Annotated in this window: 56 protein-coding genes, 1 tRNA gene and 3 rRNA genes (2 of these 60 cut by a window edge); 4 read left to right on the top strand and 56 right to left on the bottom strand. The window is 50.8% G+C overall.

The genetic code is table 11. The features are described from left to right. Window positions 1-2,802 carry the 5' portion of a pyruvate carboxylase gene (locus AC8GDC_RS02850; RefSeq protein WP_506558374.1) on the bottom strand. The gene continues 603 nt to the left of window position 1, outside the view, so 2,802 of the gene's 3,405 nt are visible here — the first part of the coding sequence; the start codon lies at window positions 2,800-2,802; its stop codon lies off the left edge, out of view. Between the two features lie 66 nt (window positions 2,803-2,868). On the opposite strand from AC8GDC_RS02850, the gene AC8GDC_RS02845 reads away from it, so the two are divergent. Beyond that, window positions 2,869-3,756, top strand: coding sequence for a ParA family protein (locus tag AC8GDC_RS02845; RefSeq protein WP_506558373.1), 888 nt, complete (start codon window positions 2,869-2,871; stop codon window positions 3,754-3,756). A 3-nt stretch (window positions 3,757-3,759) separates the two neighbouring features. Here AC8GDC_RS02845 and AC8GDC_RS02840 read toward each other — a convergent pair whose 3' ends face one another. The 38 genes from AC8GDC_RS02840 to infC all read right to left on the bottom strand — a co-directional run bounded on the left by AC8GDC_RS02840 (window position 3,760) and on the right by infC (window position 40,926). Beyond that, window positions 3,760-4,293, bottom strand: a complete 534-nt coding sequence (locus AC8GDC_RS02840) for a MerR family transcriptional regulator (RefSeq protein ID WP_506558372.1) — start codon at window positions 4,291-4,293, stop codon at window positions 3,760-3,762. Window positions 4,294-4,404: 111 nt separating this feature from the next. After that, window positions 4,405-5,106: a transcriptional regulator FtsR gene (gene ftsR / locus AC8GDC_RS02835; RefSeq protein ID WP_506558371.1), complete on the bottom strand. Its 702-nt coding sequence runs from the start codon at window positions 5,104-5,106 to the stop codon at window positions 4,405-4,407. Next, window positions 5,106-5,537 (bottom strand): FHA domain-containing protein, encoded by a 432-nt coding sequence (locus tag AC8GDC_RS02830; RefSeq protein ID WP_506558370.1) that lies wholly within the window; start codon window positions 5,535-5,537, stop codon window positions 5,106-5,108. The genes ftsR and AC8GDC_RS02830 overlap by 1 nt, the downstream gene beginning before the upstream one ends. Beyond that, window positions 5,537-6,160, bottom strand: a complete 624-nt coding sequence (locus AC8GDC_RS02825; protein ID WP_506558369.1) for a CDP-alcohol phosphatidyltransferase family protein — start codon at window positions 6,158-6,160, stop codon at window positions 5,537-5,539. The genes AC8GDC_RS02830 and AC8GDC_RS02825 overlap by 1 nt, the downstream gene beginning before the upstream one ends. Before the next feature lie 53 nt (window positions 6,161-6,213). Continuing rightward, window positions 6,214-6,287 (bottom strand) — tRNA-Pro (locus AC8GDC_RS02820). A gap of 14 nt (window positions 6,288-6,301) precedes the next feature. Further along, on the bottom strand, window positions 6,302-7,756 hold the full coding sequence (der, locus tag AC8GDC_RS02815; protein WP_506558368.1) for a ribosome biogenesis GTPase Der: 1,455 nt from the start codon (window positions 7,754-7,756) through the stop codon (window positions 6,302-6,304). Between the two features lie 16 nt (window positions 7,757-7,772). Further along, the gene (gene cmk, locus AC8GDC_RS02810) at window positions 7,773-8,420 is read right to left on the bottom strand and encodes a (d)CMP kinase (protein ID WP_506558367.1); all 648 of its coding nucleotides are present in this window, start codon (window positions 8,418-8,420) and stop codon (window positions 7,773-7,775) included. Continuing rightward, window positions 8,417-9,502, bottom strand: coding sequence for a prephenate dehydrogenase (locus AC8GDC_RS02805; RefSeq protein WP_506558366.1), 1,086 nt, complete (start codon window positions 9,500-9,502; stop codon window positions 8,417-8,419). Before AC8GDC_RS02805 ends, cmk begins: the two co-directional genes overlap by 4 nt. Then, on the bottom strand, window positions 9,499-9,861 hold the full coding sequence (gene aroH, locus AC8GDC_RS02800) for a chorismate mutase (RefSeq protein ID WP_506558365.1): 363 nt from the start codon (window positions 9,859-9,861) through the stop codon (window positions 9,499-9,501). The genes AC8GDC_RS02805 and aroH overlap by 4 nt, the downstream gene beginning before the upstream one ends. A gap of 1 nt (window position 9,862) precedes the next feature. Next, window positions 9,863-10,606 (bottom strand): pseudouridine synthase, encoded by a 744-nt coding sequence (locus AC8GDC_RS02795; RefSeq protein WP_506558364.1) that lies wholly within the window; start codon window positions 10,604-10,606, stop codon window positions 9,863-9,865. Next, window positions 10,596-11,186 (bottom strand): SMC-Scp complex subunit ScpB, encoded by a 591-nt coding sequence (scpB, locus tag AC8GDC_RS02790; protein WP_506558363.1) that lies wholly within the window; start codon window positions 11,184-11,186, stop codon window positions 10,596-10,598. Before scpB ends, AC8GDC_RS02795 begins: the two co-directional genes overlap by 11 nt. Next, a complete protein-coding gene (locus tag AC8GDC_RS02785) occupies window positions 11,176-12,000 on the bottom strand; it encodes a segregation and condensation protein A (protein ID WP_506558362.1) in 825 nt (274 codons plus the stop codon). Before AC8GDC_RS02785 ends, scpB begins: the two co-directional genes overlap by 11 nt. Further along, window positions 11,984-12,817 (bottom strand): ParA family protein, encoded by an 834-nt coding sequence (locus AC8GDC_RS02780; protein WP_506558361.1) that lies wholly within the window; start codon window positions 12,815-12,817, stop codon window positions 11,984-11,986. Before AC8GDC_RS02780 ends, AC8GDC_RS02785 begins: the two co-directional genes overlap by 17 nt. 42 nt (window positions 12,818-12,859) lie before the next feature. Then, a complete protein-coding gene (gene xerD, locus AC8GDC_RS02775) occupies window positions 12,860-13,792 on the bottom strand; it encodes a site-specific tyrosine recombinase XerD (RefSeq protein WP_506558360.1) in 933 nt (310 codons plus the stop codon). After that, window positions 13,789-14,355 carry an NUDIX domain-containing protein gene (locus AC8GDC_RS02770; protein ID WP_506558359.1) on the bottom strand — a complete coding sequence of 189 codons (567 nt, stop codon included), beginning with the start codon at window positions 14,353-14,355 and terminating at the stop codon, window positions 13,789-13,791. The genes xerD and AC8GDC_RS02770 overlap by 4 nt, the downstream gene beginning before the upstream one ends. After that, window positions 14,348-16,024 carry a CTP synthase gene (gene pyrG, locus AC8GDC_RS02765; RefSeq protein ID WP_506558358.1) on the bottom strand — a complete coding sequence of 559 codons (1,677 nt, stop codon included), beginning with the start codon at window positions 16,022-16,024 and terminating at the stop codon, window positions 14,348-14,350. Before pyrG ends, AC8GDC_RS02770 begins: the two co-directional genes overlap by 8 nt. A gap of 60 nt (window positions 16,025-16,084) precedes the next feature. After that, the gene (gene recN, locus AC8GDC_RS02760) at window positions 16,085-17,779 is read right to left on the bottom strand and encodes a DNA repair protein RecN (RefSeq protein ID WP_506558357.1); all 1,695 of its coding nucleotides are present in this window, start codon (window positions 17,777-17,779) and stop codon (window positions 16,085-16,087) included. 3 nt (window positions 17,780-17,782) lie between these two features. After that, window positions 17,783-18,715, bottom strand: a complete 933-nt coding sequence (locus tag AC8GDC_RS02755; RefSeq protein ID WP_506558356.1) for an NAD kinase — start codon at window positions 18,713-18,715, stop codon at window positions 17,783-17,785. Beyond that, on the bottom strand, window positions 18,712-19,548 hold the full coding sequence (locus AC8GDC_RS02750) for a TlyA family RNA methyltransferase (RefSeq protein WP_506558355.1): 837 nt from the start codon (window positions 19,546-19,548) through the stop codon (window positions 18,712-18,714). The genes AC8GDC_RS02755 and AC8GDC_RS02750 overlap by 4 nt, the downstream gene beginning before the upstream one ends. Further along, entirely contained in the window at window positions 19,517-19,660 is a 144-nt protein-coding gene (locus tag AC8GDC_RS02745) for a hypothetical protein (protein WP_506558354.1), read from the bottom strand. The genes AC8GDC_RS02750 and AC8GDC_RS02745 overlap by 32 nt, the downstream gene beginning before the upstream one ends. Window positions 19,661-19,685: 25 nt before the next feature. Beyond that, window positions 19,686-20,669, bottom strand: a complete 984-nt coding sequence (locus AC8GDC_RS02740; RefSeq protein WP_506558353.1) for an HAD-IIA family hydrolase — start codon at window positions 20,667-20,669, stop codon at window positions 19,686-19,688. Beyond that, window positions 20,659-21,633, bottom strand: a complete 975-nt coding sequence (locus AC8GDC_RS02735) for a hypothetical protein (RefSeq protein WP_506558352.1) — start codon at window positions 21,631-21,633, stop codon at window positions 20,659-20,661. The genes AC8GDC_RS02740 and AC8GDC_RS02735 overlap by 11 nt, the downstream gene beginning before the upstream one ends. A 64-nt stretch (window positions 21,634-21,697) precedes the next feature. Further along, window positions 21,698-21,814 (bottom strand): 5S ribosomal RNA (gene rrf / locus AC8GDC_RS02730). Window positions 21,815-21,910: 96 nt separating this feature from the next. Beyond that, window positions 21,911-25,014, bottom strand: a 23S ribosomal RNA gene (locus tag AC8GDC_RS02725). Window positions 25,015-25,387: 373 nt separating this feature from the next. Next, a 16S ribosomal RNA gene (locus AC8GDC_RS02720) occupies window positions 25,388-26,907 on the bottom strand. Together the 16S, 23S and 5S rRNA genes form the textbook arrangement of a ribosomal RNA operon. A 444-nt stretch (window positions 26,908-27,351) precedes the next feature. After that, window positions 27,352-28,638: a tyrosine--tRNA ligase gene (gene tyrS, locus AC8GDC_RS02715; RefSeq protein ID WP_506558351.1), complete on the bottom strand. Its 1,287-nt coding sequence runs from the start codon at window positions 28,636-28,638 to the stop codon at window positions 27,352-27,354. Beyond that, complete coding sequence (gene argH / locus AC8GDC_RS02710) at window positions 28,638-30,038, bottom strand: argininosuccinate lyase (protein WP_506558350.1); 1,401 nt, start codon at window positions 30,036-30,038, stop codon at window positions 28,638-28,640. The genes tyrS and argH overlap by 1 nt, the downstream gene beginning before the upstream one ends. Beyond that, window positions 30,028-31,224, bottom strand: a complete 1,197-nt coding sequence (locus AC8GDC_RS02705) for an argininosuccinate synthase (RefSeq protein WP_506558349.1) — start codon at window positions 31,222-31,224, stop codon at window positions 30,028-30,030. The genes argH and AC8GDC_RS02705 overlap by 11 nt, the downstream gene beginning before the upstream one ends. Window positions 31,225-31,279: 55 nt before the next feature. Then, window positions 31,280-32,209, bottom strand: a complete 930-nt coding sequence (gene argF / locus AC8GDC_RS02700; protein WP_506558348.1) for an ornithine carbamoyltransferase — start codon at window positions 32,207-32,209, stop codon at window positions 31,280-31,282. Window positions 32,210-32,231: 22 nt separating this feature from the next. Then, window positions 32,232-33,122, bottom strand: coding sequence for an acetylglutamate kinase (gene argB, locus AC8GDC_RS02695; protein ID WP_506558347.1), 891 nt, complete (start codon window positions 33,120-33,122; stop codon window positions 32,232-32,234). Beyond that, window positions 33,122-34,270 (bottom strand): bifunctional glutamate N-acetyltransferase/amino-acid acetyltransferase ArgJ, encoded by a 1,149-nt coding sequence (gene argJ, locus AC8GDC_RS02690; RefSeq protein ID WP_506558346.1) that lies wholly within the window; start codon window positions 34,268-34,270, stop codon window positions 33,122-33,124. The genes argB and argJ overlap by 1 nt, the downstream gene beginning before the upstream one ends. Beyond that, on the bottom strand, window positions 34,267-35,310 hold the full coding sequence (gene argC, locus AC8GDC_RS02685; protein WP_506558345.1) for an N-acetyl-gamma-glutamyl-phosphate reductase: 1,044 nt from the start codon (window positions 35,308-35,310) through the stop codon (window positions 34,267-34,269). Before argC ends, argJ begins: the two co-directional genes overlap by 4 nt. 25 nt (window positions 35,311-35,335) lie before the next feature. Then, a complete protein-coding gene (gene pheT / locus AC8GDC_RS02680) occupies window positions 35,336-37,834 on the bottom strand; it encodes a phenylalanine--tRNA ligase subunit beta (RefSeq protein WP_506558344.1) in 2,499 nt (832 codons plus the stop codon). Next, window positions 37,835-38,875 (bottom strand): phenylalanine--tRNA ligase subunit alpha, encoded by a 1,041-nt coding sequence (pheS, locus tag AC8GDC_RS02675; RefSeq protein ID WP_506558343.1) that lies wholly within the window; start codon window positions 38,873-38,875, stop codon window positions 37,835-37,837. Between the two features lie 18 nt (window positions 38,876-38,893). Then, a complete protein-coding gene (locus tag AC8GDC_RS02670; RefSeq protein ID WP_506558342.1) occupies window positions 38,894-39,688 on the bottom strand; it encodes a TrmH family RNA methyltransferase in 795 nt (264 codons plus the stop codon). 5 nt (window positions 39,689-39,693) lie between these two features. Then, window positions 39,694-40,077: a 50S ribosomal protein L20 gene (rplT, locus tag AC8GDC_RS02665; RefSeq protein WP_506558341.1), complete on the bottom strand. Its 384-nt coding sequence runs from the start codon at window positions 40,075-40,077 to the stop codon at window positions 39,694-39,696. Window positions 40,078-40,104: 27 nt separating this feature from the next. Then, window positions 40,105-40,299 carry a 50S ribosomal protein L35 gene (gene rpmI / locus AC8GDC_RS02660; RefSeq protein WP_506558340.1) on the bottom strand — a complete coding sequence of 65 codons (195 nt, stop codon included), beginning with the start codon at window positions 40,297-40,299 and terminating at the stop codon, window positions 40,105-40,107. Continuing rightward, a complete protein-coding gene (infC, locus tag AC8GDC_RS02655) occupies window positions 40,300-40,926 on the bottom strand; it encodes a translation initiation factor IF-3 (protein WP_506558457.1) in 627 nt (208 codons plus the stop codon). It lies immediately after the preceding gene. A gap of 199 nt (window positions 40,927-41,125) precedes the next feature. Between infC and AC8GDC_RS02650 the strand changes: the two genes are divergently transcribed. Continuing rightward, entirely contained in the window at window positions 41,126-41,464 is a 339-nt protein-coding gene (locus tag AC8GDC_RS02650) for a DUF1844 domain-containing protein (RefSeq protein ID WP_506558339.1), read from the top strand. Here the strand turns inward: AC8GDC_RS02650 and AC8GDC_RS02645 are convergent. Genes AC8GDC_RS02645 through AC8GDC_RS02620 form a run of 6 tightly spaced genes read right to left on the bottom strand, consistent with a single transcriptional unit; the run spans window position 41,461 to window position 45,679 of the window. Next, window positions 41,461-42,231, bottom strand: coding sequence for an SseB family protein (locus tag AC8GDC_RS02645; protein ID WP_506558338.1), 771 nt, complete (start codon window positions 42,229-42,231; stop codon window positions 41,461-41,463). The genes AC8GDC_RS02650 and AC8GDC_RS02645 overlap by 4 nt on opposite strands. Continuing rightward, a complete protein-coding gene (gene priA / locus AC8GDC_RS02640) occupies window positions 42,228-42,959 on the bottom strand; it encodes a bifunctional 1-(5-phosphoribosyl)-5-((5-phosphoribosylamino)methylideneamino)imidazole-4-carboxamide isomerase/phosphoribosylanthranilate isomerase PriA (protein ID WP_506558337.1) in 732 nt (243 codons plus the stop codon). The genes AC8GDC_RS02645 and priA overlap by 4 nt, the downstream gene beginning before the upstream one ends. Window positions 42,960-42,971: 12 nt before the next feature. Then, entirely contained in the window at window positions 42,972-43,601 is a 630-nt protein-coding gene (gene hisH / locus AC8GDC_RS02635; RefSeq protein ID WP_506558336.1) for an imidazole glycerol phosphate synthase subunit HisH, read from the bottom strand. Next, window positions 43,598-44,197 carry an imidazoleglycerol-phosphate dehydratase HisB gene (hisB, locus tag AC8GDC_RS02630; protein ID WP_506558335.1) on the bottom strand — a complete coding sequence of 200 codons (600 nt, stop codon included), beginning with the start codon at window positions 44,195-44,197 and terminating at the stop codon, window positions 43,598-43,600. The genes hisH and hisB overlap by 4 nt, the downstream gene beginning before the upstream one ends. Window positions 44,198-44,234: 37 nt before the next feature. Beyond that, a complete protein-coding gene (locus AC8GDC_RS02625; protein ID WP_506558334.1) occupies window positions 44,235-45,308 on the bottom strand; it encodes a histidinol-phosphate transaminase in 1,074 nt (357 codons plus the stop codon). A 41-nt stretch (window positions 45,309-45,349) separates the two neighbouring features. After that, window positions 45,350-45,679, bottom strand: a complete 330-nt coding sequence (locus tag AC8GDC_RS02620; protein WP_506558333.1) for a LysM peptidoglycan-binding domain-containing protein — start codon at window positions 45,677-45,679, stop codon at window positions 45,350-45,352. A 174-nt stretch (window positions 45,680-45,853) separates the two neighbouring features. On the opposite strand from AC8GDC_RS02620, the gene lexA reads away from it, so the two are divergent. Then, on the top strand, window positions 45,854-46,525 hold the full coding sequence (gene lexA / locus AC8GDC_RS02615; RefSeq protein ID WP_506558332.1) for a transcriptional repressor LexA: 672 nt from the start codon (window positions 45,854-45,856) through the stop codon (window positions 46,523-46,525). On the opposite strand, the gene hflX is transcribed toward lexA, so the two are convergent. Then, window positions 46,511-47,980 carry a GTPase HflX gene (hflX, locus tag AC8GDC_RS02610; RefSeq protein WP_506558331.1) on the bottom strand — a complete coding sequence of 490 codons (1,470 nt, stop codon included), beginning with the start codon at window positions 47,978-47,980 and terminating at the stop codon, window positions 46,511-46,513. The genes lexA and hflX overlap by 15 nt on opposite strands. A gap of 40 nt (window positions 47,981-48,020) precedes the next feature. Between hflX and AC8GDC_RS02605 the strand changes: the two genes are divergently transcribed. Beyond that, complete coding sequence (locus AC8GDC_RS02605; protein ID WP_506558330.1) at window positions 48,021-48,632, top strand: class I SAM-dependent methyltransferase; 612 nt, start codon at window positions 48,021-48,023, stop codon at window positions 48,630-48,632. On the opposite strand, the gene dapF is transcribed toward AC8GDC_RS02605, so the two are convergent. From dapF to AC8GDC_RS02555, 10 genes are all read right to left on the bottom strand, one after another. Further along, the gene (dapF, locus tag AC8GDC_RS02600; protein WP_506558329.1) at window positions 48,629-49,510 is read right to left on the bottom strand and encodes a diaminopimelate epimerase; all 882 of its coding nucleotides are present in this window, start codon (window positions 49,508-49,510) and stop codon (window positions 48,629-48,631) included. The two genes, AC8GDC_RS02605 and dapF, sit on opposite strands and share 4 nt — an antisense overlap. Before the next feature lie 9 nt (window positions 49,511-49,519). Next, entirely contained in the window at window positions 49,520-50,464 is a 945-nt protein-coding gene (gene miaA / locus AC8GDC_RS02595; protein ID WP_506558328.1) for a tRNA (adenosine(37)-N6)-dimethylallyltransferase MiaA, read from the bottom strand. Continuing rightward, a complete protein-coding gene (miaB, locus tag AC8GDC_RS02590) occupies window positions 50,465-51,934 on the bottom strand; it encodes a tRNA (N6-isopentenyl adenosine(37)-C2)-methylthiotransferase MiaB (protein ID WP_506558327.1) in 1,470 nt (489 codons plus the stop codon). Continuing rightward, on the bottom strand, window positions 51,934-52,428 hold the full coding sequence (locus tag AC8GDC_RS02585; RefSeq protein ID WP_506558326.1) for a regulatory protein RecX: 495 nt from the start codon (window positions 52,426-52,428) through the stop codon (window positions 51,934-51,936). The genes miaB and AC8GDC_RS02585 overlap by 1 nt, the downstream gene beginning before the upstream one ends. A gap of 2 nt (window positions 52,429-52,430) precedes the next feature. Next, on the bottom strand, window positions 52,431-53,498 hold the full coding sequence (gene recA, locus AC8GDC_RS02580) for a recombinase RecA (RefSeq protein WP_506558325.1): 1,068 nt from the start codon (window positions 53,496-53,498) through the stop codon (window positions 52,431-52,433). Between the two features lie 152 nt (window positions 53,499-53,650). Continuing rightward, window positions 53,651-53,857 carry a DUF3046 domain-containing protein gene (locus AC8GDC_RS02575; RefSeq protein WP_506558456.1) on the bottom strand — a complete coding sequence of 69 codons (207 nt, stop codon included), beginning with the start codon at window positions 53,855-53,857 and terminating at the stop codon, window positions 53,651-53,653. Window positions 53,858-53,902: 45 nt separating this feature from the next. Continuing rightward, complete coding sequence (locus AC8GDC_RS02570; RefSeq protein ID WP_506558324.1) at window positions 53,903-54,268, bottom strand: helix-turn-helix domain-containing protein; 366 nt, start codon at window positions 54,266-54,268, stop codon at window positions 53,903-53,905. 50 nt (window positions 54,269-54,318) lie between these two features. Continuing rightward, complete coding sequence (locus AC8GDC_RS02565; RefSeq protein ID WP_506558323.1) at window positions 54,319-54,822, bottom strand: CinA family protein; 504 nt, start codon at window positions 54,820-54,822, stop codon at window positions 54,319-54,321. Beyond that, the gene (pgsA, locus tag AC8GDC_RS02560) at window positions 54,819-55,373 is read right to left on the bottom strand and encodes a CDP-diacylglycerol--glycerol-3-phosphate 3-phosphatidyltransferase (protein WP_506558322.1); all 555 of its coding nucleotides are present in this window, start codon (window positions 55,371-55,373) and stop codon (window positions 54,819-54,821) included. Before pgsA ends, AC8GDC_RS02565 begins: the two co-directional genes overlap by 4 nt. Next, window positions 55,349-57,671, bottom strand: the 3' portion of a protein-coding gene (locus AC8GDC_RS02555; RefSeq protein WP_506558321.1) for an FtsK/SpoIIIE family DNA translocase. The gene runs 185 nt beyond the window's last position; 2,323 of the gene's 2,508 nt are visible here — the last part of the coding sequence; the start codon falls outside the window, past its right edge — the gene reads right to left on this strand; it ends in the stop codon at window positions 55,349-55,351. The genes pgsA and AC8GDC_RS02555 overlap by 25 nt, the downstream gene beginning before the upstream one ends.

Here is a 57,671-nt window from a genome sequence, read left to right as displayed (position 1 = left end):
TCCTTTAAGGACTTTGGTTCTAAATGGTTCTGGCCATCCGCCAGGAAGATCGCCCAATTCTCCGGCCATGAAACCAACAACTGAATCGGGCACATCGTAGTTCTGCGGATTGTTTTCGAAATCAGCAGGGTCGGCATCAACAGCAACTAAGTGCAGAGCTAGATCGCCAACAACCTTTGAAGATGGAGTGACTTTGGTTGGCCGACCGAGAATCTGGTTGGCTGCCGCATACATGTCCTCGATCTTCTCGAACTGATCTCCCAGACCTAAGGCGATAGCCTGCTGTCTCAGATTCGAAAGCTGACCGCCTGGAATCTCGTGCTTGTATACCCGACCGGTTGGGCCAGGCAAGCCCGATTCAAACGGAGCGTAGATCTTTCTCACAGCTTCGAAATAAGGCTCTAGTTTCGTAAAAGCCGAAAGCTCAATACCTGAGTCGTGCTTGGTGTTTGCCAATGCGGCAATCAATGAAGAAGCAGAAGGCTGAGAAGTTGTTCCAGCCATCGGAGCGCTAGCTACGTCAACTGCATCTACCCCAGCTTCAATGGCTGCCAGCAGGGTTGCAAGCTGTCCGCCGGCAGTGTCGTGGGTGTGCAGGTGAACAGGAAGATCAAATCTTTCACGAAGTGCACTAACTAGTTGCCTAGCAGCTTCTGGTCGCAAGAGTCCAGCCATGTCCTTGATTGCGATGATGTGCGCGCCGGTTGCGACAATTTTCTCTGCCAGCTTTAGGTAGTAATCCAGTGTGTAGAGATCTTCCTTAGGGTCGATCATGTTTCCGGAGTAGCAAATTCCAACCTCAGCAACCGCGGTTCCAGTATCTAGAACGGCCTGAATAGCTGGACGCATCTGCTCAACATCGTTTAGCGCATCGAAGATGCGGAATATGTCGACTCCGCTTGCAGTGGCTTCTTGAACAAACGCCTTCGTCACAGCTTCTGGATACGGGGTGTAGCCAACCGTGTTTCTTCCGCGAAGCAGCATTTGAATGCAAAGGTTTGGCATTGCCGCGCGAAGAGCTTCGAGTCTTTCCCAAGGATCCTCTGCCAAAAAGCGCAGAGCGACATCGTAGGTAGCTCCTCCCCAAGCTTCGACTGACAAAAGTTCAGGGGTAATTCGCGCAACGTGCGGAGCAACCTGAACTAGGTCACGAGTTCTTACTCGGGTAGCCAGAAGCGACTGGTGGGCATCTCTAAAAGTGGTATCCGTTATAGCCACCTGCTTTTGTTCACGAAGCGCTTTAGCAAAGCCCTTGGGTCCAAGCTCCAACAGACGTTGCCTAGAACCAGCAGGTGCTGGAACGCTTAGGTCAACATCAGGAAGTTTCAGCGCAGGGTTTGCGTAGTTCAAGCGGGGACCATTTGGCTGGTTCACTGTTGTCTCAGCTAACCACTGCAACAGCTTTGTTCCGCGGTCCTGAGATGGCCTGGTTAGGAAAAGCTGAGGTCGTTCATCAATAAAAGATGTACTGAGGTCTCCCGAGGAGAACTCTGGGTCTGCAAGCACTGCTTGCAAAAATGACACGTTCGTCGAGACTCCCCGAATTCTAAACTCCGCTAGCGCACGACGTGCTCGCATAACTGCGGCCTCAAAGCTTTTTCCGCGAGCAATTAGCTTCACGAGCATCGAATCAAAGTGTGGGGAGATCTCAGCTCCAGTTGAAACTGTTCCACCGTCGAGCCTGATTCCGGCTCCTCCTGGAGAGCGGTAGGTGGTGATTTTCCCAGTGTCAGGTCTGAAATTTGCCGCTGGGTCCTCGGTAGTTATGCGGCACTGCAGTGCAAAACCGTGCATGGTGATCTTTTCTTGGGTTAGCCCCAAATCCGCCAGAGACTCCCCTGCAGCAATGCGCATCTGCGACTGCACTAGGTCAATATCGGTGATTTCCTCGGTGACGGTGTGCTCCACCTGGATTCTCGGGTTCATCTCAATAAAGACGTGCTTGCCCTTGTTTGGACCCACAGTGTCCACCAGGAACTCAACTGTTCCCGCGTTCTCGTAACCGAGCTCCTTTGCGAAGTTGACTGCATCTTTATAGAGCTGCTGACGCAAGGTTTCATCAATGTTCGGGGCTGGGGCAATTTCAACAACTTTTTGATTTCTGCGCTGGATTGAGCAGTCGCGTTCAAATAGGTGAACCACGTTTCCTTGCCCGTCGGCAAGAATCTGAACTTCGATATGCCTAGGTCTAAGCACTGCCTGCTCTAGAAAAACCCTTGGGTCTCCAAAGGCACTCTCGGCCTCGCGGGAGGCTTCGGTGATTGCTTGAGCTAGTTCTGACTCTTGAGCCACGCGGCGCATTCCGCGACCACCACCACCGGCTACTGCCTTTACAAATAGTGGGAAGCCAATTTCCTTGGCAGCTTTGAGCAATTCTTTCGCGTCAGCTGAAGAACTTGAGGATTTCAGGACTGGGACACCGGCTCTGGCTGCGGCGGCAATTGCGTTTACCTTGTTTCCGGCAAGCTCAAGAATCTCAGACTTAGGTCCGATAAAGGCAATACCGTTGTCTCTTGCTGCTTGAGCAAGTTCTGGGTTTTCAGATAAAAATCCATAGCCTGGATAAATTGCATCTGCGCCGCATTCTTTGGCAACTCTGATGATTTCCGATACATCTAGGTATGCACGAACAGGATGACCAACTTCACCAATCTGATAAGCCTCATCGGCTTTCTGGCGGTGGGTAGAATTTCGATCCTCGTAAGGAAAAACTGCCACGGTGCGGGCGCCAAGTTCATAGGCAGCACGAAAGGCACGAACGGCGATTTCGCCCCTATTTGCAACAAGAATCTTGTTAAACATCAGTTCCTTACCTGAAAGTGCAGTTTCGCTTCAAAGCTACGCCCAATAAAAAGGTAGCCTATTTGGGTGTATGTACTAAGTGTCAGTTCCCTAAAAGGCGGGGTCGGAAAGACCACCGTAGCCTTGGGGCTGGCCTCTGCTGCTTTGAATAGAGGACTTCGCACCTTGGTGGTTGATCTAGACCCGCAGTCTGATGCAACCACTGCTCTCGGTGCCACTCGTGAATTGAAGGCAACTTGTGCTGAGGTTCTCAAACTTCCCAAGCACGCCAATGTGCATAAGGCAATCGTAGTCAGTGATTGGGAGTCTTTGTCAGGTGGAGTTATGGACCTGTTACCAGGAAGCCCAAAGGTAGTCGAGTTTGATAGCCCAACTCCAACAAAGCGAGACCTATGGAGGCTAGAGGAGGCTCTGAGCCGAGTCGAGACAGAGTACGACATCGTGATCATCGATACCCCGCCATCCCTGAATGGACTTACTCAATTGGCCTGGACTGCCAGCGACAAGGTGTTGATTGTTGCAGAACCATCGATTTTCTCGGTGCTGGCAGCCGACCGCGCCATCAGGGCCATCGCTGAAATCAGTAAGCAAACAGCTGGAAGACTTCAAGCTCTTGGTGTTCTAGTCAATAGATACATCCCGGCATCCAAAGAGCACCAGTTTCGCTACGCAGAGTTGGAGCAGTTGTTTGGTCCAAAGCTTTTGTCAATTGCTATCGAAGAGCACTCCGCTATTCAACAGGCTCAAGGTGCGGCGCGACCAATCCACAGCTGGCCAGGAGAAATTGCATCCAAGATGGCTCAGAACTTTGAGGATGTTTTGGAGAAGGTCTTCGAGGCTCCAGCTATTGAGCACAGCTCAAGATCTCTTAAGCGCAACAAAAAGGCAACCAAGTCGGTTCGAATCAGAAGAGGTTCATCGCTAGAAGCGGTTCTGAACCTGGATGATGACTAAAAGCTAAACAGCTTTTCTGCTTGCCCGTCTTGCTGCAAGCTCATCCATGTCATCTAGGTGCAATGTAGCGATGTTCACTAGTGAAGCTTCCACTTCACGAAGCACTCGGCCAACAGCGATTCCGAAGACTCCCTGTCCTCTGCCAAGAAGGTCAATTACTTCATCCTCTGATGTGCAAAGGTAGACTCTCGCCCCATCGCTCATCAGGGTAATTCGTGCAAGATCGTTTAGTCCCGCAGCGCGCAACTGGTCAACCGCGATACGGATCTGCTGAAGAGATACACCGGTATCTAGAAGACGCTTGACAAGCTTTAGAACCAAAATGTCACGGAACGCGTAAAGACGCTGTGAACCAGAACCTGTTGCTGAGCGAACAGAAGGCTGAACTAGAGAAGTTCGATCCCAATAGTCAAGCTGTCGGTAGCTGATTCCAGCAGCAGAGGCCGCAGCAGTTCCGCGGTAGCCAACTTTAGGGTCCTGGGAAATTAGGCCGTCAGTAAAGAGCATGCCGTCTTCAAAAATTGAGTTGTCAGACATTTCACGCTCCCTTGGAAATTAGGCTTCAAGGCTCTAATTGTCCCCTCTTGGAGGTAACAACACCAGTTAATCCTGCCTTACGGCGTGTCGGGTGCGTAGGTAAAGGGTTTGCTACTGGTCGATCTTGGAAATAACCGACTTTATAAGCTCACCGCGGATGGCGGCGAACTGATTCTCGATTTCCTGGGCGTAATGAGCAGCTCTTGATTTGCTGGCCGCTTCGTTCTTGCCCAATACCGGTGCAACAACGCCCTCGATGATTCCAATCTCACGCTCGGCAGATGCTTTTAGTCCGCGAAGGTGCCTGGGTGAAATTCCAAACCGCTGCAGATGAACAATCGCTCTTGCAATTTCTAAGTCGGAAGATTCAAATGGCTCTTTTGCAATCAAGGTAAGAGTCTGGGCTTCTTGAAGTAAGCCGGCGCTGATTCCAGTTTCGCTCATGAGAGCTACCTTGGTTAGCTTGATTGGGTTTTTTGGCTGGAGCTTAGAAACCGAAGACTGCACCTGAGGAAGGTTTGGGCTTTTTCCGGAATCGAGTTGCTCCAGGTATTCGCGGATAACGCGCAGTGGAAGATACTGATCTCTTTGCAGCTCGAGAATTACTCTGGTGCGCTGAACATCCTGCTCGGAAAACTTTCGGTAACCTGCTGGAGTTCGCTGAGGCTCAATTAGGCCTTGCTCTTCGAGAAAGCGAAGTTTAGAAGGCGAAAGATCTGGAAACTCTGGATTTAGCACGCTGAGCACTTGACCGATAGTGAACAACTTCCCGCTTGAGGAAATTGCCCTAACGTTGCTCTGCGCTGAACCCATTAGTTGTTGCCTGCTGCTTTCGAAGAATAAAACGTAAGTCGGAATTTACCGATTTGAACTTCGGCACCCTCTTCTAGCAGGGCACTCTCAATCCGAACCCCATCGTAATAGGTTCCATTCAGCGATGCCAAATCCTCAACTTGGAAGGAGTTGCCGTGACGATGGAATTCAGCATGCCTTCTCGAGACAGTCACGTCGTCTAGAAAGATATCCGCATTTGGATGTCTGCCGACGGTGGTGACATCGCTATCAAGCAGGAACCTTGCTCCAGCTTTAGGTCCTGCTCGGACAACCAACAGGGCGTGCCGTGCTGGAAGGGCGTCAACAGCGGCCTGGTGCTCAGGGCTCAGGGACTGGTTTTCCTCGTTTAGCCACTCGGAGTTGAAGCGAAGGGTCGATTCGACCTCGTTCTTGCCCTGGTTATCTTCCATCACTCTCCCCTTTTGCTTACATTTACATTAGTGGCTTTCTGACGCTCTTTCCGAATCAGTAAAACCAGGTGCCAGAGATAGACAAAGCCCGACCACCAGTAAAGAGCCACTCCCCAGAGGGCAAAGGCCCAGGCAATCGGGGTGATGATAAATGCTGCCTCGGTGAAGATCTTCCCCATGAGCAAAAGCGGGAAGGAATAAAGCAGAGCGAAGGTACTGGCCTTGCCTAGGTAGTGAACCGGAAGCGACCGGTATCCCACCGATGCCAAGACCGGAAGAGACACAAGCATCAGCACATCGCGCAAGATTACAAGACCAGCAAGCCACCAAGGAACATATCCCGTGGCAGATAGCGCCAGCAAGGTAGCGAAGATGTAGAGTCTGTCGGCAACTGGATCAAGCATCTTGCCAAGCTTTGTGGTCTGGTTCAGCTTTCTAGCCAAGTACCCATCTAGAAAATCGGTTAGCCCGGCAACAGCCAAGACAACAATCGCCGCTAGAAAAAACTCATCGAGCAGAAACCATAGAAATACCGGGACCAACGCAATTCGAAGAAAGCTCAAAAGGTTGGGGATGTTGACTACCTCACCATTGAGAAAGCCAGCTGATTTGCCCGAGGTCATGGCTTGAGTCTATTGGGTTTGAGATTGTCAAAGAGATTGTCTTGGCTGCCTTGTCGGGCTAGCGGGATTTGAACCCACGACCTCTTGACCCCCAGTCAAGCGCGCTACCAAGCTGCGCTATAGCCCGTTCTTGGAAGAATTCTAGCGCTTGCGTTTTTCGCGGACCCGCATCGATACTTCGATCGGAGTTCCCTCAAACCCAAAGCTTTCGCGAAGGCGTCTAACAATGAACCTGCGGTACTGGGGATCCAAAAAGCCTGTTGTGAAAAGGATGAACTTCGGCGGTCTAGTCGAAGCCTGGGTTGCGAACAAAATTCTAGGCTGTTTGCCACCTCGCACCGGGTGAGGAAACTCCATTGCGAGTTCCTGTATAAAGGTGTTTAGCTTTCCGGTTGGAATTCGAAGGTCCCAGCTGTGCAGGGCAACTTCCAAAGACGGCACCAGCTTTTCCAAGTGCCTGCCGGTTAGCGCAGAAATATTCACCCTTGGCGCCCAAGACACGTGAGCTAGATCTTGCTCAATTTCTCGCTCGAGATAGCGTCTTCGCTCCTCATCGAGCTGATCCCACTTATTGAATGCCAGCACCAGCGCGCGGCCCGATTCCAGTGCCAGGTCAACAATTCGAATATCGCCTTCGCTGATTGGCTCAGTGACATCGAACAAGATAACTGCAACTTCAGTTCGCTCAAGGGCTGCAGCTGTTCTCAAAGACGCGTAAAAATCCGCTCCTTGGGCGAGCTTGATGCGCCTTCTGATACCTGCGGTGTCTACAAAGCGCCAGATCTTGCCACCGAGCTCAATTTGCTCATCGACCGGGTCACGGGTGGTTCCAGCAATCTCGCTAACAACAGCTCGGATGCTGCCGGCAGCCTTATTCAAAAGTGAGGACTTGCCCACGTTAGGTCGTCCAATGAGTGCAACTCTTCTGGGTCCGCCAAACTCCTGCTGGGCAACAGTGGAAACACTCGGAAGCTTCGATAGTGCGACATCCAGCATGTCCGCCACCCCCCGACCGTGAACGGCGGAAACAGGAAGTGGCTCGCCAAGACCTAGGGACCAAAGCGCAGCAGCTTCTGGTTCTTGTCTGGCATCGTCAATCTTGTTGGCAACTAGAACAACTGGCTTACCTGATGCTCGAAGCATCTTCACCACTCGCTCATCGCTTGCGGTTGGACCAACCATCGCATCCACAACAAACAAGACTGCATCAGATAGCTCAACTGCAACCTCGGCCTGGGCGGCAACAGCTGCATCAATACCCTTGGGGTTCGGCTCCCAACCACCGGTATCAACCAGTGTGAACTTGCGGCCGTTCCATTCGGCTTTGTATGAAACGCGGTCCCTTGTGACACCGGGAACATCTTCGACAACGGCTTCGCGTCGGCCAAGAATTCTATTTACCAGGGCTGATTTGCCAACGTTTGGGCGACCAACAATTGCCAGCACCGGTAAGGCCGGCAGGTAGCCCGGAACAGCAGAATCATCAAGTTCTATATCGAGAAGCGCTAAGTCTTCTTCATCTAGTTCGTATTCGCTAAGGGAGCCGCGCAGCACGTCAGCGCGCGCTTGCTCGTCGAAGTTCTCTTCGTGATCCATAGTTCCCTAGCTTTATTTAGTGGTTGATTAGATCAACCAGGGCAGCCACGGAACCTTCAAGTGAAAGATCTGTGGTGTCTAGCAGTGTTACCCCGGGCGCAGGATTTAGAAAATCCACCACTTTGGAGTCTTTCTTGTCCCGATCGCTTACCTGAGCCGAAATTGAACCATCGGCCTGCAGATCAACTGCTCTTCTTCCAAGTCTAACTTCTTCACTGGCAGTTAGCAGCACCCGAGTTTGGGCATCAGGCAGGACAACTGTGGTGATATCTCGTCCTTCAACGATGATTCCGGGCAATTGGCAGGCAGCTGCAATAGATCTAGTGATCTCGCGCATAAATGCCCGCACCTTTGGCTGAGCTGCTACCTTACTGACGTTCAGCTCTACTTCTTTAGACCGAATACCTTCTGTAAGGTCAGCGCCACCAACTTTGACCCAATAGTTCGATGGATCGGTCGAAATTGAGTAAGGAAAGATTTTCCCTAGATCCAGCTCCCCCACTTTTTCGAGATCAAGGTCATTGTTTAGCGCAGTGAGAGTAAGGGCTCGGTAGCCAGCTCCAGTATCGAGATAGCCAAAGCCAAGTTCCTGTGCAGCCTTTTTGGAAACACTCGATTTACCTGATCCTGCTGGTCCATCGACTGCTACAACTACCTGACTCATCCGACTATTTTCCAGCCGCGGTTAGTTAGCTCAGATACCAACTGCTTTTCAGCTGAAGGAAGAACGTATAGCTCAGGTAATCCAACCGCTGCTCCAGTTGCGTGCTCAAGGGTCAAATCCTCAAGGTTGATTCCAACCTCACCGACCTCCGTAAGCAATCTTGCAAGCTCACCCGGCTTATCGTCAATCATGACAATCACCTTGGAGTACTGGGTTGCCGATTGACCGTGCTTTCCAGGAATTCGAGCAACCCCTAGATTTCCTGCTTCCAAAAGCTTGCCCAAAGAAGCAAGAGAACCAGGCTTGCTAACTTGCTGCAACGCTTCAAGAACTTGATCCAGATCAACCTTTAGTGCCTGAATCACCTTTGCAACTTCTTGACTGTTAGCGGCAAGAATCTGAATCCAGAGCTTTGGATCAGAGGCTGCGATACGGGTGGTGTCTCTAAGACCCTGGCCAGCCAGAGATACATCTTTTGATTCCGAGTCGAAGAGTCTGGCGGCAAGAAGGGAAGCTACTAACTGTGGCGCATGAGAAACCAGGGCAACCGCACGGTCGTGATCGTTTGGATTCAAGTGCACCAAGGTTGCGCCAAGATCTAAAGCCAATGCTTCAACCAAGTCAACCGAGGACTTAGCGGATTGCTTGCTAGGGCTAATCACCCAGGGTCTTCCAATAAAGATGTCGCTTCTTCCGGCAAGTGCGCCGGCTTGCTCGCGCCCGGCCATCGGGTGCGATCCGACGTATCTGGAAAGATCAGCTGTTGTTTCCTCTAGCTTTTCGAGAATTGTAGCTTTCACACTTGCAACATCGGTCACTGTGGCATTGGGGTGAAGCTCGAGTTGGTGCGCAATAACTGAAGCCGTGACATCTGGCGGAACGCAAACAATCACAAGAGCTGGGTTCTGCCCATCTTTGAACACTTCGCCAGCTCCGAAGTCAACTGCAAGATCCTGAACAGCTGGTGAGCTATCAGAGATAAGAACTTGAACCCCGGCTTGCGTGAGAGCAAGGCCAATGGAGGTTCCAATTAGGCCGGAGCCTACGATTTTTACTGGTCCGGCTACGCGCGCTGTGCTCACTGCGCTAAATCCAAGCGGAGAGCAGTAGCGCCCCGCAGGTAGATGTGCTGAATTTCGCTTCTAGGAATATCCAAATCTGCGTTGATCAAAACCCGAATAACTCTCGGCATTGCTCCAGCAACGTCCATTTCAACAAAGCACATAAGCGGAACATCGCCAAGGCCGAGCTCTCTGGCGGCAAGGGCTGGGAATTCAGATGTGATGTCGGGGGTAGCGGTGAAAAGAATAGAAATCAACTTAGAAGAATCAACGTTGTTGGCGTGGAGAGTTTTAGACAAAAGCTCAGCGGTTGATTTGAGCAGGTGTTCGCGCTCATCGCTATCTAGCTGGATCGCTCCCCTGATTGCTCGCATTGCCATCTCATTGCCTCTTCTTGTCTGCCGCTTTCAAAAGCACACCGACCTCTATTTTACTGAGCTGACGGATATGTCCTAGGTTCAAGTGGCCTAAATGTAGCGGACCAAATTGTCGTCTAACCAGCGCTACAACGGGAAATCCAACAGATTCGAACATTCGACGAACGATTCTGTTCTTTCCGCTGTGTAGCTCAATCTCAACCAGGCTGTGGTTTCCCGACGCCGAGAGCAGTCTTGCCTTATCGGCTCTAGCCGGGCCATCTTCGAGCTCTACCCCAGCAATCAACTTGTTTAAGATTGGCTGAGTAATCTGTCCGTGAACTTTAGCTTGATAAGTCTTGGTCACCTCAAAAGATGGGTGCAAAAGCTTATGAGCCAGATCTCCATCGTTGGTCAAAAGCAGCAGTCCAGTAGTTTCTGCATCTAGCCTTCCGACATTGAAGACTCGCTCGTAATCGAGCGCATACTGACTCAAATCAGGTCGACCATGTTCATCCTGCATGCTGCTAACTACCCCGTAGGGCTTGTTCAGCATTAGGTAAACCTTGGTGACATCCAGCTGGATTGGTGTTCCCTTGACTACTACCTTGTCGCGCTCTGGATCAATTCTGGTTCCAAGCTCGGTGACGACCTTGCCATTTACCTTTACAGAACCGGCAACAATCATCTCCTCGCAAACGCGCCTGGAGGCAACCCCTGCAGCAGCTAAGACTTTTTGAAGTCTTATCCCTTCGGGTTTATCGCTCATTAAAGTCACTGTTTATATCGGGTAGGTAAGGGCTAATCGGTGGAAGCTGGTCCAGCGAATTAATCCCCAACTGCTCAAGAAGCAACGAAGTAGTTCCGTAGTGAATCGCTCCGGTTTCAGAGTCAGTGTAAAGCTCGGTGACTAATCCTCTTGAAGTTAAGGTGCGAACAACGGAGTCGACGTTTACTCCACGAATCGAAGCAATCTGGCCACGTGCGATTGGCTGCTTGTAAGCAATAACCGACAGAGTCTCAAGTGCAGCCTGGGAAAGCTTAGTTGGGTTCTCGTTGGCAATAAACATCTTTACTGCCCAGTCGTAGTTTTCGCGAACGTAGATTCTCCAACCACCGGCCACTTCACGAAGCTCAAATCCTCTGGCGCCGATTCCATCCTTGCCTTCGTAGTCTTCACGAAGCTTGTGAACCGCATCACGCACCTGATTCACTGGAATCTCTAGCGCGGTCGCAAGGGCAACCAATGAGATAGGTGCATCGGTAACCATCAAGATTGCCTCGATAGCTCCCTCGATGCTTTCTTCCTGCAGTGTGTTTTCGAATTCCTGATTCTCATCAAGAGTCATAGTCAGCTCCCAGACTTGCTAGTTGTTCATCATCAAAGTGGTCAGCCTGCCAACTGATCTGAAGATCAGCCAGCGGGCTATCCTGGTGCATTGCAATCGCCGAGAGGCGATACAGCTCCAACACGGCAAGGAACCTTGCCACCACAACTGCTCGATCCGATACGTCACGAATCAGATCAAAAAATGTAAGGCTCCCGGCCCTTCGAAGCCTCAAGATAACTTCAGTGGCTTGCTCTCGAATGCTAACCGCTGGAGCGTGAAGGTGAGTTAGTCCAATTCCTGGAATCTCCCGAGGTGTGAAAACATCCAAGGAAAGCGCATGGAATTCCTCCAGGGTCATTGTCCAAACCAGCTCCGGGGTGCTTTCACGGAAGCGAGTTTCAATTGGAACATCGCGGGCTAGGCGCTTTGCTTCAACTTCAAATCTAGATAGGAACCAACCAGAGACTTCCTTGAAGGCCTTGTACTGCAGAAGTCTTGCAAACAGCAAATCTCTAGCTTCGAGCAGGGCCACATCTTCTGCATCAACTAGTTCGCCCTTAGGCAGCAAGCTAACAATCTTTAGATCAAGAAGCGTTGCGGCAATCACCAAAAACTCGCTGGCCTGTTCCATTTCTTCATGCTCATCTAGCTGCTTTACATATTGAATGAATTCGTCGGTCACTCTGGAAAGTGAAACTTCAGTGATGTCCATCTCGTGCTTGGAAATCAAAGACAGCAAAAGGTCGAAGGGGCCTTCAAAGTTACTTAGTTTTAGCGCAAAGCCGGTGTCCTTAGGAGGCTCCAGCACATCTGGGCTATGGGGCGCTGCCACGGGCGACTAACTCTCTCGCGACGGTCCGGTAGTACTCGGCCGCATCTGATGTGGGGGCAAACTCTGAAATGGGCAACGCCGCTATTGTGGCATCCGGGAATTTCACGGTTCTGTTTACGATTGTGTCAAAAACCTGTTCACCAAATGCTTCGTAGAGTCTCTCAACTACCTCACGGGCGTGCAGGGTTCTCGGGTCATACATGGTTGCCAAGATGCCATCGAGCTTGATTGCCGGATTTAGCCGGTCACGAACTTTCTCAATGGTCTCGATAAGCAAAGCAACACCACGAAGAGCAAAGAACTCGCAGTTCAATGGAATTAGCACTCCGTGCGCAGCTGTCAAAGCATTTACCGTCAGAAGGCCAAGGGATGGCTGGCAGTCGATGATAATGACGTCGTAGTTGCCAAGTATTGGTCTAAGAATACGAGCGAGAATCTGTTCTCTGGCAACCTCGTTGACCAGCTGAACTTCAGCTGCCGAAAGATCGATGTTGGCTGGAATAACGTCGAGATTCTTCACGCTGGTTTTGACAATTACTTCTTCGACGTTTAGGTCTTTTTCAACCATCAGATCGTAAATGGTCTTGATATCGTGAGCCACGACACCGAGTCCAGCTGATAAAGCACCCTGTGGGTCAAAATCTACGACTAACACTTTGCGTCCATAGCCAGCAAGAGCTGAAGCTAGGTTGATGGCTGTGGTGGTTTTACCCACCCCGCCTTTTTGATTACACATCGCGATTATTCGCGCTGGACCGTGAGAAGAAAGAGGGGCGGGGATTTCAAACTTTGGCCGTTTTACTGGTCGCTGTGCCATGAATCCTCCCGAGCTAATAGCCTACCCGCCCTGAGATTACCCCTATTTCCTGGCTCTCGGGTGGCTAGTTGCATAGACCTCTCGCAACGCATCAACCGTCACCAGGGTATAAATCTGGGTGGTGGCAACCGAGGAGTGACCAAGCAGTTCTTGAACAACTCGAACATCGGCCCCGCCTTCCAAAAGATGGGTAGCAAAAGAATGCCTCAGTGTGTGTGGTGAAATCTCCCCCGAAATCTTGGCCTGATCGGCAGCGTCACTAATAATCTGCCAAGCCGATTGTCTGGAAAGCCTGGTTCCGCGTTGGTTCAAAAAAAGCGCCGGTGTCCCCTTTCCTTTCCCTATAAGTGCTGGTCGCGAACGAACCAAATAGGTGCTGATGGCTCGTTGGGCAAAGCTTCCCACTGGCACAACTCGTTCTTTGGAGCCTTTTCCAAAAAGCCGAATCATTGTTGGATCTAACAAATCATCAAGATTCAGCGCCGTAAGTTCGCTGATGCGAGCCCCTGTTGCATAGAGCAGTTCAAGGATGGCGCGGTTTCGAACCCTTGCCATGTCCAGTGCGGTAGCATCTTCGGCTTCTGGATCTGGACCAGAAGCATCAATTAGTTTCTCAACATCAAACACACTGATGGCTTTAGGAAGGCGTTTTGGTAGCTTTGGCGGCTTCACCCGCGCACTTGGATCACCGGAAGTAATTGATTCAAATAGCCAGAACTTATGAAGTCCCCGAACCCCAGCGAGCATTCGAGCCACCGAATTAGATGCCAGAGCGCCGGATGCGGCAATTGACTTTAGGTACTCGGTGACTGTTTCTTCAGTTATCTCACCTGGATTACTGATTCTGGTCTTTTCAAGAAAGAGCAAATAGCCCGTGAGATCTCGTCTGTAGGCAGCAACGGTGTTTTTGGCAAGACCGCGTTCGATGCTCAGGTGACGAAGATACTCCTCAACTAGTTGAGCAAGCGGTTTCATTTTGCCAAGATACCTGTTTTTAGGGCGTAAGCCATGATGCCAACTACGGCAGTTGGGCTCTTTATCTCCGAATTCAGAACGCTTGCTAGTGCCTCACGGATTGGCACCCAGCTCTGAGGCATATCCTTTTCTTCTCCCGAAGTGACGTAGTCGGAATCTGCAGAACTTAGGCCCTTGGCAACAAACACGGTGATGGTTTCGCTATTACCGCCAGGGGTTGCATGAAAGCTGATCAATTCTTCCCAGTTGCTTGCAGCAAGGTTTGCCTCTTCCGCAAGCTCGCGTTTTGCGCACTCCAGTTTGGGCTCCCCCGGAACATCCAGCAAACCAGCTGGAAATTCCATCAAGAAACTACCCACTGGGCGACGATACTGCTTCATAAGTAGCAGCTCATCCTTTTCGTTGATGGTCAAAACAGCAACTGCTCCGGTGTGCTTGACGTATTCACGAGTTAGCGCTTCGCCGTTGAAATCAAATGTGTCAGAGACTAAATCCCAAACCATGCCTTTGTGTATCAACCGGCTACTTAGAGCCGGAATCTCGACCGGTTGGTCGTTAGGCATCCTTGACCTCGAAGAGCCTGCTGGCTTCTTGACGCTTAAGGCTTGCTTCCACCAATCCAACGAAGAGTGGATGACCCTTGGTTGGTCGAGACTTGAATTCAGGGTGGGCTTGAGTGGAAACGTAATAAGGGTGAACTTCTCTTGGAAGCTCCAAGAACTCAACTAACGAACCATCCGGTGATGTTCCAGAAAACACAATCCCGGCTTTTTCTAGCTGATCGCGATAGCTGTTGTTTACCTCGTAGCGATGACGGTGTCTTTCAGTAACTGTTTCAGTTCCATAAACCTCAGCAACTATCGATCCCTTGGAAAGTTTTGCCTCGAAAGAACCAAGACGCATAGTGCCGCCCATTTCACCGGCTGCAAGTATGTCAACTTGCTCAGCCATAGTTGCAATAACTGGGTGCTTCGCCTTCTCGTCAAATTCAGTTGAGGAAGCTCCATCAAGACCCGCAACGTTTCTGGAATATTCAATGACCATGCACTGAAGTCCAAGACACAGACCAAGAGTTGGAATCTTCTGCTCTCTTGCAAATCTCAAAGCACCGAGTTTTCCTTCGATACCTCGAACTCCAAATCCACCAGGGATGCATATTCCATCCACATCAGAAAGCAGCGCTGCTGCACCCTCAGCCGATTCACATGCATCTGACTGAACCCAACGAATGTTGACTTTAGTCTGATGAGCAAACCCTCCGGCTCTAAGAGCTTCAGTCACTGAAAGATATGCATCTGGAAGATCTATGTATTTTCCAACTAGAGCAATTGTCACTTCATGCTTGGGCTCGTTAACTGCCGTTAGAACGGATGACCATCTGCTCCAGTCAATCTCGCCGGCTTTTAGATCTAGAGCCTTGATGATGTAGGCATCGAGACCCTCATTGTCCAAAACTGTTGGAATTGCGTAAATACTTGAGGCATCAGCCGCGTTTACAACAGCTTTGATATCTACGTCACACATCAGTGCGATTTTCTTCTTAATTGATTCTGGAAGCTCACGGTCTGAACGGCAAACAATTGCATCCGGCTGAATACCGATGGAGCGAAGCATTGCCACCGAGTGCTGAGTTGGCTTGGTTTTTAGCTCCCCCGATGGACCAAGGTATGGAACCAGGGATACGTGCACGAAAAACACATTGTCTCGTCCTACGTCATGACGAATTTGACGTGCGGCTTCCAAGAAAGGCTGGGATTCGATGTCTCCTACGGTGCCACCAATTTCAGTGATAATCACATCAGGAATTGGTTCCTCGTTGGCCTGCAACCTCATCCGACGTTTGATTTCATCGGTGATGTGAGGAATTACCTGAACGGTATCTCCCAAGTATTCACCGCGTCGCTCTTTGGCAATAACCGTTGAGTAGACCTGACCGGTAGTGACGTTGGCTGCTTGAGATAAGTTGATGTCCAAAAAGCGTTCGTAGTGACCGATATCTAGGTCAGTTTCAGTGCCGTCCTCAGTGACAAACACTTCACCGTGCTGGAACGGGTTCATTGTTCCGGGGTCAACGTTTAGGTATGGGTCCAGCTTCTGCATAACAACAGAGAGGCCACGTGCTCTAAGGAGATTTCCAAGACTGGCAGCTGTGAGGCCTTTTCCAAGTGAACTGGCTACCCCTCCGGTGACGAAGATGTGTCTCGTTCTACCCGGATCCAAGGTTTCTACCATGGAATTTCATCTTACTAGTTCGACGGTGTGAAGTTCAATGATCCACAACGACACGCAAAATTACTTTGCCAGGGCGCTTTGAGCTAAGTCCAAAAGCTCCTTGGCGTGGGACCTTCCGCTCTCGGATTCACTTAGACCTGAGAGCATTCGAGCCAGTTCCTCAACAACTTGCTCGCCTTCAAGGCGAACAACATCCGTTGCGGTGAATTCAGTCGTTGATGACTTGAGAACCCTCAGGTGTCTATTGGCAAAGGCTGCCACCTGTGGCAAGTGGGTCACGACTATCACTTGAGCGTTGCGAGCCAGCATTGCAAGGCGTTTTCCGACTTCACTGGCAGCGGCACCGCCAACACCGGCGTCAACTTCGTCGAAGATAAAGGTAGGCGCGAGCTCACTCTTTGCCAAAACAACCTCGATTGCAAGCATGATTCTGGAAAGCTCTCCCCCAGAGGCTCCCTTACCAATTGGTCTAGGTTCTGCTCCAGGGTAGGCAGTTAGCAACAAAGCCACCTGATCAAACCCGTGGGTGGTAAGTTCACTGAGCCTGGAAACCGATGCTTCCAAACTGGCGCCAGTCATAGCTAAAGCTGACAGCTCTGCTGTTACTGCCGCTGACAACTCAGCTGCTGCCTTGGTTCTAATCGAACTTATTTGCGCCGCCAAATCGTGGGCTTGTTTGCTCAACTGCTGCTCTTCGAATGTTAGCGAAGCTATTGCCTCATCGGAGGAATCTAGATCCAGTAAGCGAGATCCTGCAGTTTCCAGATAGGCAATTACTTCATCAAGAGTGGGTCCATACTTTCGCATCGCGGAGGATAGCTCTGCGCGACGAGATTGGATTTTCTCCAGCTCCGATGCTCCGTCGTTATCTAGATCTGCGATGTAGCTGGAGATGCTAGCTGCGGTTTCGTTCAACGAGAAGCCGATTTCTTTTAGTTGCTCGGCCAGTTTTTCAAGTTCTGGGTCGTGATTGCTTACCTGCTCGAGTGCTCGCCTAGCCTTACCTATAGCTGTCAAAGCATCGGAAGAGTCATCGAATGAATCACTGCTCAGCTCTTCGTGAGCGGCAGCAGCTGCAATACGAAGCTCCTCTAAGTGAGTTAGCTTTTCAGCAAGCTCGGAAAGCTCAACATCTTCGCCTGATTTTGGATCTAGTTTGGTTAGCTCCTCGACGGCAGCTCTTATCTCATCGGCTTCTCGAGCACGGGATGAGGATTCGGTGGTTAGCACCTGCAACCTATTGGCAGCCATCTTCCAGGCGGTATACGTCTCTGAATACTTGTCGGTAAGTGCTGCAAGTGAAGCACCGGCAAATTGATCTAAGGCCTCGCGCTGCGCGGCAGCTGATTTGAGCCTGATCTGATCGGATTGGCCGTGCACCACAACCAGGTGCTCACCAATTTCAGTAAGAACACCAACCGGCACTGATCTTCCGGAAACCGTTGCCTTGGATCGGCCTTCAGATGAGATTGATCTGGAAACTAAAAGTTCTCCGTCTTCGATTTCAATTCCCGCTGCAGTGATTCGATCTAGTGCTTCTTTGGGAAGTAGCCAACGACCCTCAACGAAGGCTTGTTCTTGACCTTTGCGAACAGCGCTGGCATCGGATCTCGAACCAAGCAGCAATCCGAGGGCATTCAAAACCATAGTTTTTCCAGCGCCGGTTTCACCGGTTAAAACCGTTAGCCCCGGCCCAAGATCGAGCTGGGCTTCACGGATGACGCCCAGATCACGAATGTGGATTTGTTCTATCAAAAGCTATGCCTTCTTTGAATCCGGACCGCGCCAGCCTTCGACGGGTAGAGAGAACTTACGAACCAAACGATCAGTGAAAGGACCTTGACTCAATCTTGCAAGACGAACCGGCTTTTCGGACTTTCGAACTTCAACGCGTGCACCGACTGGAAGCTCAGTGCTTCTGCGACCATCGCACCACAGCACTCCCGCACCAGCGGAACGCTGAAGCACTTCAACAGCAACAAGTGAGTTTGGGCTGATAACAAGTGGTCTTGCAAACAGAGCATGAGCGCTAAGTGGAACCATCAATAGTGCATCAACCGATGGCCAAACAACCGGCCCACCGCCAGAAAAAGCGTAAGCGGTTGATCCGGTTGGAGTGGAGACAACAATTCCATCGCAGCCAAAGCTAGATAGTGGTCTTCCATCAACTTCAACAACTACTTCTAGCATGCGCTCTCTGGCGCTTTTTTCAACCGTGGCTTCGTTCAGAGCCCAGGTTCGGTATACCTCTTTACCATCCAGCTTCACGGCAACATCTAGGGTCATTCGCTCTGTGACCAAGTAATCTTTGGCAACGACCCTGGCTATGGTTGAGCTGATCTCGTTTTTCTCACTCTCAGCCAAAAAACCAACGTGACCTAGGTTAATTCCAAGCAGTGGAGTCTGAGAATTACGCACGAGCTCTGCAGCTTTGAGTATTGTTCCATCGCCCCCGAGCACCACGGCAAGTTCAAGATCAGCTTCTTGGGTGTCTTTTCCAAGTTCAAGAATTGAAGCCGCTGATGAGTTGTTTACAGTCTTTGCGTGAGCGAGGGTTTCAGCACGTTCCTGCTTATCCATCACAGGAGTAATGCCGGCTTTTAGGAGCGCTTCTGCGCATTCCAATGTTGCCGAAAGAGCCTCTTTACGAGCGGTATGGGAAACCAGCAGAACAAGTCTCTGATTCGTCATTTGCTCTCCCTGGCCAGTTGCTCAATTCTCTCAGTCCATTTTGACCGATTTGGAGCCTCTGAAGTACTAATCCAAATCAGGTACTCAATGTTCCCGTGAGTTCCAGGCAATTCAGACCGCTCTAATCCAAGCATTCCAAGGCCTAACTCGTGGCAACAATCCACAACCTGCTTGATTGCGGAGGCTCTTAATCTGTGATCTGAGACCACACCGGAGGCGCTCAAAGACTGCTTTCCTACCTCAAATTGAGGCTTTATAAGTAGTACAAAATCCGCCTTCGGGGCCAGTGCCGCAAGTGCCGGAAGAACCAGGGTCAAAGAGATAAAGGATAGATCGGCTACCACTAGGTCGATTTCCAGATTCTTGTCATCGGTTAGCTCACGAAGCTCCCCCAATGTGACCTCGCGGGCATTGATGCCTTCGAAGGATTGAACTCTTGGGTTATTAACCAATTCAGGAGCAAACTGTTCGTGGCCCACATCGATCGCGACAACTCTGGCGGCACCGTGGCGAAGTAAAACATCAGTGAATCCGCCGGTAGATGCCCCAACGTCAAGACAGGTTTTGCCTACTACCTCGAGAGCTCCAAACGCATCGAGTGCTCCTTTGAGCTTGAGTCCTGCGCGCGAGACATACTCATCGGCTGGAATGATTGTGATTTCACAATCCATCGCAACGGACGAACTGGGTTTAGTTATTTCCTTAGTGCCAATTAGCACGCGCTTGGCTTTGACTAGGTCAGCTGCGTGACCGCGAGATCTTGCCAGACCTCGCTCAACAAGCAATAAATCGATTCGTAGATTACTCAGAGTCTTGTGGCCTTGAGTCGGCAATCATGGCCTCTAGCTTCTGCCGAATAATCTCGAACGCAGCGCTCTGCTGATCAAGTGGCAACTCGCGAGTCTTTGCAATTTCGCCCGAGAGATTATCTAGTAGTTCTGACATGCTTTCCTCATTTCTTGTCTCCAGCCTATTCGTAAAGTGCGCTTTCTAAGTCGAGCAAATGTATCGGCGTACCGCAGTTCCAGATGGTCATACAGGCCGCTTTCAAAGCATCCAGTGACCTCGGGTCCCCAAAACTAACCACTACTTTTTCGCCCAGCAGCTCAACTTCAACATCCCCGAGTTTGTAGCCCCGCTTGGTCCTTGAAGGGGCACGATAATCGCTTCGCAAATCCTTCAGTGTTTCGAGAATGTATGTAGGTCTAGAGTCGGGCTTAGCAGCCAGAAGCTCTTTCCGGGTTGTGACTCCGGTCATAACAAGGGCTGAACCAAGACCTGCTTGATTGGCTCCTGCAACATCGGTGTCTAGTCGATCTCCAACGTAGATCGCACTCTTTGCTTCAAATTTGCGCATCGCTGTTTCAAAGATTGCCCGCTCAGGCTTGCCTGCAACAACAGGAAGTTGGCCAACCGCTGTGTGTACAGCGGAAACCAAAGTTCCATTTCCTGGAGCTAAACCTTTTTCGCGCGGAATAGTCCAGTCTTGATTTGTCGCTACCCACCTAGCTCCACCTTGAATTGCGTAGCTTGCCTCAGCCAAATCGTTCCAACCAACCTCAGGCGCAAAACCCTGAATGACGGCCGCCGGCTTGTCATCGCTTAGTGAAACTAGTTCAAAACCTGCAGCTTGAACTTCGAAGCGAAGTCCCTCTCCACCCACTACCAAAACTTTTGAACCCTTGGGAATCATGGTGGCCAGTAGCTCAACGCCAGCTTGAGCCGAAGTAATTACATCGTCTTTCGACAGTTCAATTCCAAAACCACGCAGTTGATCCGCGATAGTTTCAGGTTTTCGTGAAGAATTGTTGGTGATGTAGCCAACCTTGATCCCATTTGAACTAATGGCAGTAATCGATTCAACCGCTTCTGCAACCGCGTTTTTACCCTCGTAGATAACTCCGTCAAGATCCAGTAGCAAAGTTTCAAACTGATCGAAAATGTTAGCGGCCACGCGGCGCGCTCCTGCCGGTATTCCCTGGACCGTCAAAGCCACGGTTTGATTTGCCAGTTCCACGGTTTTCGAAAGGTTTTTTCTCAAACGGTGGTCTTGGTTTGTCCGTTGGATCAAATTTTGGACGATCGGCGAACTTTGGAATTTCGATTTCTTCGACTATTTCTAAGACATCTTCCGGCTTTCCAGCCAAAGCAATTTCGGCACGCTGGGCCAAATCCGCCCACTTTTTGGCATCTTCTGCTCTTCCAAGAATCTCAAGGGTGTTGGCGTAGGCGCGAAATAGCGGTGGAGAGTAATCAAAGACCTTTTCTGGGTTCAGCTCAGGAATTTCAAGCTCTGATAGGGCAAGTTCGTTTTCCCCAAGATCCAAGCGCGCTCCGCTGGTAGCAATAGCAAGGTTCACCCGAACCGCGGGGGTTAGTGTTTTTCTGTCGGCTTCTCTTGCCATTTTTAGAGCTCTATCTGGTCGGTTCATGCCTCGCTCTGAATCAACAATTAGCGGAAGCTGGTCGTTGGAGCCTGAAATTCTGCGATGAGCAAGTAATTCTCGAAGGGCTAGTGGGTAGTCCCCGACGGTATAAGCAGTAACCCCAACTGTTTCTCGAACTACCGCTATTCGACCAGCTCGCCGAGCTGCCGATAGCGCGTGCTTATGGGCTAGTTCTGGATCTTGGTCAATCAAAAGCGAAACCATTGCCAGGTGTCTGGCAACCATTTCGGCGTTTTCGGCAGTTAAGGTCTTGAGCTGAACCCGAACGATCATGTCTACATCGTTTGGAGTTATGGATTCAGGAATGATTGGGGATTTTTCACGATCTGGATCGCGCTGCATTTCAACTCGCTGCTGCCAGATCGGCCGCTCACCCTGATCTTGTCTTTGACCACGACCTGCGGGGGCATCCCTTGGGGACCTTCCGGCTGGACGCTGCGGACGAGAGCGTCTTTTGTCGTCATCGGTCATGATCTAATTCTTCCTTAAATGAAGATAGCCACCAATTAATTGGTGGCTATCTCCTTTAAATTAAGTCCGGCGGTGTCCTACTCTCCCACAAGGTCACCCTTGCAGTACCATCGGCGCAGGAGGTCTTAGCTTCCGGGTTCGGAATGTAACCGGGCGTTTCCCCTCCGCTATGGCCGCCGAAACACTATTGAGTTATGTTTCGTTCAGCACACATTGAAGTGTGTTGTTTTGGTTCCCATACCTCGGGAACCACATAGTGGACGCAAGCAAAAAAATTGTTATCAAGTAGTTGGCTTATTAGTACCGGTCAGCTCCATGGGTCTTTAGTCCCCACTTCCACATCCGGCCTATCAACGCAGTAATCTAGCTGCGAGCCTCTCGACTAAAAGTCATGGAAATCTCATCTTGAAGCTGGCTTCCCGCTTAGATGCTTTCAGCGGTTATCCGTCCCGAACGTAGCTAATCAGCGGTGCTCCTGGCGGAACAACTGACACACCAGAGGTTCGTCCATCCCGGTCCTCTCGTACTAGGGATAGGTCTTCTCAAATTTCCAACGCGCGCAGAGGATAGAGACCGAACTGTCTCACGACGTTCTGAACCCAGCTCGCGTGCCGCTTTAATGGGCGAACAGCCCAACCCTTGGGACCTACTCCAGCCCCAGGATGCGACGAGCCGACATCGAGGTGCCAAACCATGCCGTCGATATGGACTCTTGGGCAAGATCAGCCTGTTATCCCCGAGGTACCTTTTATCCGTTGAGCGACAGCGCTTCCACAAGCCACTGCCGGATCACTAGTCCCGACTTTCGTCCCTGCTCGACTTGTCAGTCTCACAGTCAAGCTCCCTTGTGCACTTACACTCGACACCTGATTACCAACCAGGTTGAGGGAACCTTTGGGCGCCTCCGTTACTTTTTGGGAGGCAACCGCCCCAGTTAAACTACCCATCAGGCACTGTCCCAGATCCGGATTACGGATCGTGGTTAGGTAACCGAAGTGATCAGAGTGGTATTTCAACAACGACTCCACCTGAACTAGCGTCCAAGCTTCAAAGTCTCCCACCTATCCTACACAAATCACACCGATCACCAATACCAAACTATAGTAAAGGTCACGGGGTCTTTTCGTCCTTCTGCGCGTAACGAGCATCTTTACTCGTAGTGCAATTTCGCCGAGTTCGCGGTTGAGACAGCTGAGAAGTCGTTACGCCATTCGTGCAGGTCGGAACTTACCCGACAAGGAATTTCGCTACCTTAGGATGGTTATAGTTACCACCGCCGTTTACTGGGGCTTAAATTCAGAGCTTTGCATTGCTGCTAACCCTTCCTCTTAACCTTCCAGCACCGGGCAGGCGTCAGTCCGTATACATCGTTTTGCAACTTCGCACGGACCTGTGTTTTTGATAAACAGTCGCTACTCACTGGTCTCTGCGGCCATACAGGGCTTCGGAAGTAAATTCCTACACCCCTCAGGCCCCCCTTCTCCCGAAGTTACGGGGGCATTTTGCCGAGTTCCTTAACCACGATTCTCTCGATATCCTTAGTATTCTCTACCTGACCACCTGAGTCGGTTTGGGGTACGGGCAGCTAGAACCTCACGTCGATGCTTTTCTTGGCAGCATAGGATCGCCCACTTCACCCTTGCGGGCTCATCATCAGATCTCAGGCTTAATGAGTGACGGATTTGCCTATCACTCGCCCTACATCCTTAAACGGGGACAACCATCGCCCCGCGGAGGCTACCTTCCTGCGTCACACCTGTTAATACGTTAACCGCACCAGAATAGGGTCGTGTTCACCACCACAGATCCACCCGAAGGCTTCACTGCAGCTTAGAAAACTTAGCATTACTGGATTAGTTTGAGCGGTTCTTCGCCGGTACGGGAATGTCAACCCGTTGTCCATCGACTACGCCTGTCGGCCTCGCCTTAGGTCCCGACTTACCCAGGGCGGATTAACCTGGCCCTGGAACCCTTGGTCTTTCGGACGGGGAGTTTCTCACTCCCCTTTCGCTACTCATGCCTGAATTCTCACTCGTGTGGCATCCACGGCTGGATTACTCCGCCGCTTCGCTCGCCACACGACGCTCTCCTACCCATCTGTACGCCTGGACCACGAAGGCCTGGCAATGGTACAAATGCTACAACTTCGGTGGTGTGCTTGAGCCCCGTTACATTGTCGGCGCGGAATCACTTGACCAGTGAGCTATTACGCACTCTTTCAAGGGTGGCTGCTTCTAAGCCAACCTCCTGGTTGTCTATGCAACTCCACATCCTTTTCCACTTAGCACACGCTTTGGGACCTTAGTTGGTAGTCTGGGTTGTTTCCCTCTCGACTATGAAGCTTATCCCCCACAGTCTCACTGCCTTGTTCTCACTTACTGGCATTCGGAGTTTGGCTGACGTCAGTAACCTTGTAGGGCCCATCGGCCATCCAGTAGCTCTACCTCCAGTAAGAAACACAAGACGCTGCACCTAAATGCATTTCGGAGAGAACCAGCTATCACGAAGTTTGATTGGCCTTTCACCCCTACCCACAGCTCATCCCCCAGATTTTCAACTCTGGTGGGTTCGGTCCTCCACGACGTCTTACCGTCGCTTCAACCTGGCCATGGGTAGATCACTTCGCTTCGGGTCTAGGACATGCGACTGAATCGCCCTATTCAGACTCGCTTTCGCTACGGCTTCCCCACACGGGTTAACCTCGCCACATATCACTAACTCTCAGGCTCATTCTTCAAAAGGCACGCCGTCACCAGAACAAGCTGGCTCCGACGGATTGTAAGCACACGGTTTCAGGTACTATTTCACTCCCCTCCCGGGGTACTTTTCACCTTTCCCTCACGGTACTTGTCCGCTATCGGTCAATAGGTAGTATTTAGGCTTATCGGGTGGTCCCGACAGATTCGCACAGAATTTCACGGGTTCCGTACTACTTGGGATACTTCTTCAACTTCCACAACATTTCGACTACGGGGTTGGCACCCTCTATGACTGGCCTTTCAAGACCATTCGTCTATATTGCTTCTTGCTGTTGCTGGTCGGCAGACCAACGTAGAAGTCCCACAACCCCGATCATGCAACGCCTGCCGGCTATCACACATGATCGGTTTGGCCTATTCCGCGTTCGCTCGCCACTACTAACGGAATCACTTTTGTTTTCTCTTCCTGTGGGTACTGAGATGTTTCACTTCCCCACGTTCCCTCTATCTAGCCTATGTATTCAGCTAGAAGTAACTGGATCTAGTCCAGCTGGGTTTCCCCATTCGGAAATCCTCGGATCAAAGTCTGTTTATCGACTCCCCGAGGCTTATCGCAGATTACTACGTCCTTCTTCGGCTCCTATTGCCAAGGCATCCACCGTGTGCTCTTAAGAACTTGACCACAAAGAGACCCGACAATAAATTGTCGGATCTAAAATAAGATGCTCGCGTCCACTATGTAGTTCTCAAAGTACGGGCGGTAACGAATCTCTACTTCCAATTAGGAAGGTCAAGACTCGCTCCAGACCAGAAAATCCCCCGGAGGGGATTATTTGATCCTTGGATTTCGGTCTCCCGATCCCCAAGGACCCAACAGCGTGCAATAGAAGTTTTAGATAACCTCTTCGTTCCTAAGCTCCGAAGAGCTTGTACTTGAAAAGAAAATTTAGGCTGCTAACAATGCGATGATCCACCCATGAGCAAACCAGCCGAAAAACATTCGTTTTCGATACTGGCTCTTATGAAGAACCGAAGTTCTCCTAGAAGCTCCTTAGAAAGGAGGTGATCCAGCCGCACCTTCCGGTACGGCTACCTTGTTACGACTTAGTCCCAATCACCAATCCCACCTTCGACGGCTCCTTCCTTACGGTTAGGCCACCGGCTTCGGGTGTTACCGACTTTCGTGACTTGACGGGCGGTGTGTACAAGGCCCGGGAACGTATTCACCGCAGCGTTGCTGATCTGCGATTACTAGCGACTCCGACTTCATGAGGTCGAGTTGCAGACCTCAATCCGAACTGAGACCAGCTTTTTGGGATTCGCTCCACCTTACGGTATTGCAGCCCTTTGTACTGGCCATTGTAGCATGCGTGAAGCCCAAGACATAAGGGGCATGATGATTTGACGTCATCCCCACCTTCCTCCGAGTTGACCCCGGCAGTCTCCCATGAGTTCCCACCATTACGTGCTGGCAACATAGGACGAGGGTTGCGCTCGTTGCGGGACTTAACCCAACATCTCACGACACGAGCTGACGACAACCATGCACCACCTGTATAGAGACCTTGCGGGGCGTACATTTCTGCACGTTTCCTCTATATGTCAAGCCTTGGTAAGGTTCTTCGCGTTGCATCGAATTAATCCGCATGCTCCGCCGCTTGTGCGGGCCCCCGTCAATTCCTTTGAGTTTTAGTCTTGCGACCGTACTCCCCAGGCGGGGTGCTTAATGTGTTAACTTCGTCACGGACCACGTGGAATGTGGCCCACAACTAGCACCCACCGTTTACGGCGTGGACTACCAGGGTATCTAATCCTGTTCGCTCCCCACGCTTTCGCTCCTCAGCGTCAGTTACGGCCCAGAGATGTGCCTTCGCCATTGGTGTTCCTCCTGATATCTGCGCATTCCACCGCTACACCAGGAATTCCCATCTCCCCTACCGCACTCTAGTCTGCCCGTACCCACTGCAGGTCCAAGGTTGAGCCTTGGATTTTCACAGCAGACGCGACAAACCGCCTACGAGCTCTTTACGCCCAATAATTCCGGACAACGCTTGCACCCTACGTATTACCGCGGCTGCTGGCACGTAGTTAGCCGGTGCTTTTTCTGCAGGTACCGTCACTTTCGCTTCTTCCCTGCTAAAAGAGGTTTACAACCCGAAGGCCTTCATCCCTCACGCGGCGTTGCTGCATCAGGCTTGCGCCCATTGTGCAATATTCCCCACTGCTGCCTCCCGTAGGAGTCTGGACCGTATCTCAGTTCCAGTGTGGCCGGTCACCCTCTCAGGCCGGCTACCCGTCGTCGCCTTGGTGAGCCATTACCTCACCAACTAGCTGATAGGCCGCGAGCTCATCCTTGACCGAAATTCTTTCCACACCTCGGGATGCCCCAAGGTGTCGTATCCGGTATTAGCTACAGTTTCCCGCAGTTATCCCAGAGTCAAGGGCAGATTGCTCACGTGTTACTCACCCGTTCGCCACTAATCCACTGGAGCAAGCTCCAGCTTCATCGTTCGACTTGCATGTGTTAAGCACGCCGCCAGCGTTCGTCCTGAGCCAGGATCAAACTCTCCGTAAAAGTTAAGTAGCTTTTTGGACCGAAGCCCTCAAGCAAACTAGAACGAATGCCCCGGAAAATGGGGCAATCAATTTGATCTGACTAAATCAGATTGTCTGACAATCTGTCTAATCCAATTTGTTCTCTTGACATTATTTGGCAAGCCAAATAAAGCCAAGATGTTATTGGCATCGACATTGTGCACGCTGTTGAGTTCTCAAGGATCGGATGCGTCCGGGAATCGATTTTTTATTTTCGATCTCCGGAGCTGCTTTTCCAATTTGCCGACTACAAAACCGACTAGAAACCTTGATTTCTAGCTACTTTTGGAGGTGGCGTTTTGTGCACTTGAGCCGAAATTCTAGACAGAATTTCAAGCTTTGGACAACTTCACAAGATTACGCTGTTGTGGCCCGCTATGTCAAATCAAATAAGGGTTTTTAGCCCCTTTAAGGCAATTTCTTTTCAGGAAAGATAGATGGCAGCCAGGGTCTTTTTGCCCCTTCGAAGCACCGCTAAATTGCCTGGCAAAACTTGCTCAAAAACGGCTGCCTCGTCGACCACTTTCTCGTTGTTGAGGTAGACCCCGCCTTCTTTGATGGCCCTGCGACCCGCGGAAACACTGGCCTCTAGGCCAGTATCAACCAAAAGCTGAGCAATTGAAGCACCCTTGACCGCCTTCACGTTCGGAAGCTCGGATAGGGCTGAAAGTAGATCTTGCTCGGAAAGGTCGGTCAGTTCCGCCTGGCCGAACAGAGCCTTCGAGGCCTGAATGGCCCCGTTAGCTGCCTCGGGTGAGTGAACCAGGCTGGTGACTTCAAGGGCCAGGGCCCGCTGAGCCTCCCTCAGGTGAGGAGCTACTTTGACCTGCTCCGCCAAGGTTTCAATTTCGGACTTGGAAAGAAAAGTGAAAACCTTTAGGCGATCTATCACGTCGGCATCTTCTACGTTCAACCAGAACTGATAAAAAGCGTAAGCACTTGTTAGCTCGGCATCTAACCAAACAGCATTGCCTTCACTTTTTCCAAACTTCTTTCCATCGGAGTTTGTGATCAAAGGTGTTGCCATCAAGTGAACAGACTTGCCTTCAACTTTATGGATCAAATCAGAACCGGAAGTTAGGTTTCCCCACTGGTCGGATCCCCCAAGCTGAAGGGTGCAATTATGGCGGCGGAACAATTCCAAAAAGTCATAGCCCTGGAGTATCTGGTAGCTGAATTCTGTGTAGCTGATGCCATGCTCCGAATTCAATCTGGCACTAACCGCTTCCTTGGAAAGCATTTTGCCAACTCGGAAGTGCTTTCCAATCTCGCGAAGAAAATCTATGGCACTAAGCGGTGCTGTCCAGTCCAGGTTATTAACCAGTGAAGCTTTGTTGCTGCCAGAAAAATCAAGGAATCTGGATGCCTGCTTGGAGAGTTTTTCAACCCACTCAGAAACAGTTTCTTTGGTGTTCAGCACTCGCTCGGCAGTTGGACGTGGGTCGCCAACCAAACCTGTTGAGCCACCAATCAAAACAATCGGGTTGTGACCTGCCAGCTGCAACCTTCTCATCACTAGTAGCTGCACCAAGTTTCCGAGGTGAAGCGATGGCGCAGTTGGGTCAAAGCCAATGTAGTAAGTAAGCTTTCCAGAATTCAACTGCTTGGATAATTCAGCCTCGTCGGTAGAAATTGCAACTAGCCCACGCCACTGTAGCTCTTCCCACAAACCCTTGAAGGATTTGTCGTTTGACTGATTTGAAATGACCATTACTTGGTGATCCAATTCTTTCGAAGTTCGCTAATTTGATCAAGAACTCGAGGAAGGGCTGTTCCCCCAGCACCTGATCGAGACTTGATTGAACCGGACACTGAAAGAACATCTCTGACCTCAGGAGTTAGTGACTTGGAGATCTTTGCCATCTCGCTGTCTGGAACTTCGTGGAGACCGAGCGAATTCTTTTCGCAGTATGCAACTAGCCAGCCGGTAATCTCATGTGCTTCGCGGAATGGAACCTGCTGCTTCACCAGCCACTCTGCAACATCAGTTGCAAGTGAGAATCCTGCCGGTGCAAGACGCTCTAAGCGGTCCAAGTCAAATTTCATTGTTGCTACCATTCCAGAAAATGCTGGAAGCAAAAGCTTGAGTGTATCGATGGAATCAAACACCGGTTCTTTGTCTTCTTGCAGATCGCGGTTGTAGGCAAGAGGAAGTCCCTTTAGTGTTGCGAGTAGGCCGGTGAGGTTTCCAATCAGTCGGCCAGATTTTCCTCGCGCTAGCTCAGCAACGTCAGGGTTTTTCTTTTGAGGCATGATCGAAGATCCGGTTGAGTAAGCATCGTCGAGTTTGATGTATCCAAATTCAGCAGTTGCCCAAATGATGATTTCTTCTGCAAATCTCGACAGGTTGATACCAATCAGACTCATTACAAAAGTGAATTCTGAAACTATGTCTCTTGCGGAAGTCCCATCAATTGAATTCTGTGTTGTTGCAGCAAAACCCAATTCGTTAGCGACTAAATTTGGGTCAAGCCCCAAGCTTGAACCAGCTAGCGCGCCAGCTCCATACGGCGACACATTGGCTCTAACTCGCCAGTCGCGCAGTCTTTCTATATCGCGAACCAGTGGCCAGGTGTGCGCTAGAAGATGATGAGAAAGAAGCACCGGCTGAGCGTGCTGCATGTGAGTACGGCCAGGAATTGCCGACCCCAAGTGCTCTTGAGCCCGATCAGTTATGACTTCGATTAGTTCCCGAACTAAGTTCTCTATAACTACCGCTTCGTCCATTAGGTACGAGCGAATCAGGGTTGCTATTTGATCGTTTCTGGATCTTCCCGCACGAAGCTTTCCACCTAGATCAGCGCCTGCAATTTCAATGATTCCGCGCTCGAGGCTCGAGTGAACATCCTCATCTTGGTCTTTAGAAACAAAGCTTCCAGCTTGGACTCTCTCCAGTAGTTGAGCCAAAACTTTTGTGAGTCTTTCGGCCTCATCGCTGCTCAGATATCCAGCGGTAAACAAGGCTTTGACGTGGGCCTTGGAACCAGCGATATCGTACTGCGCCAAGCGCCAGTCAAAATGTGTTGACTTGCTTAGGGCTGCAACAGAGTCAGCCGCAGAAGAGGCGAACCGACTTCCCCACAGCGCTCCGGGCTTGGCCTCACTTGCCATGTGAGCGTCTCGCCGAAATCTTGCTTGGAAGAGCCCAAAGCTCGATAAAGCCCTTAGCTAGCGACGAATCGAAGCTATCTCCGGTGTCGTAGGTGGCCAAGTTGAAGTCGTACAAGCTCTGCTCGGACCTGCGGCCAGTCACAACAGCCCTACCTCCGCGAAGCTTCAGGCGAATTTCACCTGAGACATACTTTTGGGTGTGGTCGATGAAAACATCTAGCGAGCGCTTCAAATCAGAGAACCAAAGACCTTCGTAGACCATAGTTGCCCACTTGTCCTCAATACCCTTCTTGAACCTGTTCACATCACGCTCAAGGGTTAGGTTCTCAAGCTCTTCGTGGGCCTGAATCAAGGCAATTCCAGCTGGAGCTTCGTAGATCTCACGGGATTTGATTCCAACTAGACGATCTTCGACGATGTCGATGCGCCCAACTCCATGGGCACCTGCCAATTCGTTCATCTTCTTGACCATTTCGATGGCGCTGTAAGAAACTCCATCGATTGCAACCGGAATTCCCTGGTCGAACTTGATGATGAGCTCGGTTGGCTCCCTCAAAATATCTGGGTCCTGGGTGTAGGTATAAAGGTCTTCAATTGGGGCGTTCCACGGGTCTTCTAAGAATCCAGTCTCGACCGCTCTTCCCCAAACGTTCTGATCCACTGAGTATGGGCTCTTTTTCGATTGAGCAATCGGCAGATTGTGCTCGGCAGCGTATTCCAAAGCCTTGTCACGAGTTAGCGCAAGGTCACGAATAGGCGCAATAGAAGTAAGCTCCGGGGAAATCGCGGCCACTGATGCTTCGAAACGAACTTGGTCATTTCCTTTACCTGTGCAGCCGTGGGCAACTGTGTCTGCACCTAGTTCCTTAGCGGTCTTTGCCAGGTACTTTGCAATAAGTGGGCGAGACAGAGCCGAAACCAATGGGTAGCGCTTTTGGTAAAGTGCATTGGCCTTTAGGGCAGGCATGATGTAGTCATCGGCAAACTCTGACTGGGCATCGATTACTACTGACTCGACAGCTCCGCAATCGAGAGCGCGCTGTCTGATTACCTCCATGTCTTCGCCACCTTGGCCAACATCAATGGCCATGGCAACTACCTCTTTACCGGTGGCGTCTTTCAACCAGCCGATACCAACAGAGGTGTCAAGACCACCGGAATATGCCAAAACAACGCGCTGGGCCATTTGTCTCCTACTACTTCAAAAATCAGACCCGAAAAGGCTCGAGATTAGTTCAATCTTAGGCTTTTGAGCGTGCGGCCAGCCAAACCATAAGGGCTTTTTGGGCATGCAGGCGGTTTTCGGCCTGATCCCATACAACCGACTGCGGCCCATCCAGAACATCCGCTGCTATTTCAAAGCCCCGGTAGGCAGGAAGGCAGTGTAAAACGATGGCCTCAGGCTTTGCGATGCTCATCAGTTCACTATCGAGAGTGAACCCGGCAAAGTCCTTTAGCTTTTGCTCTTTCTCAGCTTCTTGACCCATCGATACCCAGGTGTCGGTGGCAACCACATCGCTATCGATAAGTGCGTGCTTTGGGTCGGTGTAAACATCGATTGATCCGCCAGTTTGAAGAGCGATCTCTTCAGCTCTGCGATAGATCTTCGGATTTGGCTGATAGCCAGCTGGCCCAGCTATCCGGATCTTCATGCCAGCGGTCACTCCAGCCAGCATGTACGAGTGGCACATATTGTTTGAGGCATCACCGATGTAGGAAAGTACTTTGCCCTTGAGCGAACCAAGCTGTTCTCGAAGCGTCATCAAATCCGCCAGCAATTGGCAGGGGTGAAAATCATCGCTAAGGCTGTTTATTACCGGCACCTTGGAATTGGCTGCCATCTGTTCAAGACCGCTTTGGGCAAAAGTCCGCCAAACAATCATGGCCACCTGTCGCTCTAGAACCTTTGCGGTATCGGCTACCGACTCCTTGACCCCAAGCTGGCTTGAACCAGAATCCATAATCAGAGGTGATCCGCCGAGATCAGAAACTCCAACTGCGAAAGAAACTCTTGTTCGAGTTGAGGTCTTATCGAAAATTAGAGCAACAGTTTTTGGTCCAGCAAAAGTCTTTTCCGAGTAAGGGCTGGCCTTGAGTTGCACAGCAAGATCCAGGATTTCAGACTGCTCTTCGGGAGAAATGTCATCATCACGCAAAAAATGACGGGTCATAGCAAATCTCCTCTCGAAGTTTCTAAGGTAGCACCAAGGTGCCAACACCGCTGGAGGTGAAGATTTCGAGCAAGATGCTGTGAGGCGCACGACCGTCGATAATGTGAGCCCTGGGCACTCCCCCAGCAAGAGCATTCAGGCAAGCCTGCATCTTCGGAATCATTCCCGATTCAAGTTGTGGAAGCAGTTCAGTCAGCTCAGCAACGCGAATTTCGGAAATCAAAGAGTCTTTGTTAGGCCAATTGCTATAGAGCCCTGCGACGTCGGTGAGAAGAAGTAGTTTTTCCGCTCCCAACGCAACAGCCAGTGAAGCAGCTGCCAAATCTGCATTGACGTTCAGAAGCGAGCCATCAGATCCGGGTGCAACAGTCGACACGATTGGCACCACCCCAGCAGCCAGTGCTTCCAAAACTATGCGGGGGTTAACTTGGGTGACCTCTCCCACTAAACCAACATCAAGTGGGTTTCCGGCGTTATCTGTTGTGGTTTGCTCAGCCCTGAATAAGTTGGAGTCTTCTCCGGACAAAACTAGAGTCTTTGCACCCGCATTTTCAACTAGCTTGGCCAACTGCGCCGAAATCTGATTTCTCAAAACATCCTTGACAACATTCATAACCTCAGGGGAAGTGACCCTTAGGCCTGATCGAAACTCAGTTTCGATTCCAAGTTCTGCAAGCCTTGCGGTTATCTGCGGTCCCCCACCATGAACAACGACAGGTTTGATACCGACAAATCTCAGGTACGCCATGTCTTCGGCAAATGCCTTGGTTAGTTGCTCGTCCACCATCGCATTGCCACCGAATTTGATGACGACAACTTTTCCATGAAAATCCTGGAGCCAAGGCAAAGACTCGATGAGTGTTTCAGCTTTGATGCGTGCGAGAGCTGCATCCTGAATCTGATTTTGGCTCATTAGCTGGAATACTCGCTGTTCTCGATTACGTATTCTTTGGTCAAATCGTTTGTCAAAATTGTTGCTCCTTGATCTCCAGCGTTCAAGCCAATCCGAATAAAGACTTCGCGCGAAGCTAGATTCACCAATGAGCGGTCCTGGTCAGGGCCACCCTTAGATGAAACTCGAACGCCGTTTATCTCAACGTCAATATCGTATGGGTCATACTCTGCCGCTGTTGTTCCGATTGCGGCAAGAATTCTTCCCCAATTCGGGTCATTGCCATAGATGGCTGTCTTGAACAAATTGTTTCTAGCGATTGCTCTTCCGACCTCGAGAGCGTCGGCTTCCGATGCGGCACCGTGAACCTCAATAGCGATTTCGTGTGCTGCTCCTTCGGCGTCCTTCATTAACTGTCTGGCCAAATCCATGCAGACATCGACCAGTAAACTTTGGAAATCTTCAGCCTCAGCCTTGATGCCACTTGCCCCGGAAGACAACAGAATCACTGTGTCATTAGTTGAAGTGCAGCCATCTGAATCGAGTCGATCAAAGGAGACAGAAGTTGCAGCCCGAAGATGATCGTCGATGTTTGAGACCTCGGCATCGGTAGTGATAACTACCAGCATGGTTGCAAGTGCTGGAGCAAGCATCCCTGCTCCTTTTGCCATTCCACCAATTTTCCATCCGGCACTAGAGGTGGCAGTTGCAAGTTTTGGCACTGAATCGGTTGTCATTATCGCGTTAGCGGCGTCAGCTCCCCCGTCTACTGACAGGTCTTTGCAGGCTGAAGCAATTGCTGGGTAAAGCTTGTCGGTATCAAGCTGAACCCCAATAAGCCCTGTTGAACAAACCAATACATCTTGGGCGGAGAGATCAAGTGCATCAGCAACTAGCTCAGCTGATTTATGGGTGGTTTGAAATCCCTGGGCTCCGGTGTAGCAATTAGCCCCACCACTGTTTAGAACAACTGCTCTGCAGGCACCATCCTTTATGGCCTCCATGGACCAAAGCACCGGGTTGGCCTTTGCTCGGTTACTGGTAAACACCGCAGCCGCGTCATCCTTGGGACCTAAATTATGAATGACAGTGACATCGAGCTTGCCACTTGATTTCAAACCTGCAGCGACAGAGCCTGCTAAAAAACCTCTTGCAAATGTTACGCTCACGAGCTAAACCCGATTCCCAAAAGGCCCAGACTCTCTTCGAATCCAAGAGCAAGGTTCAGAGATTGAATTGCTGCACCAGCTGTTCCCTTGACTAGGTTGTCAATTGCACAAACGATAACCACTCTTCCAGAATGTTCATCCAGCGAAAGACCAATAGTTGCGTTGTTTGACCCGGCAAGTTCTCCAGTATTTGGAAAATCCCCTTCGTCAAGAACGTGGATAAATTGCTCATCGCCATAGGCATCTAGGTAAACCTCACGAAGTGAGGTCAGAGTTGTTCCGGGTTTAGCCTTGGCGGTGTTTACCGAAAGAATGCCACGAAACATAGGAACCAGTACTGGAGTAAATGACACAGTTACTGGTTGGCCAGCAGCATTCGATAGGTTCTGCTCAATTTCTGGGGTGTGTCGGTGAACTCCCCCAACGCCGTAGGCATGGGATGATCCTTCGCCTTCACTTACCTTTTCGGCAATAGGCGTTCTTCCGGCACCTGAAGTTCCAACCGAGAGAATCGAAACTATGTCAGACGGCTCAATTAAACCTGCGGTAAGTGCAGGTGCTAGCCCCAAAGTAATTGCTGTGACGTTGCAACCTGGAACGGCTACTCGATTCACATTCCTAAGTCGACCACGCTGTTTGCCACCTGATGCAAGGGTAAGTTCGGGAAGTCCATAGCTCCAGGTTCCTGCGTGCTTAGTTCCGTAGAACTTTTCCCAATCGCTTGCATTCTCAAGTCTAAAATCTGCACCGCAGTCGAGAATCAATTTGGTATCTCCAAGCCAACTAGCAACCTCGGCGCTTTTGGAATGCGGCATGGCAAGAAACACCACGTCGTGTCCTTGCAAGTTGGTTGCATTGGTTTCAACAAAGACTAGATCCGCGTGATCCGAGTTATCAGGATGCAAGGATGAGACGCTTTGTCCAACGTTGCTGTTAGCCGTCACGGTTTTCAGTTCCAACTCGGGGTGTTTTGCCACCAGGCGCATCAGCTCGCCGCCAACGTATCCGCTGGCTCCGGCGATCGCAACAGTCAAAGCCATCTCGGACTCCCTTCGGCTGATTGGTTTAGGAACGAATTTCTGCGTTAAATCTTTGTTTTGCTATTGCAACTCCAGCATCGCGAGCTTCGCTCGCCTCCGCCTGAGTCAAGGTTCGATCCATCGCTCGGAATCTAAGTGCGAAAGTTAGGGATTTCGAACCCTCAGGAACATTTGAACCTCGGTAATCATCGGTCAACGAGATTTCCTCGAGCAGTTCACCGGCTCCTTCTCGAACAGCAGCCAAAACGTCAGCTGCTGGAGTTTCGATTTTTACAACTAGGGAAAGATCCTGCGTAGCAGCTGGCAAAGTTCCAATCGGTCTTGCGGACACAGATGCAGGAGCAACAGCAAACAAGGCGTCTAGGTTGATTTCAAAAACCCCAACTGTTCTAGGAAGATCGTGGGATTTGCTAATTGAAGGATTCAACTCCCCGACCACGCCAACTACAACTGTCCCAACCATCAGTTCAGCTGAGCGTCCTGAATGTAGACCTTTAGGCTTGGCCTGGCGAACAGCTAGTTCAACTCCGACAGCTGAGCCAACCACTCGCGCTGCCTCAAGAGCATCTTCGACTCCTGCGGTGACTGACTTAGCTCCAGGCTGAGAACTAAGTCTCGAACCTAGAAACAAACCGGCAAGATGCTTCGGTTGATTCGGAATTCCCTTTTCAAGATTTGCAATTTCCTCTGCAGTAGGTCTTGCGCTGGTATCGGGAAAAACTGGTGGCTTGGAGCTGGACGAAACAAACACTGAGCCGTGTTCAACAATTGCCAAGTCAGTAAGACCGCGTGAAAGGTTTCTGCGAGCGGTATCAATAAGTCCAGGAATAAGGGACATCCGGAGTGATCCAGCTTCTTCTTGAATCGGGTTTGCAAGGGCCACGGCTTTGGATGCATCGGCAAAGAGATTGTTTGAGTCGGCTGATACAAATGGGTAGCTCAGAATTTCAGTGCAACCGGCTGCTGCAAGTGAATTTAGAGCAGAAGCTCTAAAGTTCTGCTCCCTGGTTAAACCTCGTCCCGGTGGCGCTACTGGCAACAATGAAGGAATTCGGTCATAACCGGTGATTCGAGCAATTTCTTCAACTAAGTCTGTCTTGTGCAGAAGATCCGGTCTCCAGCTAGGTGCAACTACCTTTAGTCCCGCCTTGTCGGCGCCGACTTCGGCTCCGATGTCACGAAGTACTTTGTCAATTTCCTGCTGGCTGTAATCAACACCCATCAACTCGCTGGCAAATCCGTTCGGCAGCAAAATCTCCTTGGCCGGTTCAAAATCCGAGAATGTTGCCCCCAGGGTGCCAGCTTTTCCACCTGCGTGAAGTTCCAATAGCTGAATCACTCTCGCTGAAGCGAGTTCACCAATTCGTGGGTCAACGCCGCGTTCGTAGCGCTTTGAGGCCTCCGAGAAAAGCTTGTGCCTTCTTGCAGTTCTGGCTACAGAAATACCATCGAAGTGAGCAGTTTCAATCAAGACATTCTTGGTGGTTTCCGACACTTCAGTAGTGAAGCCACCCATAACTCCGGCCAAACCAATTGGTCCGGATTCGTCGGTGATAAGCAGGTCTTCCTCACTGAGTTTTCGCTCTTGGCCATCGAGAGTCTTTAGCGTCTCACTCTTTTTTGCACGACGAATGGTTAGGCCGCCTTTGATCTTGTCAAGATCATATGCGTGCACCGGTTGACCTAGTTCAAGCATCACGTAGTTAGTGATATCTACCGCTAGAGAAATTGAGCGCATACCGGCAAGCTTTAGTCTGGCGCGCATCCAGGTTGGAGTCGGCTTGGAAGCGTCAATTCCTGTCACAGTTCTAAGCACGAAACTCTGGGAAGTCTTGCGTCCACGAATTGGAGCAGAGTCCTGAATTACTAGACCAAAACCTTCCGCCTTAACCGGCTTAGCGTTCTGAGCTGGATCGCGGAACTTGACTCCGGTTGCGTGTGAATACTCTCTAGCAACACCTCGGATTGAGAGGCAGTAGCCGCGGTCTGGAAGAACGTTTATTTCCGCCGCACTGTCAAACAGACCTAGAAGTTCAATGGCGTCGGTACCGACTTTTGGATCCAGTCCTATTGAAGCCAGGCGCAAAATGCCATCGTGATCGTCGGAAAGATTAAGCTCGCGGCCAGAAGCGATCATTCCGTCGCTGGTGTGACCGTAAGTTGAACGAGCAGAAATCACAAAGTTTCCAGGTAGCACAGCTCCTGGCAAGCTAACAACAACTTTGTCACCAACTTCAAAATTCGCCGCTCCGCAGACAATTCCTCGAACCGATGCTCCGCCATCAGCGGCTTTGGATCCATCGGGTGCTACTTGGACCTGGCACCAGCGAATGGTTTTTCCATTTGCCTGCGGTTCGGCCACAAATTCCAGAACCTGTCCAACAACTAGCGGTCCTTTCAAATCAAAGCTGTGAACAGCCTCTTCTTCAAAACCAACACGAACAAGTTGATCCATAACAGATTCAGGGGTTGCATCCGAAGGAAGATCAACATATTCACCAAGCCAACTGAGTGGGACTCTCATCTAGAGCACCATTCCAAACTGCTGACTAAAACGTACATCGCCTTCGACCATGTCGTGCATGTCAGTCACTTCGTTTCTAAACATCAAAGTGCGCTCGATACCCATTCCAAATGCGAATCCGGCATAAACCTCAGGATCAATACCACTGGCGCGTAAAACGTTTGGGTTCACCATTCCGCAACCGCCCCATTCAACCCATCGCGCGCCGCCTTTGGCACCGGGATGCCAAACATCTAGCTCAGCTGAAGGTTCGGTGAATGGAAAAAATGATGGACGCAGACGAATCTTGGCTTCTTCGCCAAACATGATGCGAGCAAAGTGTTCAAGAGTTCCACGAAGGTTTGCCATGCTCAGACCCTTGTCGATGGCAAGCCCTTCTACCTGGTGAAAAACTGGAGTGTGAGTGGCATCCAACTCATCAGTTCGAAACACTCGTCCAGGGCACAAAACATAAATTGGCACTTCTCTATCAAGCATTGATCGGACCTGAACAGGGGAAGTGTGCGTTCTAAGAACCAGCTTCTGCTCAGTTGGCTCAACGAAGAAGGTGTCCTGCATGGCTCGAGCTGGGTGGTCGGCATCAAAGTTCAAAGCATCGAAGTTGAACCACTCGCTTTCAACTTCTGGCCCCTCGGCAATTTCCCAACCCATTCCAACAAACACATCGGAAATCTTTTCCTGAAGCAGACTCAGCGGGTGACGAGAGCCGGTTCGAGCAATTCTGCCCAAAGCAGTGATGTCGATAGCTTCTTTCTCAAGAAGCTTGGCTTCTTCTGCGGCTGAAAGTTCGCTCTCTCGAGCCTCAAATGCTTCGGTGACTTTTGCCCTTGCGGAGCCAACAATCTTTCCGGCTTCAGCCTTTTGATCCGCGGCTAGCTTTCCAAGCTTTGCGCTGAAGCCTGCCAGTGCAGAACCCTCACCAAGAATGGAGCTTTTTGCTTTTTTGAGCTCAGCGATAGAGCCGGCTTTGGTTATCTCCGCCAGGGCAGTCTCAATGGCCTTGTTGACCTCTGCTTGAGAAATACCCTCGGAGTTGGACATAGTTCTAAAGTTTACCGATTAGCTGTTCTGGGCGAAGGCTGACGCGTACATGCAAACGCTGGCAGCGGTTGCCAAATTCAAAGATTCAGCAGCTCCGAAGATGGGGACCTGAACCAACTTGTCAGCCAGGGCTGATACTTCTGGCTCCAGACCCCATGCTTCGTTGCCAAACAGCCAAAGAGTGGGCTTCGCTAATTCAGTCGAATCGATGGTGGCAAGTGATGCCCCAGCCACGTCAGCTCCTAGAACAGCAAGCCCCGCTTGCTTGAACTTCTCGAGTGAGGATGGGATATCTGCATCAATAATGAATGGCAGGTGGAACATCGAACCGGTGGTTGATCTAACAACCTTTGGGTTGTAGATATCCACGCTGGCCTTGCTAAAGATAACCGCATCCGCACCAGCAGCGTCGGCTGCACGAAGTACTGTGCCAGCATTTCCCGGGTCACGAATTTGTGCCAGGAATGCAACCAGCTTCGGTTTTGACAAAAGCACGTCTTCAATTGAGACGTGGAACTGCTGGCAAACAGCGACTACGCCTTGAGGAGTTGTGGTGTCGCTTAGTTCCTTGAGAACGCCTTCAGAAACAATGTTCACGCTTACCCGGGACTCACGAGCGCGCGAAATCAACTCTGAGAATTTTTCTTCAAAGCCTTCAGTCGCAAACAGCTTCTCAATTAGCTTTGGTCGCTCAAGGGCTTCTTTCAGCCCTTGTGGTCCCTCAAGCAGAAAGAGCCCGGTCTCTGACCGGGCCTCTTTCTTGGTGAGCTTTGCGACCCCTTTTATTTCCGCTTGGGAGGGATCTTGAATCACTTTTGTTAGCTCGCCTTAGGTGCTGAAGTGTCCTTAGGCAGCGCTGCCTTTGCAGTTGCAACCAATGACGCGAAAGTCGCTGGCTCGTTTACTGCTAGGTCAGACAAAATTCTGCGGTCAACCTGAACGCCTGCAAGACCAAGTCCCTGAATGAAACGGTTGTATGTCATTCCGTTTGCACGAGATGCAGCGTTGATGCGCTGGATCCACAGTCTGCGGAAGTCACCCTTGCGAGCTCTGCGGTCGTTGAATGCATAGACAAGTGAGTGCAGCATCTGCTGCTTTGCCATGCGGTATAGACGGGAGCGCTGTCCGCGGTATCCCTTTGCGCGCTCTAGTACAACGCGACGCTTCTTCAGCGAGTTGACTGCGCCTTTTACTCTTGCCATTTTTCTATACTCCTAAAATCGATCGGGTTACTTGCCGAGCTGCTTCTTGATGGTCTTAAAATCGGCAGCTGAAACTACCTGGTCAGCGTTCAAGCGACGCTTACGTCTAGATGACATGTGCTCTAGGTTGTGGCGCATGTTGATCTGCTGCTTCATGAGCTTGCCACTACCTGTGAAGCGGAAACGCTTCTTGGCACCCGAATGGGTCTTCTGTTTTGGCATTTACTTCTCTCCTGTTTCTATGGCAGCCTCTTCGACTACTACTTCGGTGGTTTCAGCTTTGGCTTCAGCTTTTGCAGCCTTATCCGCAGCTTTCTTTGCATCAGTTTTCACTTCAGCTTTGTTTCTAAGTGGACCAATGACCATGACCATGTTTCGGCCGTCGATCGACGGTGTCGATTCAACGGCGCCAAACTCGGCCACCTCTTCAGCCAACTTCTGCAGCAACTTGATACCCATCTCCGGACGAGATTGCTCTCTTCCTCGGAATACCACCATCACCTTCACCTTGTCGCCGGCTTTCAGAAACTTCTCGATCTGAGCTTTCTTAGTGCCGTAATCATGACCGTCGATTTTCAAACCGAAGCGGACTGTCTTTAGAACAGTGTTCACCTGGTTCTTGCGAGCTTCACGAATTTTCTGGGCAGCTTCGTATTTGAACTTGCCGAAATCCATTAGCTTCGCAACCGGAGGGCTGGATTGTGGTGAAACCTCTACGAGGTCCAAGTCTGCCTCTTGCGCCATGCGCAAAGCATCCTCGATTTTTACAACTCCAACCTGTTCACCCAATGCTCCAACGAGGCGAACCTCTGGGACACGGATACGGTCATTGATGCGGGGATCGCTGATCTGGTTCTCCTTATCGATGTGCCTTTGGCCACACCAGGCACGCTAAAAGCGCACAGGGAAATGCAGATGCGAAAAAAGCTTTACCCGGCAACCTATAAATGCGGTGGACGCGGGTGGGAAACTAATCCACTTCTGACCGAGACCATAAGACCTCGGAGCCATGAGATAGCCTAGCATCAAAGCCACCAAAGGAGAATAGTTGTCCGAATACGACAAGATTCAAGACCAGATCACCGAGATCTCAGACTTGCCAGCCGTTGAGGTCATAGGCCGCTACGCGGTGGACCTTCTGAGCGTTGCTGCCGTTCAGTGTGGACTGGCTGCCGATGGACGAAAAGGCGACCTCGATGAAGCCCGAAAGCTGATAACCGCCGTGGCCGGATTGATTGTTGCTGCGGCCCCAGACCTAGGTGATCACCACGCCAGACCGCTTCGCGATGCCCTCCGCCAAGTTCAGCTTGCCTTTCGGGAAGCCAGCGTCATAAAGGACGCTCCTGGCCAAGGCCCCGGCGAGAAATACACCGGTCCAGTCAACTAACTTCGTAGCTTTATTGCTACCGAATCTACCGACAAGGCAAAGTCTTCAGATTCAGACCAGATACTACTTATACGGTCGATTAGCTCCCTAACTACAGCAGGCTCGGCCTTGGGCTCAAGCTGAAGTAAGACCTGCAGCTCTGACCCCAAAAGCCTGGACTGTGGATCTGCCGTCGAGGCCTCAATCTTCAAAACTAAAGGCTCACCCGCAATTGAATCCTGCAGCACCTTCAGCACTGCTTCATTGCGCTCAGGTGGTAACCAAGGTAGCGACTGAGCAATTTTTGCTATTGCCGGGCGCCTAACCACGAACTCAGTGCCGCTACCTGGATCAAGCACTATTCGGGTGCTCATCTGAGAAGCCGCAGCTAGAGCGATTCGAATTGCGTCGGTGGGAACAGGCCTAGAAGCTTTGTTCCAGCGACTCATGGCCTCAACTGAGGAGAAGACAACCAAAGAGTCCTGATCGTCGGGAGATTTGACTGTGACTATTGAAAGTTCTGCACTCTTATCAACCTTTTGACCGTGCGCGCCCGTTTCAGACTCGCCAAGATTTGCAAGAAGCGGGACTAGAAGTCTTGAAACTCGAATCTGATCAACAACTTCTTCTGCACCAACCTCACCGGCTCGAAACGCCGTGATAACCTCAATTAGTTTTGGTGGAGCCGTACCGTCATCGTCTGCAAATGAGTTTGAATCGAAGCTTCGACCTTCCCAAGGTGTTCCAGCAGAATCGGTGAATCGATTGGGGTTGATGTGCTCGTTCACTTACTCGCAAACTCCAGAGCCTGCTCCAAGCTAAAACGCTTGGCGTAAAGCGCCTTACCTAAAATTGCTCCCTCAAGACCAAGAGGAACCAATTGCCTTAGAGCGGATATATCTTCGAGAGTAGAAATCCCTCCGCTGGCAACAACCGGTTTGTCGGTTTTTTCCATTACTTGACGAAGGAGCTCTAGGTTTGGCCCCTTCAAAGTTCCATCCTTAGTGACATCCGTCACGACGTATCTGGCGCAACCGGCTTGCTCTAGTCTTTCCAAAACATCGAAAAGCTCGCCGCCTTCTTTTGTCCAGCCCCTGGCAGCCAATGTGGTTCCTCGAACATCTAACCCAACTGCGATTTGATCACCGAAGCGAGCAATTACTTTCTCGGTCCACTCAGGATTCTCAAGTGCGGCAGTTCCGAGGTTCACCCTGGTTGCGCCTGCCGATAGGGCCGCCTCGAGAGATGCATCGTCGCGGATTCCTCCGGATAGTTCAATCTTTATACCAACGCAGGCATCGACAACTTCCTGAATCACTTTTCTGTTGTCACCGCGACCAAAAGCTGCATCTAGATCAACCAGGTGAATCCATTCCGCTCCCGCATCAATCCAGGTTTGAGCTGCTTCAAGAGGTGATCCGTAATCAGTTTCGGACCCAGCTTCACCCTGGGTAAGCCGAACAGCTTTGCCATCGGCAACATCAACCGCTGGAAGAAGTTCTAGGTATTCTGACACTTCGTTGCCTTTCTAGAGTGTCGCAAGCCAATTCCTTAAAAGCGTAATCCCGGCTTCACCTGATTTTTCTGGGTGGAACTGAACGCCGCTCAGTGGACCGTTCTCAACTGCAGCTATGAATTTCTCGCCATACTCAGCAAAGCTAACCACTGGAGCGATAAATGGCGGGTCCACCTGCAAAGTGAACTCCTTGGCTGCATAAGAGTGAACGAAATAAAAGAGTTGATCTGCTACTCCCTCGAACAACTTGGAATCAGCCGGCGCGGCTACGTTGTTCCAGCCCATGTGTGGAAGTTTTGGTGAATCCAACTTTGCAACTACCCCTGGCCACTGACTAAGCCCTTCGGTCTCAACCTCATGTTCAAGGCCTTTTTCAAACATCACCTGTAAACCAACGCAAATCCCAAGTACCGGCTTGCCCCCAGCCAATCGCTTATCGATTAGCTCTGGAGCTTTGACTTTTATTAGCGCCTTCATAACCGCTGCAAAGGCCCCAACTCCTGGAACCACCAGCCCATCGGCGGAGTGCACTTTGGATGGATCCGAAGTTAGTTCAACTTCGGCTCCCGCATACTCGAGTGCCTTTACTGCCGAGTGAACATTTCCGATGCCATAGTCAAGAACGACTACGCGAGCACTCACAGAGCTCCCTTGGTTGAGGGCACGCCCTCAACTCGAGAATCCTTGGCAACAGCCAAACGCATGGCTCGGGCGAAAGCTTTGAACTGAGCTTCCGCAATGTGGTGAGGATCGCGTCCAGCAAGTACATTTACGTGCAGGGTAATACCAGCGTTAGTGGCAATGGCCTCAAATACGTGCCTGATCATTGAACCAGTGAAGTGGCCTCCGATTAGGTGAAACTCAAATCCTGCAGGTTCGCCATCGTGCACTAAGAATGCTCTTCCCGAAACATCAACAACGGCTCGAGCCAAGGCCTCGTCAAGGGGAACGGTGGCATCTCCAAAGCGAGAAATGCCAGATTTGTCGCCCAGCGCTTGCTTGATTGCTTGACCTAAAACAATCGCGGTGTCCTCCACGGTGTGGTGAATATCGATGTGAGTGTCACCGGTAGATCGAATAACTAAGTCAATCAAGGAGTGCTTGGAAAAAGCAGTGAGCAAGTGATCGAAAAATGGGACGGTTGTAGAAACATCTGACCTACCGGTTCCATCCAGGTCCAAAGACAGCGTGATTGAAGACTCGCTGGTGCGTCTTTCAAGCTGGGCAATTCGACTCACGACACTCTCCTTGGCTTTGTTTGGGATTTACCCAAGTCTACAGTTTGACCAATTTTTTGGCACCTGCCAAGAACTTTGTGGTCTCGGCTTCAGTTCCTGCCGTGACCCGAAGTGTGTGAGGGATTCCTACGTTTCGAACCAGCACTCCTTGCTCTAGAAGTTGCTCAAAAGCCTCCGCGGAATCGTTCAGCCCACTAAACAATAAGAAGTTTGCTTCGGAACGAAACACTTCAAACCCCAGCTCCGCCAGCTCTAGGCTCATGCGGTCTCTTTGATAACGAATGTCCTCCACGGTTTTGAGCATCAGCGCCGAGTGCCTCAGTGCTGCAGTTGCAGCCGCCTGAGTGAAAGCCGAGAGGTGATAGGGCAATCGAACCAGGCGAAGAGCGTCTATGGCGCCGGGGTCGGCGGCTAAGTATCCTAGGCGCGCCCCGGCAAAGGCAAAGGCCTTACTCATGGTGCGGCTAATCAGAAGACGAGGTCGGCCTTCAAGAAGACTGATTGCTGACTCACCGCTGCCAAATTCGGCATAGGCCTCATCAACAACAATGATTCCCTCGGTTGCATCGTAAGCCGCCTCAATAACGCTGAGGCTAAGCGGGGTACCAGTTGGGTTATTGGGCGAGCAAAGCAAGACAATCGAGGGCTGGTGTTTCGCAATTTCCTCAACAACTAGCTCTGAGCTAAGTTCGAATTTCTCGCCCCTAGGTGCATCGACGTATTTAGTTCCAGTTGTCAGCGCCAAAAGGGAATACATGGAGTAGGTAGGTCCGAATCCTAGGGCCTTTCGGTTTGGTCCACCAAAGGCCTGGAAGATTTGAAGCAGCACTTCATTAGAGCCATTAGCTGCCCAGAGGTTTGCTTCTTTCATGCCATCGCCAAGATATGTGGCGAGCGCTGTTCGAAGCTTCGTAAACTCTCGATCTGGATATCGATTTATGTCTATTAGAGCGGCTGCTATTGCCGCCACGACGTCAATTGCCACCTCTTCTGGAATCTGGTGAGTGTTTTCATTTACATTCAACGCAACTGGAACATTTAGCTGCGGGGCGCCATATGGCTTTCTACCGCGTAGGTCATCGCGGATTGGAAGATCTTCTAGGCTAGCCATTACTCAAGATTAGTGGCTAACAAAAAAGCATCAACTGGAAGTTATGGGAGAGCTAGTTTGTCCCCGGTCGAAAGAGTTGCACTAGATAAGTTGTTCAGCAAAATCACTTCCGCGATCCAGTCCTGCTGTGATTTTCCATCAGAGTATGTCTTGGCAAGCTCCCAGAGTGTGTCTCCGGGCATCACTGAAACGTAGTTGAAGGCGTTCGAGCCGATTACGGTCTCGTCGGTGGCAACGGCGCTTTGGTTGAACACCATGCCGGCCAGCATCAGAGCCGAGGCGCTGATCACAAATAGGGTGCGGGCCAGCCTGGCGCGGCGCCTAGGGCTCATTGGGTGGAACTGGACTGCTTGAGCTGTCATCGAGGTCATTTGGAGCCTTTCCTTGAGTTGTTCGAACAAGTGTTCTACTTAGAACAAGATTACAAGGAACCACCGACATTTTGTCAACTATTTGGCAAAATTTTCGAAAATGTGTTTGATATTGGGCCAAATTTAGAATAAAGTTTCGATAACAGCCCAAAAGGGCCTAATTGAGAGGGTGAAATGGACGCCAAAAAGCCGACTCGCCGGGCTTCAAGCCTGAGCGCCATGCAGGAGCGCATTTTGCAGGCAATTCAGAGATCCAAGCTCGATAAGGGCTATGCCCCGAGCATGAGGGAAATCGGGGACGAAGTAGGCCTGTCCTCTCCCTCTTCGGTCACGCACCAGCTGAACCAATTAGAACTGGCCGGATACATCAGCCGCGACCCTAAGCGTCCCCGCACCATCGACGTGTTGATCGAAGTTGCCGGACTCGAGGCTGACCCAGGCGCAGACGTCGAAAACGTCACGCCAATTGGTGATGCAGCAATGGTTCCAATGGTTGGTCGAATTGCAGCTGGTGGGCCAATCACTGCTGAGCAGAATATTGAAGAGATCTTCCCATTGCCAAGACAGCTCGTTGGAAAAGGCGACCTATTCCTTCTCAAAGTTGTTGGTGAATCAATGATTGATGCCGCCATTTGCGATGGTGACTGGGTTGTTGTTCGTCAGCAGCAAACTGCTGAGAACGGTGATATCGTTGCAGCCCTCCTGGAAGAAGAAGCAACTGTCAAAACCTTCAAGCAGCGAGATGGCCACACCTGGCTACTGCCTAGAAACTCTAGCTTCGAACCGATTCTTGGTGATCACGCTGTGATTCTTGGAAAAGTAGTAGCGGTCCTAAGAAGTATCTAGGGCAAAGCTCTCAAGCTCACTAGCAAGCCCTGGCTTTACAAGCGTCTCCAGATAAGTTCCAGTTTCCCGATGCTCTAGCTTGGCGACTTTACCCTCGGAATGGATTCTGGATACAAGATCCCCTCTAGAGTATGGAACTAACACCTTCACGAAAAGTTCTGGCTTTGGAAGTAAGAATTCAATTCTTTCAAGCAGTTCAGAAATACCTTCTCCTGTTGATGCAGACACCAGCAGGCAGCCAGGCTCCATCCCACGAAGCGCGAGTTTTTCAGTCTCGTCTATCAAGTCGCACTTATTGAATACCACTAGCTCCAGGATGTCGGTTGCTTCAACCTCGGTAAGCACATCGCGGACGGTTTGGATCTGACTACCAGGATCCGGGTGCGAAGCATCCACCACGTGTACCACTAGGTCGCTGTGCGAAATCTCTTCAATCGTGGAGCGGAACGCTTCAACCAACTGGTGGGGTAGATTCCTGACGAAACCAACGGTGTCAGAAAGGGTGTATTCCCTGCCGTCGGATGTCTCGGTTCGTCTAACGGTTGGATCCAAAGTCGCAAACAAAGCGTTCTCGACCAACACTCCAGCGCTGGTAATGCGGTTCAAAAGTGATGACTTTCCAGCGTTGGTATACCCCGCTATAGCAACCGAGGGCACTTGATTCTTAGCTCGCGACGAACGCTTAGTGTCACGAGCTGGCGCCATTTCCTTTATTTGCTTGCGAAGCTTTGCCATCCGGGTATTGATGCGCCTTCGATCAAGCTCAATCTTGGTTTCACCAGGTCCACGCGATCCGATACCGACACCACCACCGACTTGACCACCGGCCTGACGCGACATGGATTCACCCCAACCACGAAGTCGAGGAAGTAAGTATTCAAGCTGAGCCAGTTCGACCTGGGCTTTTCCCTCCCGGGATTTAGCGTGCTGGGCAAAAATGTCGAGGATGATTGCGGTGCGATCAACGACTTTTACCTTCACAATGTCTTCGAGATTTCTTCGCTGACTTGGAGCAAGTTCAGTGTCAGCAATGACAGTGTCTGCTCCACAAGCTGCAACCACTGCTTTGAGCTCCTGGGCTTTTCCCTTACCGAGGTAACTTGCAGCATCTGGGAAATCCCTGCGCTGTAGCAAACCATCGAGTACTTCTGCGCCAGCTGTTTCAGCCAAGGCTGCAAGTTCACGCATGGAGTTTTCGGCATCCTGCAAAGTGCCTTTGCCCCACATGCCAATCAAAACAACCTTCTCTAGTCGTAGCTGTCGGTACTCAACATCGGTGATGTCCTGCAACTCGGTTGATAAACCTGCAACACGCTTAAGAGCACCACGTTCGGCCAGCTCAAGTTGATCGCCGTCAAAACTTGAGTTATCGGCTGCGCCAAATCGCTTCGCTCGCTCGTCGCGACGAAGGATTCGATCAATCATCGACGATGCGCGCTCGGGCTCTTGCTCCATGCTTCAACACTAGTAATCAGAATTGGGATAGATTGACCTCATGTCTGAGGACCACTACTTTTCACAGGAACCCAGCAGTCCCCTAAAACCTAAAGCAATCCAGATCCCCGTTGCCGGTGAATTAGTTGATGTCACTACCGCCTCTGGAACATTCAGTCCAACGCAGTTAGATTTTGGAACCGAAGTACTGATCGAACAAATGGACCTAGCCCCGGCTTCTGGAAACCTGCTAGATCTGGGCTGCGGCTGGGGTCCGATTGCTCTGAATCTAGGCAAGCTTCGGCCAAACACTAAAGTCTGGGCGGTAGATGTGAACACCCGTTCAGTTGAGCTAACCCAGGCCAACGCCAAGAGTTTAGGAATTTCTAACATCACCGCATTGCTTCCTGACCAGGTGCCAGCTAATCTCCGATTTAGCGGTATCTGGTCTAACCCACCAATTCGAATCGGTAAGAAAGAACTCCACGAATTGCTTTTGCTGTGGCTTCCTAGGCTTGAAACCCGAGGCGAGGCTTATCTGGTTGTCCAGAAAAACTTGGGTTCAGATTCCTTGCAGAAGTGGCTAACCGAAGAACTAGCTTCAGATTTCGAAGTTTCCAGGTACACATCGATAAAGACTTATCGAGTTCTGAAAATCAAGAAGAACTCCTAGACAGTAGCGAGATCGATCTCGCCGTCAAAGCTGAGTTCAGCTGGTCCACTAATTCCTACGTGTTCGCCATCTTCGGTAGCAAACATTCTCACTCCTACTACTCCACCAGGAACACTTACCTGCCACTGATTAGGGGCGTCGGCTCCGGCCCAGTACCGGGTGGCAAGAGCGGCAGCTGCAATTCCAGTTCCGCACGAGAGAGTCTCCCCCACACCCCGCTCAAATACCCGCATCGAAATGTGTCCAACTCCGTGTTGCACCATTGGTTCTTTTGGCACCACAAATTCAACATTGGCACCTGATTCTGGAACCGGTTTGATAACGGGTGCATCAATAAGTCGAAGAGCCGAAAGCTCAGCATCGCTAGCTAGGGCAACAACAGCGTGAGGGTTGCCAACATCAATTCCTTGAGCTGGCCTGGCTACCTTCAGGCCAGATGCTTCTACTTCAGATTCCCCATCCAGACGCCAACGTCCCAGATCAACTGCAAAACCATTTGAGGATTTAGTTATGTCCTTTACTCCATCACGAGTTCCGACCGGAAGCGTGGCGCCATCCGTGATTGTTGCCAAACCGCGCTCAATCAAATACCTTGCGAATACACGAATCCCGTTTCCACACATCTCAGCTGCCGAACCATCGGCGTTGAAATAATCCATAAACCAAATAGCGTTTGGCTCCTCAGCCAAAATCGCCTTGCCTTCAGGAAGGTGTGCAGACTTAACCACTCGAATAAAACCATCTGCACCGATGCCGAAGTGGCGGTTGCAAATCCTTGAAATCTGACCTTTGTTTAGCGTCAGAGCACCGTCTGCGTCCAGAACCAGCACAAAGTCGTTGCCAGTGCCATGGCCTTTGGTGAACGCAATTTTGGACATGTATAAAGCCTAGGACCGATTGTCCAAGATGCCATCGTTGTCAATAAGCTCAACTGCCTTTGTCAAAAGCTCAGTATCCAACGCCTCAAGCCACTTGATTCGATCATCTCGCTTGAACCAACTCACTTGCCTTCTGGCATAGCGCTGTGTCAGCTGAACCGTTGAGGCAATAGCTTCTTCACGGGTTAGCTCGCCATCTAACTCACCCAGTGCCTGCGCATAGCCAATGGCAACTGATGCGGTCTTGCTGTCTCTAAAGCCAGCTGGGATCAATGACGACACTTCCTCGACGAGTCCTTCTTCCCACATTTTCTGGACACGCTTTTCAAGCCTTGGAAGAAGTTGCTCTCGTTCCATTCGGAGACCAAATTCAAGAACCGGTTGCCAAGATTCAATTTCGTCGGGCAATGAAGCTGCAAATGGTTCGCCAGTTATCATCACAATCTCTAGGGCTCTGACAATTCGTCGCCCATTCTCGGGGATTATTCGGCTTGCTGCGATTTGGTCGAGTTCAGCAAGTTTTGTATGCATATGAAGTGGTCCGTGCTCGATAAGTTCGGCTTCCAGTTGGGCTCTAAGCTCTTGGTCTCTATCGGGAAACTCAAAGTTGTTCAGGCACGATGCCACATACAACATCGATCCGCCAACAAGGATTGGAATGATGCCGGATTCCTGGAGCTGAAGAATCTTCGCTCGGGCAAGCCTCTGATATTCAGCTGCTGTGGATTCTTGAGTTATCTCAAGCACGTCAATTAGGTGATGTGTGATACCTCGGCGCTCTGCGAGCGGAAGCTTGGCTGTTCCAATGTCCATGCCCTTGTATATCTGCATAGCATCGGCATTTACGATTTCGGCTTTTTGTCCAACGCTGTTGATGTACTCAGCGATACTAAGCGCCAGCTCACTTTTTCCTGTGCCAGTGGCGCCAACCACGGCAATTAGCTGTGAACTCATTTACTTGACGCGAAGGGTAGGGTATCCAAGATTTACACTCGAGACGTTTGCGGAGTCCGTTGCGCAAGAAGAAGCACTGCCCCTGTCGAATGCATCCCCAGCGCGAGTTGGACGCACTGAATAGCCAGCTGCTGGTTGATCCGCAAACAAGAAATATGGCTTGGCGTCTGTGACAGTGACGGTGACGAGATCACCCGGTCGAGGATCTGTGTGTCCTGCAGGGGTTTCGAAGTGCACCAGGCGGTTATCTCTAGCCCTGCCGGTAAGTCTTTGAGTTTGGGAGTCCTTGCGACCCTCGTGGTTTGCGACCAGTACTTCGACGCTTTTACCGAGCTGCTTTTTGTTCTCTTGCCAAGCAATTTCATTTACGTGTGCGATCAATCTCTCGTAGCGGTCTTGAACCACTTCTTTAGGAATCTGGTTAGCCATTTCACCGGCAGGAGTTCCTGGACGAATCGAATACTGGTAGGTGTAGGCCATCGAAAATGCTGATTCAGTGGCAACCCTCATGGTGTCCTGGAAATCCTGCTCTGTCTCTCCCGGAAAACCAACAATGATGTCGGTAGTGATTGCGGCATCGGGAATGGCTTTTCTCACCCGATCAAGAATCCCGAGATACTTATCGCTTCGGTAGCTTCGCTTCATGTTCTTCAAAACTTCGTTGGAGCCTGATTGCAGCGGCATGTGAAGGTGCGGCATCACGTTTGGAGTTTCGACCATGGCGTCAATCACGTCATCAGTGAAAGCGGCAGGATGAGGTGACATGAAACGGACCCGCTCTAGGCCATCAATTTCGCCGCAGGCTCTCAATAGCTTCGCAAAAGCGCCGCGTTCGCCGAACTCGACGCCATAGGTGTTTACGTTTTGTCCCAGCAGGGTTATCTCAATCACACCGTCTTCTACCAGTGCCTTGATTTCGCTCAGAATCTCGCCTGGCCGGCGGTCCTTTTCCTTACCTCGAAGCTGCGGAACAATGCAAAATGTGCAGGAGTTATTGCACCCAACAGAAATCGAGACCAAGCCGGCATAAACAGAATCACGCTTGGTCGGCAGATTGGATGGGAACGTCTCCAGCGCCTCGATAATCTCAACCTGAGCCTCGCGGTTGTGCCTAGCGCGCTCTAACAGAGTCGGTAGGGAGCCCATGTTGTGCGTTCCGAAAACCACATCAACCCAAGGGGCCTTTTTGATGATAGTGTCGCGATCTTTCTGAGCTAAACACCCACCTACCGCAATCTGAAAATTGGGGTTGGCTTCTTTTTTGGCAAGCATGGTGCCGAGGTTTCCATAGAGCTTATTGTCGGCATTTTCACGAACTGCACAGGTGTTGAATACAACCACGTCTGTCTCTCCTGGCACACCAGGAAGGTATCCCGCATCTTCGAGAAGCCCGGAGAGTCGCTCGGAGTCGTGAGAGTTCATTTGGCAGCCGTAAGTTCGAACTTCGTAGCTGCGGGTTTGGGTAAGCATCAGAATTCTGATTTTACCGCGTGGGCCTCTGCTTCCCTAATGGCGGTAAAAACTACTCCTGAGCCAAAGCCTCTTCGCTGCAAGAAACCAACTAAACGTCTATTTCTAACCTCTGGAGCCAACTTGGCCAATTGGCCCAACCTCTTTATTGCAACCTCAGTTGCAACCGCCAACTCGTCCTCATCCGATATGTCGGATGCAACCTGGTTGATTAGGTCCTGATCTAGTCCTTTGTCGGCCAGTTTCCTCTTGACCATGGAGCGAGCTAGACCTTGGGTTCGTCTGGAAGCATCGATTACCTGCTGGGCGTATGCCGAGTCATCTATTAGTTCAACTTCTGTGAACCGTTGAATGACTTGATTGGCAATTGCCGCAGGAATCTCATGTTTTTCTAAAGCCTCAGCCAACTCGGACGAGGATTTGGGTCCTCGCTCGAGTAGCTTCAGAACTATGTTTCGAGCACGTTCCTCGAGGTTATCTACCGACGAGAGCATTATTAGCTCGCGCTAGCTGCCTTTTTAGGTGCTGCCGGTACTTCATCAACTGGAAGATCAGCAACCGCTCTTGGAACACCAACACCAAGCTTGGTTTTGATCTTCTTCTCAATGTCATTTGCAACTTCAGGGTTTTCTAGCAGGAAGTTTCTGGAGTTTTCTTTACCCTGTCCTAGCTGGTCGCCTTCGTAGGTGTACCAGGCACCAGATTTCTTTACAATCTCGTGCTCAACACCGAAGTCCAGCAAGCTTCCCTCGCGGGAGATTCCAACACCGTAAATGATGTCGAACTCAGCCTGCTTGAAAGGAGAAGCCATCTTGTTCTTGACAACCTTGACGCGAGTTCTGTTTCCAACAGCCTCGGTGCCATCCTTTAGAGTCTCAATGCGACGAATATCGAGTCGAACCGAAGCGTAGAACTTCAGCGCCTTTCCTCCAGCGGTAGTTTCTGGGCTTCCGAAGAAGACACCGATCTTCTCGCGAAGCTGGTTGATAAAGATCATGGTGGTGTTTGTGTTGCTTAGGGCACCGGTTAGTTTGCGAAGCGCCTGCGACATAAGTCTTGCCTGAAGACCCATGTGTGAGTCTCCCATCTCGCCTTCGATTTCTGCCCTTGGAACCAGTGCAGCAACCGAGTCAACGATGATCACGTCGATCGAGCCTGAGCGAATCAGCATGTCCGCAATTTCCAAAGCCTGCTCACCGGTGTCTGGCTGGCTTACCAGTAGAGCATCGATGTCAACGCCGAGCGCCTTGGCATATTCCGGGTCCAAGGCGTGCTCGGCGTCGATGAATGCAGCAATTCCTCCAGCGCGCTGGGCATTGGCAATTGCGTGCAGGGCAAGGGTGGTCTTACCAGAAGACTCTGGTCCGTAAATCTCAACAATTCTTCCGCGAGGTAGTCCTCCGGTACCAAGGGCTGCATCCAGTGCGATGGAGCCGGTCGAAATGACCTCTACCGGTGCTCGCTCATCGGAACCCAGGCGCATAACTGAGCCTTTTCCGAACTGGCGGTCGATCTGGGCTAGAGCTGTGTCTAGTGCTTTTTCGCGATCTGAAGCTGATGGCATCTTCTGGTTCCTCTTTCGATTCGTGATGCTTCCGACATTACTTTTGGCTACCGACACTTATGGGCTCAAAACACCAATCTGTGTATAACTCTGAGCTTTCAACTGCCTTAGAGCAACCATAGCAGGATTCGAACAAGATTTCGAGTGTTTATTTACTCGGCGTGTTGTTTTTTAGCTTTTTTGTCCAGTCCGGTCCAACGCTCCTGAGGCACCTGCTGGGCCCTGCAGATAGCCAGCCAAATCTGCCTGGGGTCTTGCCCTTGGGCCAATAAAACCGAGGCAGTCTTATCCCCCAGCTCAAAAAGGGCTAAATCACGAATCAGGACTTCAGATTGGGGCTTGCCAAACTCATCGGCCATCAGCTCATGGAACTGGCTAAGGCGCAATTGGGGCTATTTCTCGGGCTAAATACGGCCGCTGAGCAGGTCTTTTTCAAGCTGCTCGTTGAAATCCTGGACAAAGCCGATCGGGACGGTCAAATCCGACACTTCTCGAGCTCCGGTGGCCTGAGCCATGAATTCTTCAGGCAAAACGCCTTCAACTAGGGCAATGCGGTCCGAAACCTCACGGAGGACAACCGACAGCGGCACCTCAAGGGCCTCGGCCACTGCCGAGAGGATCTCTGAAGAAGCCTCTTTCTGGCCTCTCTCTAGCTCGCTCAGGTAGCCTAGGGCCACGCTGGCGCGGGCCGCTACCTGGCGGAGAGTCTGACCCTTCTGAAGCCTAAAATCGCGGAGTACGTCTCCAATTTCTGTTCTAACCAATGTCATTTGACCCTCCTTCCGAAGCTCTACTTTATCTCTGACTAGCGACAACTCGATTATTCCGCAATTTCTTCCCACAGGTGACCAAGTCCCAGCAAAACCGCAGAATTCTGTATTTTTGCCCTATCCCCAGCCAGTTGGTGGGCAAATACGTTGCTGGAAACCGAGTCTTCTGTGCCCTTAGACACGCATATGTAGACCTCCCCGACTGCTTTCCCGTCTTGCTCACTCGGGCCTGCCACCCCGGTGGTTGAAACCGACACAACTAGAGCTAGATCCAAACCAAGTTTCGATGCAATCTTGACCCTAAGACCCTCTGCCATTTGAGCGGCGACCTCAGGGTCAACTGCCCCTTGGTTTTCAAGAAGCGCCTTGGATACCCCGAGGAGTTCATGCTTCAAAGAAGTTTCGTAGGCAACTATTCCGGTGAGCAAAACTTCAGATGCTCCAGCAACTTTCGAAAACTCTGCGGTGAGTAATCCACCGGTTAGAGACTCTGCCACCACAAGTTTTTTGCCCTGAGATCGAAGTCGATCAAGAATTTGCTCTGCACTGCTCACTTCTTGATCGCCGCCACAAAAAACTGAACACCAGAAATCAAAGTTGAAGCAAGAGCAACCAGCATCAACCCTTCTTCAACAAAACTCCAGAACGGCACCCAAACCTCAAATGGAGCAAGCACCGCACCTACTCCAATACCTTGCAGCACAGTTTTCAGTTTTCCAGAACCAGCTGCCGCAATTACTTTGTTTTTTACAACCATCACTCGATACAAAGTAACTGCAATTTCACGCGAAAGAATCAAAATGGTAATCCACCAGTCGATTTCCCCTAGATAGCTAAGGGTTACCAGCGCACTTCCCAATAGCGCCTTGTCGGCGATTGGGTCAAGAATTTTGCCAAGATTAGTGACTTTGCCGGTTCTTCTAGCAACCGCACCATCGATGCCATCGGTTGAAATAGCAAACACAAAGACAAAAGTTGCTAGCCAGTGCTGCCAAGAGTTTGGATCAGGGGAAATCAGAAGCAGATACACAAACAGTGGTGCAAGAGCTATTCGGGCTACGGTGATTGAGTTTGGTAGGTTCACGGTCTGCCCGTCAGCTGCCACGCATCCTCATCGCCGTCGTCATCACCCTGGGTGCGGATAACACCAGAATCTACCGCCATAGTTTGCTGGACATCCCCTCGAAGCTGACCCAGAACTGTTGCTAGCTCATCGGGTTTTACCAGCACATCCCTGGCCTTCGATCCTTCGGATGGCCCAACGATGTTTCTAGATTCCAAAAGATCCATAAGGCGACCAGCTTTAGCAAAGCCCACCCTAAGCTTTCTTTGCAACATCGAGGTCGAACCAAATTGCGAATTCACAATCAATTCGGTTGCCTGAAGCAGCACTTCTAAATCATCACCGATGTCGGCATCGACAACCTTGGCAGTCACTGTAGCTGCAACATCGCTTCGGTATTCAGGTTCCATCTGTTGCTTGACGTGAGACACCACGGCATGAAGCTCTGCCTCTCCGACCCAGGCACCCTGAACACGGATTGGCTTGTTAGTTCCCATCGGGGAAAACAAGGCATCTCCTTGACCAACTAGTTTTTCGGCTCCAGGCTGATCCAAGATCACGCGAGAGTCGGTCAAGGAAGAAACCGAGAAAGCAAGCCTGGAAGGAACGTTGGCCTTAATCAAACCGGTTACAACATCAACCGATGGGCGCTGGGTAGCAAGAACCAAGTGAATACCCGAGGCACGAGCTAGCTGAGTGATTCGAACAATGGAATCCTCCACATCTCGCGGTGCCACAATCATCAAATCCGCAAGCTCGTCAACAACTACCAAAAGATACGGGTAGGGCTGAAGCTTTCTGGTTGAACCCTCAGGCACCGAAAGCTCTCCTGCGACGACGGCCCGATTGAAATCATCGATGTGCTTGAAGCCAAAGGATGCCAGATCGTCGTATCGCATATCCATTTCCTTCACTACCCACTGCAGCGCCTCTGCAGCTTTCTTTGGGTTAGTGATGATTGGAGTAATCAAATGTGGAACTCCCTGATAGGCCGCTAGCTCCACTCGCTTTGGGTCAATCAATACCAGCCTTACCTCGGCAGGTTTTGCACGCATCAAGATCGAAGTAATCATGGCGTTTACGAAGCTAGATTTACCCGCGCCGGTTGCTCCAGCGACCAACAGATGTGGCATCTTTGCCAGGTTTGCAACTACGAAGCCACCCTCGACATCTTTACCGATACCGATGGTTAGCGGGTGCTGAGACAACTTGGCATTTTGCGACCTTAGAACATCCCCTAGCGAAACGGTCTCACGATCGGTATTTGGAATCTCAATACCAATTGCACTCTTGCCTGGGATTGGCGCCAAAATGCGAACCTCGTTGGAAGCTACTGCGTAAGAAATGTTGCTTGCCAAGCGGGTTACGGCCTCAACCTTTACCCCTGCTGCTAGTTCGACTTCGTACCTTGTCACAGTGGGTCCCCTGGAAAAACCAGTCACAGTAGCTTCAATATCAAACTCGTTGAATACCGCGCTGATGGATGCAACAACCTCATCCGTTACTTCAGAGCGAAGTTTAGGAACTGTTCCAGCACCCAGCAAAGACTGATCCGGAAGCTTATAGGTTCGATTGGTTCTTCCAACTTGAGCTACCGGCTGCTCATCCGGTTCAGCGTCAAACAAAGCCTCGGGTTCAATTGGAATTTCCTGAACAATCGGGATCTCCCGAGTTCTTGGGGTTGGGTTATCAAATAAGTCCTCAACCAAATCGGTTCCATCTTGCTGCACTACTAATGCCGAATCGAATGAGCCCTCGTCTTTTTTGCCCCTGCGCCACCAAGGCGCCTTGGTGCCATCAAAGGCATCGGGGATTTCTTCGCCTTCTTCTACTTCGTGCGAGCCTTTTAGGGAAGAGCCGAATAAGTACTCATAGAGCTCACCCAAACGCTGACCTATTTTGTTTGGCGCAGTTTTGGTCATGATCAAAATCGAAGCAAATCCAATCAGGGCCAAAACCGGAACCGCACCCCAGATAGTAATTGTTGAGATAAAAGGAATAGATACCAGCCAACCAAAAAGACCTCCGGCTGCAGCAAGGGCCATAACCCCATCGGTTGGCTGAGGCTGAGTGCTAAACAGATGAAAGAAACCTGAAACAGTAATTAGCATCAGGAACAAACCAACTCCGATTCGAGAGTTGTCTTGCACCGTGGAAGGGTGACGAGCTAGGAAGATGGCGAAAATGATCATGATTACTGGAAGGCCAAATGACACCGGGCCAAATAAAAGCCCAAAGCTCCAGGCGTTCAAGGTCTGAGCCCAGCTTTCTTGGATCAGGAACCAGCCAAAGGTGATGCCTAAAATGCCAAGAATTGCCATAAAGAATGGAAAACCATCA

The organism is Rhodoluna miladensis (SeqCode) (assembly GCF_965234705.1).
Lineage (GTDB): Bacteria > Actinomycetota > Actinomycetes > Actinomycetales > Microbacteriaceae > Rhodoluna > Rhodoluna miladensis.
Note: the sequence above shows the minus strand (reverse complement) of the source record. Positions and strands in the feature narration are given on the sequence as shown.

Coding starts and splice junctions, on each gene's coding strand:
- ftsR (WP_506558371.1), bottom strand. CDS start 5,106: ATGGGTTCAGCGCAGAGCAACGTTAGGGCAATTTCCTCAAGCGGGAAG.
- argB (WP_506558347.1), bottom strand. CDS start 33,122: ATGAGCCAAAATCAGATTCAGGATGCAGCTCTCGCACGCATCAAAGCT.
- rplT (WP_506558341.1), bottom strand. CDS start 40,077: ATGGCAAGAGTAAAAGGCGCAGTCAACTCGCTGAAGAAGCGTCGCGTT.
- AC8GDC_RS02735 (WP_506558352.1), bottom strand. CDS start 21,633: ATGACCGATGACGACAAAAGACGCTCTCGTCCGCAGCGTCCAGCCGGA.
- hflX (WP_506558331.1), bottom strand. CDS start 47,980: ATGGAGCAAGAGCCCGAGCGCGCATCGTCGATGATTGATCGAATCCTT.
- scpB (WP_506558363.1), bottom strand. CDS start 11,186: ATGACTCTTGATGAGAATCAGGAATTCGAAAACACACTGCAGGAAGAA.
- AC8GDC_RS02825 (WP_506558369.1), bottom strand. CDS start 6,160: ATGACCTCGGGCAAATCAGCTGGCTTTCTCAATGGTGAGGTAGTCAAC.
- AC8GDC_RS02605 (WP_506558330.1), top strand. CDS start 48,021: ATGTCTGAGGACCACTACTTTTCACAGGAACCCAGCAGTCCCCTAAAA.
- AC8GDC_RS02745 (WP_506558354.1), bottom strand. CDS start 19,660: ATGTCAGAACTACTAGATAATCTCTCGGGCGAAATTGCAAAGACTCGC.
- der (WP_506558368.1), bottom strand. CDS start 7,756: ATGGATCACGAAGAGAACTTCGACGAGCAAGCGCGCGCTGACGTGCTG.
- miaB (WP_506558327.1), bottom strand. CDS start 51,934: ATGCTTACCCAAACCCGCAGCTACGAAGTTCGAACTTACGGCTGCCAA.
- pyrG (WP_506558358.1), bottom strand. CDS start 16,024: ATGGTAGAAACCTTGGATCCGGGTAGAACGAGACACATCTTCGTCACC.
- AC8GDC_RS02585 (WP_506558326.1), bottom strand. CDS start 52,428: ATGCTCTCGTCGGTAGATAACCTCGAGGAACGTGCTCGAAACATAGTT.
- miaA (WP_506558328.1), bottom strand. CDS start 50,464: ATGAGTTCACAGCTAATTGCCGTGGTTGGCGCCACTGGCACAGGAAAA.
- AC8GDC_RS02625 (WP_506558334.1), bottom strand. CDS start 45,308: ATGGCTAGCCTAGAAGATCTTCCAATCCGCGATGACCTACGCGGTAGA.
- AC8GDC_RS02755 (WP_506558356.1), bottom strand. CDS start 18,715: ATGACGAATCAGAGACTTGTTCTGCTGGTTTCCCATACCGCTCGTAAA.
- pheT (WP_506558344.1), bottom strand. CDS start 37,834: ATGAGAGTCCCACTCAGTTGGCTTGGTGAATATGTTGATCTTCCTTCG.
- AC8GDC_RS02795 (WP_506558364.1), bottom strand. CDS start 10,606: ATGAGCGATAAACCCGAAGGGATAAGACTTCAAAAAGTCTTAGCTGCT.
- AC8GDC_RS02840 (WP_506558372.1), bottom strand. CDS start 4,293: ATGTCTGACAACTCAATTTTTGAAGACGGCATGCTCTTTACTGACGGC.
- aroH (WP_506558365.1), bottom strand. CDS start 9,861: ATGGCAATGCGAGCAATCAGGGGAGCGATCCAGCTAGATAGCGATGAG.
- AC8GDC_RS02570 (WP_506558324.1), bottom strand. CDS start 54,268: ATGACATTGGTTAGAACAGAAATTGGAGACGTACTCCGCGATTTTAGG.
- argH (WP_506558350.1), bottom strand. CDS start 30,038: ATGGCAAGTGAGGCCAAGCCCGGAGCGCTGTGGGGAAGTCGGTTCGCC.
- cmk (WP_506558367.1), bottom strand. CDS start 8,420: ATGAGTCAGGTAGTTGTAGCAGTCGATGGACCAGCAGGATCAGGTAAA.
- xerD (WP_506558360.1), bottom strand. CDS start 13,792: ATGAAACCGCTTGCTCAACTAGTTGAGGAGTATCTTCGTCACCTGAGC.
- dapF (WP_506558329.1), bottom strand. CDS start 49,510: ATGTCCAAAATTGCGTTCACCAAAGGCCATGGCACTGGCAACGACTTT.
- rpmI (WP_506558340.1), bottom strand. CDS start 40,299: ATGCCAAAACAGAAGACCCATTCGGGTGCCAAGAAGCGTTTCCGCTTC.
- recA (WP_506558325.1), bottom strand. CDS start 53,498: ATGCCATCAGCTTCAGATCGCGAAAAAGCACTAGACACAGCTCTAGCC.
- argC (WP_506558345.1), bottom strand. CDS start 35,310: ATGGCTTTGACTGTTGCGATCGCCGGAGCCAGCGGATACGTTGGCGGC.
- lexA (WP_506558332.1), top strand. CDS start 45,854: ATGGACGCCAAAAAGCCGACTCGCCGGGCTTCAAGCCTGAGCGCCATG.
- tyrS (WP_506558351.1), bottom strand. CDS start 28,638: ATGGTCATTTCAAATCAGTCAAACGACAAATCCTTCAAGGGTTTGTGG.
- AC8GDC_RS02575 (WP_506558456.1), bottom strand. CDS start 53,857: ATGGCCGATGAGTTTGGCAAGCCCCAATCTGAAGTCCTGATTCGTGAT.
- AC8GDC_RS02770 (WP_506558359.1), bottom strand. CDS start 14,355: ATGCCTAACGACCAACCGGTCGAGATTCCGGCTCTAAGTAGCCGGTTG.
- AC8GDC_RS02705 (WP_506558349.1), bottom strand. CDS start 31,224: ATGGCCCAGCGCGTTGTTTTGGCATATTCCGGTGGTCTTGACACCTCT.
- pheS (WP_506558343.1), bottom strand. CDS start 38,875: ATGTCCAACTCCGAGGGTATTTCTCAAGCAGAGGTCAACAAGGCCATT.
- AC8GDC_RS02780 (WP_506558361.1), bottom strand. CDS start 12,817: ATGGCACAGCGACCAGTAAAACGGCCAAAGTTTGAAATCCCCGCCCCT.
- AC8GDC_RS02620 (WP_506558333.1), bottom strand. CDS start 45,679: ATGACCTCGATGACAGCTCAAGCAGTCCAGTTCCACCCAATGAGCCCT.
- AC8GDC_RS02830 (WP_506558370.1), bottom strand. CDS start 5,537: ATGGAAGATAACCAGGGCAAGAACGAGGTCGAATCGACCCTTCGCTTC.
- argF (WP_506558348.1), bottom strand. CDS start 32,209: ATGACCCGTCATTTTTTGCGTGATGATGACATTTCTCCCGAAGAGCAG.